Source organism: Brevundimonas sp. SL161, assembly GCF_049896985.1.
Lineage (GTDB): Bacteria > Pseudomonadota > Alphaproteobacteria > Caulobacterales > Caulobacteraceae > Brevundimonas.
The window spans coordinates 1-40,792 of record NZ_JAFCVJ010000023.1; the positions used below are offsets into that span (position 1 = coordinate 1).

The 40,792-nt window shown below is 67.5% G+C and carries 36 protein-coding genes, 1 tRNA gene and 1 pseudogene; 19 read left to right on the plus strand and 19 right to left on the minus strand.

Going from position 1 to position 40,792, the window contains the following annotated elements; genetic code table 11:
- Window positions 1-307: 307 nt before the first annotated feature.
- Together ACP7AU_RS13960 and ACP7AU_RS13965 are read left to right on the plus strand one after the other, a co-directional pair.
- Window positions 308-1,864, plus strand: a complete 1,557-nt coding sequence (locus ACP7AU_RS13960; RefSeq protein WP_426051795.1) for a KAP family P-loop NTPase fold protein — start codon at window positions 308-310, stop codon at window positions 1,862-1,864.
- Between the two features lie 150 nt (window positions 1,865-2,014).
- Window positions 2,015-2,227, plus strand: a complete 213-nt coding sequence (locus ACP7AU_RS13965; RefSeq protein WP_426051796.1) for a hypothetical protein — start codon at window positions 2,015-2,017, stop codon at window positions 2,225-2,227.
- A gap of 55 nt (window positions 2,228-2,282) precedes the next feature.
- Here ACP7AU_RS13965 and ACP7AU_RS13970 read toward each other — a convergent pair whose 3' ends face one another.
- Window positions 2,283-3,839 carry a hypothetical protein gene (locus ACP7AU_RS13970; RefSeq protein WP_426051797.1) on the minus strand — a complete coding sequence of 519 codons (1,557 nt, stop codon included), beginning with the start codon at window positions 3,837-3,839 and terminating at the stop codon, window positions 2,283-2,285.
- Between the two features lie 65 nt (window positions 3,840-3,904).
- Between ACP7AU_RS13970 and ACP7AU_RS13975 the strand changes: the two genes are divergently transcribed.
- Window positions 3,905-5,101 (plus strand): DUF6161 domain-containing protein, encoded by a 1,197-nt coding sequence (locus ACP7AU_RS13975; protein ID WP_426051798.1) that lies wholly within the window; start codon window positions 3,905-3,907, stop codon window positions 5,099-5,101.
- Between the two features lie 96 nt (window positions 5,102-5,197).
- Here the strand turns inward: ACP7AU_RS13975 and ACP7AU_RS13980 are convergent.
- Window positions 5,198-5,273 (minus strand) — tRNA-Lys (locus tag ACP7AU_RS13980).
- A 163-nt stretch (window positions 5,274-5,436) separates the two neighbouring features.
- On the opposite strand from ACP7AU_RS13980, the gene ACP7AU_RS13985 reads away from it, so the two are divergent.
- Window positions 5,437-6,888, plus strand: a complete 1,452-nt coding sequence (locus ACP7AU_RS13985; protein WP_426039471.1) for an amino acid permease — start codon at window positions 5,437-5,439, stop codon at window positions 6,886-6,888.
- Window positions 6,888-7,241, plus strand: coding sequence for an Hpt domain-containing protein (locus ACP7AU_RS13990; protein WP_426051799.1), 354 nt, complete (start codon window positions 6,888-6,890; stop codon window positions 7,239-7,241). Before ACP7AU_RS13985 ends, ACP7AU_RS13990 begins: the two co-directional genes overlap by 1 nt.
- On the opposite strand, the gene ACP7AU_RS13995 is transcribed toward ACP7AU_RS13990, so the two are convergent.
- Together ACP7AU_RS13995 and ACP7AU_RS14000 are read right to left on the minus strand one after the other, a co-directional pair.
- Window positions 7,238-7,597 (minus strand): chorismate mutase, encoded by a 360-nt coding sequence (locus tag ACP7AU_RS13995; RefSeq protein WP_303694842.1) that lies wholly within the window; start codon window positions 7,595-7,597, stop codon window positions 7,238-7,240. The two genes, ACP7AU_RS13990 and ACP7AU_RS13995, sit on opposite strands and share 4 nt — an antisense overlap.
- Window positions 7,569-8,384, minus strand: coding sequence for a ferredoxin--NADP reductase (locus ACP7AU_RS14000; protein WP_426051800.1), 816 nt, complete (start codon window positions 8,382-8,384; stop codon window positions 7,569-7,571). Before ACP7AU_RS14000 ends, ACP7AU_RS13995 begins: the two co-directional genes overlap by 29 nt.
- Window positions 8,385-8,648: 264 nt before the next feature.
- Between ACP7AU_RS14000 and ACP7AU_RS14005 the strand changes: the two genes are divergently transcribed.
- From ACP7AU_RS14005 to ACP7AU_RS14020, 4 genes are all read left to right on the plus strand, one after another.
- Window positions 8,649-10,895 (plus strand): DPP IV N-terminal domain-containing protein, encoded by a 2,247-nt coding sequence (locus ACP7AU_RS14005; RefSeq protein WP_426051816.1) that lies wholly within the window; start codon window positions 8,649-8,651, stop codon window positions 10,893-10,895.
- Window positions 10,832-12,415 carry an amidase gene (locus tag ACP7AU_RS14010; RefSeq protein ID WP_426051801.1) on the plus strand — a complete coding sequence of 528 codons (1,584 nt, stop codon included), beginning with the start codon at window positions 10,832-10,834 and terminating at the stop codon, window positions 12,413-12,415. The genes ACP7AU_RS14005 and ACP7AU_RS14010 overlap by 64 nt, the downstream gene beginning before the upstream one ends.
- Before the next feature lie 179 nt (window positions 12,416-12,594).
- Window positions 12,595-14,013 carry an amidase gene (locus ACP7AU_RS14015; RefSeq protein ID WP_426051817.1) on the plus strand — a complete coding sequence of 473 codons (1,419 nt, stop codon included), beginning with the start codon at window positions 12,595-12,597 and terminating at the stop codon, window positions 14,011-14,013.
- A gap of 68 nt (window positions 14,014-14,081) precedes the next feature.
- On the plus strand, window positions 14,082-14,570 hold the full coding sequence (locus ACP7AU_RS14020; protein WP_426051818.1) for a low affinity iron permease family protein: 489 nt from the start codon (window positions 14,082-14,084) through the stop codon (window positions 14,568-14,570).
- Here ACP7AU_RS14020 and ACP7AU_RS14025 read toward each other — a convergent pair.
- A complete protein-coding gene (locus ACP7AU_RS14025; protein WP_426051802.1) occupies window positions 14,567-15,934 on the minus strand; it encodes a pectate lyase family protein in 1,368 nt (455 codons plus the stop codon). The genes ACP7AU_RS14020 and ACP7AU_RS14025 overlap by 4 nt on opposite strands.
- Before the next feature lie 195 nt (window positions 15,935-16,129).
- Between ACP7AU_RS14025 and ACP7AU_RS14030 the strand changes: the two genes are divergently transcribed.
- On the plus strand, window positions 16,130-18,952 hold the full coding sequence (locus ACP7AU_RS14030; protein WP_426051803.1) for a TonB-dependent receptor: 2,823 nt from the start codon (window positions 16,130-16,132) through the stop codon (window positions 18,950-18,952).
- Between the two features lie 84 nt (window positions 18,953-19,036).
- Here the strand turns inward: ACP7AU_RS14030 and ACP7AU_RS14035 are convergent, their stop codons facing one another.
- Complete coding sequence (locus ACP7AU_RS14035; RefSeq protein WP_426051804.1) at window positions 19,037-19,846, minus strand: general secretion pathway protein GspK; 810 nt, start codon at window positions 19,844-19,846, stop codon at window positions 19,037-19,039.
- Window positions 19,847-19,872: 26 nt separating this feature from the next.
- The gene (locus ACP7AU_RS14040) at window positions 19,873-20,580 is read right to left on the minus strand and encodes a prepilin-type N-terminal cleavage/methylation domain-containing protein (protein ID WP_426039481.1); all 708 of its coding nucleotides are present in this window, start codon (window positions 20,578-20,580) and stop codon (window positions 19,873-19,875) included.
- Here ACP7AU_RS14040 and ACP7AU_RS14045 point away from each other — a divergent pair.
- Window positions 20,526-21,284, plus strand: coding sequence for a hypothetical protein (locus tag ACP7AU_RS14045; protein ID WP_426051805.1), 759 nt, complete (start codon window positions 20,526-20,528; stop codon window positions 21,282-21,284). The genes ACP7AU_RS14040 and ACP7AU_RS14045 overlap by 55 nt on opposite strands.
- Before the next feature lie 163 nt (window positions 21,285-21,447).
- On the opposite strand, the gene ACP7AU_RS14050 is transcribed toward ACP7AU_RS14045, so the two are convergent.
- Genes ACP7AU_RS14050 through gspL form a run of 4 tightly spaced genes read right to left on the minus strand, consistent with a single transcriptional unit; the run spans window position 21,448 to window position 25,764 of the window.
- Window positions 21,448-22,671, minus strand: coding sequence for a type II secretion system F family protein (locus ACP7AU_RS14050; protein WP_426039483.1), 1,224 nt, complete (start codon window positions 22,669-22,671; stop codon window positions 21,448-21,450).
- On the minus strand, window positions 22,671-24,170 hold the full coding sequence (gene gspE, locus ACP7AU_RS14055; RefSeq protein ID WP_426051806.1) for a type II secretion system ATPase GspE: 1,500 nt from the start codon (window positions 24,168-24,170) through the stop codon (window positions 22,671-22,673). Before gspE ends, ACP7AU_RS14050 begins: the two co-directional genes overlap by 1 nt.
- The gene (gspM, locus tag ACP7AU_RS14060; protein ID WP_426051807.1) at window positions 24,167-24,634 is read right to left on the minus strand and encodes a type II secretion system protein GspM; all 468 of its coding nucleotides are present in this window, start codon (window positions 24,632-24,634) and stop codon (window positions 24,167-24,169) included. The genes gspE and gspM overlap by 4 nt, the downstream gene beginning before the upstream one ends.
- Window positions 24,631-25,764, minus strand: coding sequence for a type II secretion system protein GspL (gene gspL / locus ACP7AU_RS14065; protein ID WP_426051808.1), 1,134 nt, complete (start codon window positions 25,762-25,764; stop codon window positions 24,631-24,633). Before gspL ends, gspM begins: the two co-directional genes overlap by 4 nt.
- Window positions 25,765-25,865: 101 nt before the next feature.
- Here gspL and gspG point away from each other — a divergent pair, with 101 nt between their 5' ends.
- The 5 genes from gspG to gspD are packed head-to-tail and all read left to right on the plus strand — an operon-like array spanning window position 25,866 to window position 30,125.
- Window positions 25,866-26,330, plus strand: coding sequence for a type II secretion system major pseudopilin GspG (gspG, locus tag ACP7AU_RS14070; RefSeq protein WP_426039487.1), 465 nt, complete (start codon window positions 25,866-25,868; stop codon window positions 26,328-26,330).
- On the plus strand, window positions 26,330-26,812 hold the full coding sequence (locus ACP7AU_RS14075) for a prepilin-type N-terminal cleavage/methylation domain-containing protein (RefSeq protein WP_426039488.1): 483 nt from the start codon (window positions 26,330-26,332) through the stop codon (window positions 26,810-26,812). Before gspG ends, ACP7AU_RS14075 begins: the two co-directional genes overlap by 1 nt.
- Complete coding sequence (gspI, locus tag ACP7AU_RS14080) at window positions 26,809-27,168, plus strand: type II secretion system minor pseudopilin GspI (protein WP_426039489.1); 360 nt, start codon at window positions 26,809-26,811, stop codon at window positions 27,166-27,168. The genes ACP7AU_RS14075 and gspI overlap by 4 nt, the downstream gene beginning before the upstream one ends.
- Window positions 27,165-28,067 carry a type II secretion system protein N gene (locus tag ACP7AU_RS14085; RefSeq protein WP_426051809.1) on the plus strand — a complete coding sequence of 301 codons (903 nt, stop codon included), beginning with the start codon at window positions 27,165-27,167 and terminating at the stop codon, window positions 28,065-28,067. The genes gspI and ACP7AU_RS14085 overlap by 4 nt, the downstream gene beginning before the upstream one ends.
- A 9-nt stretch (window positions 28,068-28,076) precedes the next feature.
- Window positions 28,077-30,125: a type II secretion system secretin GspD gene (gene gspD / locus ACP7AU_RS14090; protein ID WP_426051810.1), complete on the plus strand. Its 2,049-nt coding sequence runs from the start codon at window positions 28,077-28,079 to the stop codon at window positions 30,123-30,125.
- A gap of 45 nt (window positions 30,126-30,170) precedes the next feature.
- On the opposite strand, the gene ACP7AU_RS14095 is transcribed toward gspD, so the two are convergent.
- The gene (locus ACP7AU_RS14095) at window positions 30,171-30,875 is read right to left on the minus strand and encodes a hypothetical protein (RefSeq protein WP_426051811.1); all 705 of its coding nucleotides are present in this window, start codon (window positions 30,873-30,875) and stop codon (window positions 30,171-30,173) included.
- A 116-nt stretch (window positions 30,876-30,991) separates the two neighbouring features.
- Between ACP7AU_RS14095 and mntR the strand changes: the two are divergent.
- Both mntR and ACP7AU_RS14105 read left to right on the plus strand, forming a co-directional pair.
- Window positions 30,992-31,429: pseudogene (gene mntR, locus ACP7AU_RS14100) on the plus strand (manganese-binding transcriptional regulator MntR); the annotation flags it as partial.
- A gap of 79 nt (window positions 31,430-31,508) precedes the next feature.
- Complete coding sequence (locus ACP7AU_RS14105) at window positions 31,509-32,903, plus strand: Nramp family divalent metal transporter (RefSeq protein WP_426039493.1); 1,395 nt, start codon at window positions 31,509-31,511, stop codon at window positions 32,901-32,903.
- Here ACP7AU_RS14105 and ACP7AU_RS14110 read toward each other — a convergent pair.
- The 7 genes from ACP7AU_RS14110 to ACP7AU_RS14140 form a co-directional block, all read right to left on the minus strand.
- Window positions 32,896-33,159, minus strand: a complete 264-nt coding sequence (locus ACP7AU_RS14110) for a hypothetical protein (RefSeq protein ID WP_426039494.1) — start codon at window positions 33,157-33,159, stop codon at window positions 32,896-32,898. The two genes, ACP7AU_RS14105 and ACP7AU_RS14110, sit on opposite strands and share 8 nt — an antisense overlap.
- On the minus strand, window positions 33,156-33,632 hold the full coding sequence (locus ACP7AU_RS14115) for a hypothetical protein (RefSeq protein WP_426039495.1): 477 nt from the start codon (window positions 33,630-33,632) through the stop codon (window positions 33,156-33,158). The genes ACP7AU_RS14110 and ACP7AU_RS14115 overlap by 4 nt, the downstream gene beginning before the upstream one ends.
- A 52-nt stretch (window positions 33,633-33,684) precedes the next feature.
- A complete protein-coding gene (locus ACP7AU_RS14120) occupies window positions 33,685-35,025 on the minus strand; it encodes a sulfite reductase subunit alpha (RefSeq protein WP_426051812.1) in 1,341 nt (446 codons plus the stop codon).
- Window positions 35,022-36,008 carry an FAD:protein FMN transferase gene (locus ACP7AU_RS14125; protein ID WP_426051813.1) on the minus strand — a complete coding sequence of 329 codons (987 nt, stop codon included), beginning with the start codon at window positions 36,006-36,008 and terminating at the stop codon, window positions 35,022-35,024. The genes ACP7AU_RS14120 and ACP7AU_RS14125 overlap by 4 nt, the downstream gene beginning before the upstream one ends.
- An 86-nt stretch (window positions 36,009-36,094) precedes the next feature.
- Window positions 36,095-36,937, minus strand: coding sequence for a DUF4198 domain-containing protein (locus ACP7AU_RS14130; protein ID WP_426039498.1), 843 nt, complete (start codon window positions 36,935-36,937; stop codon window positions 36,095-36,097).
- A gap of 12 nt (window positions 36,938-36,949) precedes the next feature.
- Window positions 36,950-37,486 carry a DUF2271 domain-containing protein gene (locus tag ACP7AU_RS14135; RefSeq protein ID WP_426051814.1) on the minus strand — a complete coding sequence of 179 codons (537 nt, stop codon included), beginning with the start codon at window positions 37,484-37,486 and terminating at the stop codon, window positions 36,950-36,952.
- 13 nt (window positions 37,487-37,499) lie between these two features.
- Entirely contained in the window at window positions 37,500-38,165 is a 666-nt protein-coding gene (locus tag ACP7AU_RS14140; protein WP_426039500.1) for a PepSY-associated TM helix domain-containing protein, read from the minus strand.
- 128 nt (window positions 38,166-38,293) lie between these two features.
- Between ACP7AU_RS14140 and ACP7AU_RS14145 the strand changes: the two genes are divergently transcribed.
- The gene (locus ACP7AU_RS14145) at window positions 38,294-40,609 is read left to right on the plus strand and encodes a GH92 family glycosyl hydrolase (RefSeq protein ID WP_426051815.1); all 2,316 of its coding nucleotides are present in this window, start codon (window positions 38,294-38,296) and stop codon (window positions 40,607-40,609) included.
- Window positions 40,610-40,792 lie beyond the last annotated feature (183 nt).

Below are 40,792 nucleotides of genomic sequence, written 5' to 3' on the forward strand. Positions count from 1 at the left end.
TAAACGCCATCGCCCGGCAGCTCAATGAACGGCCCAGAAAGACCTTGCTCTATCGGACGCCAGCGGAGACCTTCGCCGCGTGTGTTGCAGCGATCAGTTGAGCCCGCCACCCTTAGCGGACGTTCCCATCTGTCATTGGCTAGCCGTTGACCTACGCTCGCCCTCTCAAGGAGACCACACTGCCTACAAGTACGATTGATTGAAAAGCGACGAACCGACCAGCCAAAGGGGTGGCGCGGTGGAGTTGGGAGATTGCATGGACGCCAGCGCGCACTACCTTGGGTGAGGGTTGGAGCAGGGCGCACACATGACGACATCGCTGGACGAAATCTGGAAGGGGGACCTACTCAAGCGTCGCGAAGATGCGCAGATGCTTCAAGACTTCCTCGTCAGGCGGCACGCCGAACGCAAAGAGGACGGCGACAGGGGTGCCTATGTGGTGAACCTCAACGCGGGTTGGGGGCACGGCAAAACCTACTTCATGGAGCGGTTTCGCAAACAGCTTGAAGCCACTGGTCACCCCACGGCATTCGTTAACGCTTGGCGCGACGACAGCAGCAAGGAACCCGTGGTGGCCGTGATGGCCGCTATCGAGACGGCGCTCAAGCCTTACTTCGCCAAGGAAGACGCAGCGCGGAAGATTTGGAACGCTGCCAAGGCCAATAGCGCCACGATCGTGGCCACACTGGCCAAGGGAGCCGCGCGGCAACTCATCAAGAAAGGCGTGGGCGAAGGCATCGAGGAGCTGGAAGCTCTCTTGGCCAACGAAGACCTCGTGAGCGAAGACGTGGAAAACTTGTTGGACGACGCTGCGAAATCAGCGGCCGACGCCACAACTGAGCAGGTCACCACGCTGTTGACGGCTTACGTGGACCAGAAGCTCAAGGACTATCAGGCACGCATCGCCAGCTCCGCGACATTCCAGCACCGGATGAACCAGCTGCTGGCTCAGATCGATGACAAAGCCGGGGTGAAGATGCCATTCTTCGTCCTAATAGACGAGCTGGACCGCTGCCGACCCACCTACGCAATCGAGATGCTGGAGCAGGTCAAACACCTCTTCGACATCGAGAACACCATCTTTGTGATTGCCACCGATGGCGACCAGCTCTCCCACAGCATCCGCGCGGTTTATGGCGAAGGTTTCGATGGGAAGAAGTATCTGCTCCGCTTCTTCCAGCGCCATTACAAGTTTGAGAAGCGAGACCTAACCGACTTCGTTTCCTACCTCTTCACGCGCTACAAGATCGACAGGTCCAAGCTCCACACGCCCCATAGGGAAGATCCAGTCAAGCTGTTCGTAGGAGCAATGCAGGCATACAGCGTCACATTGCGTGATGCCGAGCAGTGCTTCGACATATTGCGGTCGATGATAACAACATGGGACTACAAAGCCCAGATCGAGCTATCATTGATGCTGCCTCTGATCATCAAGTATCAGCGGCATAACGCTGAGGCGGTGACGGCCTACATAGAAGATCGTAAGCCTGCTGATGAAGACAAACATAATTGGACGATCACCGTTCAGACCGCCAGCGATGGTTTCCGGCCTGGTCCTCTTCAAGCCGTGTCTGTGCATCAATTGAACCGCGCCCTGATCGATCAAGCTCACCAGCCTCTCGACAGTGTGCTTGACTACGGAGGAGGTAGCCCAACGGCTGACTACGCCAAAGAGGTTCTCAATCGAGAGATTCAAACCGTCCATAATGGCCATATCCAGCGCGGCATGATCTCTAAAATCACGCAGTATCCCCGCATCGTCAGGCAGGTGAGCCGACTGGCTGCTCCGCGCAACGAAGCAGACGACAGCGTTGAAGCCAAAGGCGAGGTCTCTCCCCAAACAGACCCCGAAAATGTCGGCTAACCACCTATAGCGGACCTTCACAGAGTCCGCATTCGGCTCCTAAAGAAGTGAGATTATGTCGGATTGCGTCTGAGTGGGGTACTGCTCAGTCTGACAGGAGCAGAAAGCGACCTCGCACCACCACCGACGAGCGCAAACAAGGAGGACAGCGTGGCAGCAGGCTGGCTGAAGTTGAAGTTTGAAGAGAAGGGCGCGGGGCTGGTTCGTGGCGCGGCATGGGTAGTCGCTGACGGCCACGAGGTCACTTCTGATTGCGCAACTTTCTCGGAGCTGGAATGTCGGCTGCGCGAGATCGAGCAAGACGTCGCCGCTATCCGAAAGGCGGGTAAGGCTGCTTTTGATCGCTGTCAACGCGGCCACTAGTGTCCAATGGTATGAGCGGATATGCCGGTGGTCATGCACTGCTTGGGGCGGTGGATTACTCCTGGGTCAGCAGCGCAGCGGCTTCCGCATCAAGGCCCAACCGCCTGTACCAAGGAAGGACCTCGGCCATTCGATCGTTGAAAAGATATGTCTGAGAAACCTGCTCAATATCCTCATCGGCCCCTAGCTCTCTCATTCCCCAGCCAATGCGTTCTGCGGCTTTGCGGGTTACTTTGAGTACGCCATCCGCGTTGGTCTTGTGCAGCAGTCCCTCAAGGTCGGCCATGTGAGTAAAGCTAACCGGACATTCGTCCTCAGGTTCGATGCCGGGCTCATTTTCTGCGCACCATTCTCGTGCCATTCCAAGAATGATCTCGTCCTGTTTGTGGGTCATACGCATCCACGGGTCGAGTGTCAGGACCAGTCCGATGACATCTGGTGAAGAACGGTCGGGAACCAACTCCCGCCGCATATGAGAGCAATGCCGCCAGATTTGGCCTACGCCCTTTGCCAGCTCACGGTAGCCACGCTCAGTTTCGGCCTGCCAATCATCTGAGAACCGCACGGCGAAGTTCATTCGGGTGGCCTTGCACTCCACGATGAGCCGAAGCTGATCTTGTGGGCCAATGAGGATGTCTGGCGTCCTTCTGGGAGCGGCCCTTGGCCCATAGCCGTATTCACTCCGAACTTCGCCGATGAAGACCGCACTGAGTAGCTCCAGCGCATACTGTTCAAAGCGGCGACCGATGTAGTCACGTAGCCCCGACGGAGCCTTCACCAAGTCAAGGTAGAGACCAACGGTCGCCCGTTCCAGGACTAGCTCAGGCAGCGGTGCGATGTAGGTGCCGTCGCCCATCTCGATAAGCGGCGTGCGCCGCAGAATGCTTGGCCGCGCAGCTAGGTTCAGCGGGCCTCGACGCATGGTCGCCGCTTCAGCTCGCGCGCTGGCCAAGGGGGTGCTTGCCAACGCCAACGCGGCGTCGATCACTCGCTGGTCTAGGTTCAGCTGAGGAACTAAAAAGCCATTGCGATGTCCTCTTGGGGAGCTTGCGTAGACTGACTGGCAGGCCAATGCGAAAAGCACGAACTCAGAGGGCGTCAGACCATGCTCGTCCCGAAACCACTGTTCGCATTCGCCTTGGCCGTAGATGAACGCAGATCGATAAAGCACCGGGGCGCTCATCCATCCTTGCTGCCAGTCGAACTGTTTATGGGCGATGCGCGACATGCCTTGAAGCACGTCTTGGCCTCTAGCCAGCTCGAACCCGGCCTCTTCGTTCTCAACGCTCAGGACTGCATTATAGGCGGCGGCGAACCCCTCATAGGATGTGCAGTTGAGGTTTCGGGGAACCAAGAGTTTGGGTTTCGGAACGGTCAGCAACTCGTTGACCAAATCCTCCAGCATCCAAGGCTGAATGTAGAGGCTGTTATCTGCGAGCTTGTGCCTCAGGTCCGCCGGCAGGTGAGTGAAGCCGCGCGCGCCGACATCGTAGTCGCCAACTCGTAGACGGTCCACGCACCAAATCATCTGAAGAAAGGCGGGGTCCTCTGAAATGGTCAGCAGATAGGTGAGCCTGTTGCGCGCTCTGTCGCGCTTTAACCGCGTGGTCATTGGCCACTCCTGCCGACTCGACTCAAAAGTTGCCGCAGCTTAGCTGATGCTAGCGGGAGGGTTTTATGGCCGAGATAGATGGACAGCTAGCGGAGTTCTCCCTCTGGGACGGCTCCACTTGGAAGCTCCGAGGATGGAAGGCTGTCAATCGCTGGATGACTCAGATTGACGAGTTCTGGCGGCCATTCGAAAGCGCTCCCGTTCCATCGGACCCCGTCAACGCGAAGGGCAATCTATTCGGTCGGCTAAACGATATCCAAAATCGTGTTCGACAGGCGGAGGCCTCGGGGCTCACTCCGCGGGATTTCGCTCCCGATCTTGCATCGCTAATCAATCAGGCGTGGGGCCCCTGCCATCCCGACAGCCCCACGGGGCAAATAGTAGCGGACGCGCTGGACGAACTCAGCGCGGAGGCTGCGCTATTCGCTTTCGGGCTGCTGCGCGGTGGTACGCAGCCCGGGCATGCACAGAATCTGGAGCATACCCGAGGAATGTTGGCGGCTGCATATCCCGGATGGCTGGCTGCGGCTGGTAGTCAAAAACGATTTGCAGCTGAACGATCCAATTTCCGCGAGGGCCTTAAGCGGATGTCCGACGCAATGGACGAAGCTGAGGCCACTCGGGCAGCGCACTGGTCGCAGCTCCTAGCCGAGAGCACGACAGGCTTGGTGGGGTGGGTCAAGCGCCGCTCCAACGCTTGGCGCGATACGAAATCCCGATGGTTGGGCCATCATAACGAGTTGATCGCGCAGCTCGATGCGCTCGAGGCCACCTACCGCGAGAAGCTTAGCTTGATGGCACCCGTGAGGTACTGGGAAGACAAAGCAGAACGGCACAGGACGGCGGAAGCCGTGGCTGCGGGACGTGTCAGGTCCTTCTTCCTCGCAGCCATCCCCCTCATGGTCCTGATGTTCGGCTTTACGGGATGGTACCTCATCACTCAGGTGGATGGGACACCTCCAACGGGCCTGTACATCGTGGTCTCAGCTGGGCTGGCGACGACTGCCGGCCTCATGCTTTGGATCGGCCGGTTGCTGACGAAGCTGTACCTGAGCCAGCACCATCTTCGTCAAGATGCGGAAGAGCGGGCGGTGATGACGACCACATACCTCGCACTCACGGCTGAGCAGGCGGCGTCAGATGCAGACCGCACGATCATTCTGAATGCGCTGTTCCGGCCCACGTCAGACGGCATCGTAAAAGAAGACGGCGGACTTGACCCAAGCGTCGCCGGTTTGATTTCGAGGATAGGTGCTAGGTAAGAGCCTGCCGCTATAAATAGGCTATACGGCAGTGAGCAACTACCCACGCAACACCGCCGAGCGCCCAGTAAGCTATTGTTTTATAAAGCAAGACGGTGGTGGGTGATGTAGGGTTCGAACCTACGACCCGCTGATTAAGAGTCAGCTGCTCTACCAACTGAGCTAATCACCCGTACCATCGTCGCGCGGTCGTCAGGGACGTTCGGCGAAGGGAGCGGAAATAGAGACATCAGGGCGGGGATGCAAGGGATTTCCGCCTGGTGTTCCGGTTCGCCGCAGGCCGGTCTAGCATCCCCGCGGAATCGGTCCGGCAAGGGCCATCGGGGGAGTAGCGAATGGCCTTCTGGAACCGGCGCAAGTCGATCGACGCGATGCACCAGGCCTCGGACGGACCGAGGCTGAAGGCGACCCTGAGCTGGCCGCACCTGCTGGCGCTGGGCGTGGGGGCCATCGTGGGGACGGGCATCCTGACCCTGATCGGCGTCGGCGCGGGGCTTGCGGGGCCGGCGGTGATGATCAGCTTCGCCCTGGCGGGACTGGTTTGCGCCTGCGCGGCCCTTGCCTATGCCGAGTTGTCGACGATGATGCCCCAGGCGGGCAGCGCCTACGCCTACTCCTATGCGGTGCTGGGCGAACTGATCGCCTGGATCGTGGGCTGGAGCCTGATCCTCGAATACTCGCTCGTGGTCTCGGCTGTGGCGGTGGGCTGGTCGGGATACGCCGTCGGCTTCCTGACCGGACTGGGCATCGACCTGCCGACGGCCCTGACCGCGGGACCCCATGTCGCAGGCGGCCTGGTCAACCTGCCAGCTGTGGCGATCATCGGCCTTGTGACCGGACTGCTGCTGCTGGGTACGCGGGAGAGCGCGACGCTGAATGCCATCCTGGTGGTGATCAAGGTCGCGGCCCTTATCGCCTTCGTCGCCATCGCCTTGCCGGCGTTCGACGCGGCCAACTTCACCCCCTTCATGCCCAACGGGTTTGGAGCGCCCGCCTTGCCGTTCGGGGAACTGATCACCGGCCAACCGGCGGTTCAGACCGGGGTCATGGCGGCGGCGGCGATCATCTTTTTCGCCTTCTACGGCTTCGACGCCATCTCGACGGCGGCTGAAGAGACCAAGAAGCCCGAGCGCGACCTGGCGATCGGCATCGTCGGTTCAATGCTGATCTGCACCGTGCTGTACCTGGTCGTGGCGGCGGCCGCGATCGGTGCTCGGCCGGTGGCGAGCTTCGCGGACAGCCCAGAGCCTCTGGCCCTGATCCTGCGCGAGATGGGGCAGGGGACGGCGGCGCAATGGATCGCGGCCTCGGCCGTGATCGCGCTTCCGACGGTCCTCCTGGCCTTCCTGTTCGGCCAGAGCCGCATCTTCCTGGGCATGGCGCGCGATGGCCTGTTGCCGACCTCGCTGGCGAAGATTTCGTCGCGCGGCGTGCCGGCGGTGGTGACGGTGTTCACCGCCATCGTGGTCGCGGCCCTGGCCGGGGTCATGCGGCTGGACGAACTGGCGTCGCTGGCCAATGCGGGAACCCTTGCGGCCTTCGCGGCGGTGGGGGTCTGCCTGATCGTTCTGCGGCTGCGCGATCCGAACCGGGTGCGGAAATTCCGGGCGCCGCTGTGGTGGCTGGTCGGGTCGATCACCATCGTCGGCTGCGTCGTCTTCTTCTTCAGCCTGCGTCCATCGACCCAGATGTGGTTCCTGGTCTGGAACGCCGTCGGTCTCGCGATCTACTTCCTGTGGTCGGCGCGGAACGCCCGGCTGGCGAAGAACCCGGATCAGGCCGCCTGATGTCCCGCCGCGACCTTTCGGGCGCCGTCGACTTTTCGGTCCTGGACCGGACGACGGGCGGCGACGACGGGGTCGCGGAGGAGGTGCTGGGGCTGTTCGTGCAACAGGCCGAGATGTGGTCGGCGATGCTGGACACCCGGATCGAGGGCTGGCGCGACGCCGTGCACACGATCCGGGGCGCGGCGGCGGGGATCGGAGCGGGGGCCCTGGCCGAGGTCTGCGCCCAGGCCGAGACGGCTGAAAAGGAGGTCGCGCCGGCCAGGCTGGACCATGTCCGCGACGCCCTCAACGCGGCGCTGGCCGACGTTGCGGCCTGGCGGCACGAACTGATGCTGAGGTCGCTGAAGGGCTAGCGACGCGTGCGGTCGTAGGTCGAGAACTCGTGGGCGATGCAGCGGTCGATGAGCAGGCGCCAGACCGGTTCCGCGATGTCGCGCGACAGATGACGGGCGTCGGCGGCCGCAAGAACCTTCGAGACCACATCCTCGATACGGGCATCGTCGTGGACGGCGTCGCGGTCCGGCTTGATCCGGGCGGCGGCGTCCATGTAGCGCTGCCGCTCGGCCAGCAGGGCGACGAGGGCGCGGTCCAGGGCGTCGACGCCCTGGCGGACCTCGGTCATCGACTGGCAGGCGGCGGGATCGATGCGGGCGTCCACGGCCACGATCTGGGGGTGGTGTTCAGCCGACAAAGGCGCGCTCCAGAACATAGTCGCCGGGCTCTGCGTTTGAGCCCTCCTTCATGCCAAAGCCTTCCAGCAGTTCGGCGGTTTCCTTGATCATGGCCATGGAGCCGCACAGCATGACGCGGTCGCGCTCGGGCGAGAAATTGTGCGGCAGACCGAGGTCCTCGAACAGGACGCCGGACTTGATGCGATCGGTGATCCGGCCTGGGGCTTCGAAATTCTCGCGGGTGACCGTGGGATAGTAGGTCAACTGTGCCTTCGCCTCGTCGCCGATCAGGGGATCCTCGTGGATGCCGGCGGTCAGGAAGTCGCGGTACGACAGATCGGCGACGTTGCGGGCCGTGTGGCAGACGATGACGCGGCCGAAGCGGCTGTAGGTGTCGGGATCGCGGGCGACGCTGAGCCAGGGGGCAAGGCCCGTGCCGGTCCCGATCAGCCACAGGGTCTCGCCGCCGGTGAGGGCGTCCAGCACCAGGGTCCCGGTCGGCTTCTTGCCCATCAGGACGGTATAGCCCGGTTTGATGTTGACCAGGCGCGAGGTCAGGGGGCCGTCTGGCACGGCGATGGAGAGGAACTCCAGCTCCTCGTCCCAGGACGGGCTGGCGATCGAATAGGCGCGCAGGACGGGCTTGCCGCCGTCAGCGCCCGGCAGGCCGATCATCACGAACTCGCCGGAGCGGAAACGGAAATCCTCGGGGCGGGCGACGCGGAAGCTGAACAGCTGGTCGGTCCAGTGATGGACCCAGACGACCTCGAGCTCATGGAAGGCGGAGGGCTTCGGCGGCGGCGGGGACAGGGCGGCGTCGGTCATTGCGGGTCTTCTAGGCGGACGGGCCGCCGGGCGAAAGGTCGTCGGGGTCGCGGCCGAATCGACTCCGGAAATTGGAGCTCGGGTCGTCCATAGAGTCTGATGCCCCCGACTCCGGAAATTGGAGTCTAGATAGTCCACTGAGTCTTGCTCGCCGCATCGGACCTCATGCGAACGGAACTATCAGACGGACACGCCAAGATAGGTCGCACCCGTCCAGATGGAAGGGGATGACGCGGCGGATTTCTGCGACTAGCGTCCGTGACCATGCGCACAGTTCTTCTTGCTTCCGTCTTCGCCCTGACGGCCGGTTCGGCCTTCGCCCAGTCCGCCAACCCCGCCGTGCTGACGCCGGAGCGGGTGTTTGCCAACCCCAGCCTGAACGGCCCGGTGGCCCAGGGGGTCAGCCTGTCGCCGGACGGCGAACTGGTCGCCTTCCTCAGGGCGCGCGAGGACGATGTTTCGGTGCTGGACCTGTGGGCCGCGCCGACGGGGGCGGGCGAGCCGTTCAAGCTGATTGACGCGAGGGCCCTGGTCCCCGACGCCGGCGAACTGTCCGAGGCCGAGAAGGCGCGGCGCGAGCGGATGCGGATCTCGCAGCGCGGCGTGGTCGAATACTCGTGGGACGAACAGGGGCGCTACATCCTCGCGCCGCTGGAAGGCGACATCTTCCTGGCCAGCCGGGAAGGGGGCGGAATTCGCCGCCTGACCGAGACCGAGGCCGACGAGATCGACGCCAAGGTGTCGCCCGAGGGGAACTACGTCTCCTTCGTGCGCGACCAGGACCTAGTGGTCATGAACCTGGCCTCGGGCGCCGAGCAGGCAATCACCACAGAAGGCGACGGCCTGATCACCTGGGCGACGGCGGAGTTCATCGCCCAGGAGGAGATGGACCGCGACACCGGCTACTGGTGGAGCCCGGACGAGACCTACATCGCCCTGCAACGGACCGACGAGACGCCCGTCGATATCGTCCCCCGGCTGGACATCACCGGCGGCGGCGCGAGCGTGGTCGAGCAGCGCTACCCGCGCGCCGGGCGGCCGAACGCCATCGTCGAACTGTATGTGCAGGACGTCGCCGCCGGACGTCGGGTCAAGGTCGACCTGGGGGCTGACACCGACATCTATCTGGGCCGGGTGAACTGGTCGAAGGACGGGCGGACCCTTTACGTCCAGCGCCAGTCGCGGGACCAGCAGACGCTGGACCTGCTGCGCGTCGATCCGACGACGGGCGCGTCGCAGGTGATCGCGACCCAGACGTCTAAGGCCTGGGTCGATCTGACCGATGACTTCAAGGCCCTGAGCGACGGCCGGTTCATCTGGTCGGACGAGAGCACCGGCTGGCGGCACCTGTATCTGTACAACGCCGACGGCACAAAGATCCGGGCGATCACCTCGGGCGACTGGCCGGTCAAAGCGCTGAACGGCGTCAACGAGCGGACGGGCGAGGTCTTCTTCACCGCCTCGATGCACGACGGGCGCGAGTTGCCGATCGAGCAGCAGCTGTTTCGCGCCAACATGAACCGGGCGGCCACGCCCGTGGCGATCACCCCGGCGGGCGGATGGTGGAGCGCCTCGGTCAACCGGACGGCCACGGCCTATGTCGGCGACTATTCCGATCCGGTGACGCCGCCGCAGTCGGCCCTGTACCGGATCGACGGGACGCGGGTGCGCTGGATCGAGGAGAACCGGCTGGCCGAGGGGCATCCCTTCTTCCCGTTTGCAGGGCGGACCCGGGCGCCGGAGTTCGGCACGCTGCAGAGCCACGGCGAGACCCTGGTCTGGCGCATGCAGACGCCGCCCGACTTCGATCCAACCCGGACCTATCCGGTTGTGATGCAGGTCTACGGCGGCCCCAGCACCGGAGCCGGAGTGAAACGGAGCTGGCAGTCAACGACGAATCAACTGTTGACCGAGGCGGGATATATCGTTTTCCGCCTCGACAACCGGGGTGAGGGGGACCGTTCGGCGGCGTTCAAACAGTCGCTGTACCGGCAGATGGGAACGGTTGAAGTCGAGGATCAGGTTCTGGCAGCCAACTATCTGAGATCGCTGCCTTACGTGGACGACAATCGCATCGCCATGATGGGGTGGTCCTATGGCGGGTTCATGAGCCTGATGGCGCTGACCGAGCCGGACATGGGACTGGCGGCGGCCGCCGTCGGGGCGCCGCCGACGGAGTGGAGCCTCTATGACACCCACTACACCGAGCGGTTCATGTCGACGCCGGAGGCCAACCCCGAAGGCTATGCCGCATCAGACGCCATTCCGCGTCTGGACAACCTCACTGGCCGGCTTCTGCTGATGCACGGCATGGCAGACGACAACGTCATTCTCGAAAACTCGACGCGGGTCATCGACTCGCTTCAGTCCAAATCCATCCCGTTCGAACTGATGCTCTATCCCGGGCAGCGGCACGGCGTGCGGGGCAACGACAGGCAGCTGCAACAATGGCGCATGTATCTCGACTTCCTCGACCGCACGATCGGATTGCGGGCGCCCTCGGCGGACTGATCCTCGCCGGGTTCGCGGCGCCGGCGTTCGCGCAGGACACGGCGCCGATCCTGGCCGCGCAGGCGGCGGAGGCGGACGCGCATTGCGCCGGCCTGACGCCGCTCGATGGCGGCGAAGCCGGGGTCGCGGCGGGGCTGGTGATCTCTGCGTGTCAGCGGGACGCGATGACCTCGCATGCGGTGATCCGCTGGGCGGCCACGGCTGATGCCGTCGCGTACGGCGCCAGCGCGGCGGCGGGCCTGCCGATCCTGCTGAAGGACAATATCGAGACGGCGGATATGCCGACGACGGCGGGGTCGCTGGCGCTGGCGAACAATGCACCGGGACGGGACGCGCCGCTGGTGACGCGGCTGCGAGCGGCGGGCTTCCTGATCCTCGGCAAGACCAATTTGTCGGAGTGGGCCAACATCCGCTCGACCCGGTCCATCAGCGGCTGGAGCGCGGTCGGTGGTCTGACGCCCAACCCCTATGATGCGACGCGGACGGCCTGTGGCTCCTCGTCGGGCAGCGCGGTCGCGGTCGCCGTCGGACTGGCGCCCGTCGCCATCGGCACGGAGACCAACGGCTCCATCGTCTGCCCGGCCTCGGTCAACGGGGTGGTCGGGTTCAAGCCCACCGTGGGACTGGTCAGCCGCACCCATATCGTGCCGATCAGCCATTCCCAGGACACCGCCGGACCCATCGCTGCCACGGTGCATGATGCGGCCCTGGTCCTGACCGCCATCGCCGGATCGGACCCTATGGATGCCGCGACGGTCGAGGCGGACATGCGCAAGGTCGACTATGTCGCCGCCCTCGATGCGGACTCCCTGCGCGGCGCGCGGATCGGGGTGCTGCGGTTCTTGGCCAACAACTTCTCCGACGATACGAAGGCTGCGTTCGAACGGTCGCTGCAGGCCATGCGCGACGCCGGCGCCGAGCTGGTCGAGATCACCGAGGGACCGGACATGCGGGCCATCGGCGGGGCGCAGCTGACGGTCCTGTTGACCGAGCTGAAGGTCGATCTGAACGCCTATCTGTCCTCGACAGACCCGAAGCAGGTGCCGACGCGGACCCTGGCGGAGGTCATCGCCTTCAACGCGGCCGAGCCGCACGAGACGGTGCTGTTCGGGCAGGAACTGTTCGAGCGCGCCGAGGCGACCGGTGGGCTGGAAGACCCGGCCTATGTCACGGCGCGGGAGACCTCGCTGAGGCTCTCGGGCGTCGAGGGGATCGACCGGATGATGGCGGAGAACCGCGTCGCGGCCCTGGTGTCGCCGACGACCTCGCGCGCCTGGACCAACGACCGGGACGACGAGGACGAGGGACAGGGATCGGCCAGCACCCTGGCGGCCGTCGCCGGCTATCCGCACCTGACCGTGCCGATGGGGATGGATCGCGGCATGCCGGTCGGGATCAGCTTCATGGCCGGCGCCTGGCAGGACGCGACAGTGCTGTCGCTGGGCTATGCCTTCGAGCAGAAGACGATGGCGCGACGGGCGCCGGGCGAACGGGCCCCGGCCGGTCAGGACGCACAATGATGATCCGGCGCGGACTGGTTTTCGGCCTCACCCTGGCCGCCCTGACTCTGGCGGGATGTGCCACGCCCAATGGCGACGGCAGCTGGGACCTGGGCCAGGACGCTCCCCGATACCAGCCGCCGACCGTGGCCGCCCTGATCGCGGACCCGACGCTGGCCCCGGGGGCCCTGAGAGCCTCGATGGCGCTGATCGCCTCGACAGGGGTCGGGTCGGATCAGCCGATCAACGCGGTGATTGCGGTCAGTGGTCTCGATGGGATGGAGCCGGGCGTGTTCGCGCCGGGCCCCCTGTCCGGCGTGCCGATCCTGCTCAAGGACAATATCGAGACGGCCGACATGCCGACGACCGCTGGGTCGATGGCGCTGCTCGACAACGCGCCGGGGCGGGACGCGCCTCTGGTCGCGCGGCTGAGAGCGGCGGGCGCGGTCATCCTGGGCAAGACCAACCTGTCGGAATGGGCCAACATCCGCTCGTCGGCCTCGGTGTCCGGTTGGAGCGCGGTGGGCGGCCTGACCCGCAATCCGCATGCGCTGGACCGCAACACCTGCGGCTCGTCCTCGGGCTCCGGCGCGGCGGTGGCGGCAGGACTGGCCCCCGCGGCCATCGGGACGGAGACGGACGGGTCGATCGTCTGCCCGGCCGCAATCAACGGCATCGTCGGCTTCAAGCCTACAGTCGGGATGGTGTCACGCACGCACATCGTGCCGATCAGCCATTCGCAGGACACGGCCGGGCCGATGACACGCACCGTCGAGGACGCGGCCATCCTGTTGTCGGTCATCGCCGGCAGCGACCCCGCCGATCCGGCGACGGCCGAGGCGGATGCGAGGAAGACTGACTTCAGGGCGGCCCTCGACGCCGGTTCGCTGCGCGGGACGCGGATCGGGGTGGCGCGGTTCCTGACCGGCTATTCGCCCGGCACGGACGTGGTGTTCGAACAGACGCTGCAGGCCTTGCGCGATGCCGGAGCCGTGCTGATCGACATCGCCGACGGGCCGGACATGGACGCCATCGGCGAGGCCGAGACGACCGTGCTGCACTATGAACTCAAGGCCGACCTGAACGCCTATCTGGCTTCAACCGACCCGGACCAGGTGCGCACCCGGACCCTGGCCGACGTCATCGCCTTCAACATCGCGACGCCGCGCGAGATGGCCCTGTTCGGGCAGGAAACCTTCATCAAGGCCGAGGCGACGCGGGGGCTGGACGATCCGGGATACATCGCGGCGCGCGAGACCTCGCTGAGGCTGGCGGGAGTCGAGGGGATCGACCGGCTGCTGAGCCGGAACGCGGTTGTGGCCCTGGTCGCGCCGACGGTGGGACCCGCTTGGTCGATCGATGTGGTCAACGGCGATCACTATCTAGGGGCGGCGTCGACGCTGCCCGCAGTCGCCGGCTATCCGCATCTGACCGTGCCGATGGGGTTCGTGCAGGGCCTGCCGGTGGGCCTGAGCTTCATCGGGGCCAGGTGGGACGATGCGCGCATCCTGTCGCTCGGCTACGCCTTCGAGCAGGCGACCCATGCCTTCCGGCCCGCTGTCATGCGTCGATCCATCGACGACCTGGGGGACGTGGCCTCGGTGCTGGCGCAACCCTGATTGTCTCGACGCGCTGAGTCCGATACCGGACCTAGGAACCTGACCCCGGGCGGTGCAGTTTGTCCGCCATGGAAAAGCTGTTCGTCCGTTTCGCCACCCTGACCGCCAAGGTGGCGGGCAAGCCGTGGACCTTTATCGGATGCCTGATGATCGTCGTCATTTGGGCGGTGACGGGGCCGGTGTTCAAGTTCAGCGAGACCTGGCAGCTGGTGATCAACACCGGCACGACCATCATCACCTTCCTGATGGTCTTCCTGATCCAGAACACCCAGAACCGCGACGGCGCCGCGATGCAGGCGAAGCTAGACGAGCTGGTCTATGCGGTGAAGAAGGCCGACGCGCGATTCATCGGCATCGAACACCTGACCGAACGGGAGCTCGACAAGATCCTGGAGGAGGTCGAGAAGCGCGGGCGGGAAGTCCATGCGGGCAAGCCGGCGCGGGCGATCAAGGGCAAGCCCGCGGTTCGGGCCGAAGACGTGGAGGCGGTCCAGCCGAGGGCCGCGACGCCGGCCGCTGAGCGCAAGCCCGCCGCCAGATCACGCGCCAGGGTCTAGGTCGCCAGGCTGTTCAGCCAGTCCTCGAGATTGGTGAATCGATCCCCGTCGCGATCCGCCGCGCCGTCAGCCATCGCGGGATCGAGGCCGTGGACGGTCTCCCGGGCGTCGGGCATGCCGTCGGCGTCGGTGTCGATCCAGGGCGTTCCGGGGGCGAGATCGGGCCAGCCGCCGACCTGGGTCTGGCTGTTGATGATCCGGCCCGTGCCTTCCACTACGCCGGCGAGGATGCGCGCGTCCACGGCATCCCGGGCATGGGCGGCGCCGGCCCCGGCCAGCACCGACGCGAAGGCCTGATCCGCTGTTTCGGTCGCGCCCATGGCCCAGTCGGGCAGGGCGGTCAGACGATAGCCGGGCGTGTCGTCGCCCGTGACCGGCGCCCAGGGGTCGGCCGGCGCGACGCCGTCGACGCTGTTGCCCTCGAACCATGCGCGGGCGACAGAAGACTCTTCCTCGAAGATCACCGCGCCGGTGGGGTCCGGGCCGCGCCTGTAGGCGTTGCCGGCGAAGACGTAGGTCGAGACCGTCGCCGGATCCTTGTCGGAGTTGTAGCCGGCGTGACCCTGGCCCCAGTCGTAGAAGACGTTTTTGCTGAACTCGAACCTGGGCCCGACCGGATCGATGTCGGGCGTCAGATATCTGCCGGGGCGCGGCATTCTGGCGCGGTGGGCGGCCCACAGGTTGTGGTGGAAGGTGAAGCGGGCGCCGCGATTGCCGCGCACCAGTGAGCCATAACCGTGGTCGCCTTTTGAATGGGCCGACAGGTTCAGGCTCTCGGCGATGATCGACCACTGGACGGTGACGGCGTCGATGACCCGGTCGCGGCTGCCGATCGACAGGGTCCCGTACACAGACCAGGAGGCGGAGACATGGTCCAGGATGATGCGTTCGCCCCGATCGATGGTAATGGCCTCGGTCTCCACCCCGTCCTCGTCGCCGAGCCGCGAGCGGATGTAGCGGACGATCACATCGTCGGCCGAGATCAGCAGGGGCTGGCCGCGAAGGGTGATCCCGCCGCCGGGCGCGGTCTGGCCGGCAATCGTGATGAGTGGTTCGCGGATGCGGAGTGGGGTCGCCAGCCGGATCGTGCCTCCGATGTCGAAGACGACCGTGAGCGGGCCCTCTGTCTCGACCGCGGCGCGCAGGCTGCCGGGACCCGAATCGTTCAGGTTGGTGACGCGGAGCACCGCTCCGCCGCGTCCGCCGACGGCCTCACGACCCGCACCGAGCGCGCCGGGAAAGGCCACGACCACGGTCGCATCGGCCTGCGCAGACGCCGCGGCCGTGGCGCAGCCAGCGGCTGTGGCGAGAATGCCAGCCGCCACGCTTGCCTGAGCGAGACGGGTTGCAAGATGGGTCTTCATCGGGTTAGGCTTGCTATTGATACCGGTGTCAGACTGTTTTTCGTCTGCAAATGATACCGGTGTCAATCGGTCACGGGGAAGGCTCTGGTCCGACTATAACAGATCGGCAGGAAGCCGACGTCATGACATTCCTTAGGAGGAGGCACTATGTATCAGTATCGTCAGGGGCGCCCGTGCGCGCTCCGTCAAGGGCTTGTGGCCGGTGTGTCCGGCCTGGCCATCGTGCTGACCTTGGGGGTCGCGTCGGCATCCGCCCAGACCGCACCCGCGCAAGATGACGAAGAGACCCAGGTCGACGAAATCGTCGTCACCGGTTTCCGGGCAAGTCTGGCCAACGCGCTGAGCGTCAAACGCAACTCGGCCGGGGTCGTCGACGCCATCAGCGCCGAAGACATCGCCGACTTCCCCGACACCAATCTGGCTGAATCGATCCAGCGAATCCCGGGCGTGTCGATCGACCGTGACGCTGGCGAAGGTCGCAGCATCACGGTTCGCGGCCTGAGTTCGGAGTTCACACGGACACGGATCAACGGCATCGAGGCCCAGGCGACCACCAGCGCCACCGATTCCTCGGGAGGCGTGAACCGCGGGCGGGGCTTCGACTTCAACGTCTTCGCCTCGGAGCTGTTCAACAACATCACGGTGCGCAAGACCGCCTCGGCCGAGGTCGAAGAAGGCTCACTGGGTGCCACGGTGGATCTGAACACTAGCCGCCCCTTCGACAACGATGGCTTCAACGCGGCGCTATCGGCCCAGTACGGTTACAACGACCTGTCGCAGACCGGCAGCCCGCGCTTCGCCGGTCTGGTCTCGAACACCTGGATGGACGGCCAACTGGGCGCGCTGTTCTCGCTGGCCTACAGCGAGAAGGACAGCCTCGAAGAGGGCTTCAGTTCCGTGCGCTGGGGCCCTGCGAGCGGGGACAACGGCTTTGCAAACCCCTCGGCCCTGCCTGGTGGCGCGGCGGCTGCCGGTGGTCTGTTCCATCCTCGCATTCCGCGTTACGGCCGACTGGAACACAGCCAGGAGCGTCTGGGCGCAACGCTGTCCTTGCAGGCCCGGCCGGGGAACGGCGCGACCCTGTTCGGGCTGGATGTCCTGTACTCGAAGCTGGATTCGACCCGGAACGAGAACTTCCTCCAGGCCTGGTCGCTGAGCCGTAACGCCAGCCAAGGCGGGAAGCCTCAGGTGATCATCCGTGCTGCGGAGGCGGATCCGGCCACCGGCGAGCTGGTCTATCTGATGCTCGACGATATCGACATCCGCTCCGAAAACCGCTTCGACATCCTCGAGACCGAGTTCCTTCAGTACACCTTCAGCGTGAAGCACGAGTTCAGCGACCGTCTGCGCGTCAATGCGCTGGCCGGACAGGCTCGCTCGGACTTCGGCAACCCGACACAGGTCAGTGCGATCATCGACCGCCAGAACACCGACGGCTACAGCATCGACTTCCGCCAGAGCCGCGACACGCCGCTGATCAACTACGGCTTCGACGTCACCAATCCGGCGAACTGGACCATCACAGGGCCGGCAGGCGTCCAGCCGCTGTCGGAACTGCGCTCGTCGGCGAATTTCCAGGAGAACGCCTACACCACCGCCGAGGGGAACCTCGAGTTCGACATCACCGACGTGTTCACCCTGAAGGCCGGGTTGGCCTACAAGGAGTTCACCTCCAGCAGCTCCGCCTTCCAGCGCCGCAGCAACACGGCTCCTGCCTTGCCGACGGGCGCGACCGTCGCACAGATCAGCAACCTGCTGACCGGCTTCGGACGCAATCTGGACCTGCCGGCCGGCTCGGCCACGTCCTGGGTTCGTCCCGATCTCGCGGCCCTGGATGCGGCCTTCAACTACAGCTGCAACTGCGACACGGGCGTAGCGGGCGGAGACTTCCGTCTTCTGGGGCTGGAGAACACCTCGACTTTGGGCTCCTGGCGCGAAGTGACGGAGACCGACACCGGCGCCTTCGTCCAGGTCGATTGGGACACCACGGTGTGGAACATGCCGGTCCGCGGCAATGTCGGCGTTCGCCAGGTCAAGACCGAGATCGAAGCCCTGGGCTATTCGGCGATCGCGGGCGTCGCGACGCAGATCACCGGCGACAACGAATACGAGGACACACTACCCTCGCTGAACATTTCGCTTGAGCCCATGGAGGATGTGATCGTGCGCTTCGGGGCGGCCAAGGTCATGGCCCGTCCTCCCGTGGGAAGCCTGGTTCCGGTCTTCTCTCTCAGCGCGCTGAACGCGGCCAACAATACCGCCTCGCTCGGCAATGTGGAGTTGGAGCCTTACCGCGCCAAGACATACGACCTGTCGCTGGAGTGGTATTTCGCGCCCGAGTCCCTCCTGTCCTTCGCCTATTTCTACAAAGACATCTCGACCTATGTGCAGACGACGCAGCAGAGGCTGACCTATGCGGACCTGACGTCGATGAACGCGGTGGCGTTCCCCGCCGGCGGTGGCCGCGACCCGGCCCTGGAGTATGTGTTTAGCACTCCGACCAACACACCGGGCGGGCCGCTGAAAGGGTTTGAGATCAGCTACCAGCAGCCGTTCCGCTTCCTGCCGGGACCGCTGTCGAACCTGGGGACGCAGATCAACTACACCCGCGTCGAATCTGAGATCGACTACTGCACCAACTCCACCTGCAACGTCTTCGTCACGGCCGATCTGGTGAACCTGTCGCCGAACGCGTGGAACGCGACGCTCTACTATGATGACGGGCGGTTTAACGCGCGCATCTCCGCAGCCTATCGCGACACTTACTTCCAGTCGGTTCCGGGATCCAACGGCGGCACGCGCGGCATTCCGTTCCAGGGCAAGACGGAGACGACGACCATCGACGCCTCGGCCTCCTACAGCCTCACCGACAACCTCTCGGTCTCGATCGAAGGCATCAACCTCACCGACGAGGAGAACCGTCAAAACCACGGTGACTTGGGTGGGCCGCGCGACAGCACCTACGTCTTCCATCACACCGGTCGCCAGGTGTTCGCGGGCGTCCGCTACCGCTTCTAGACATCGTTCACTCCTGAACGCACCTTGGGTCGGGGAAGGGAAACCTTCTCCGGCCTTTTCTTGTCTAACGAGGCCAAGGCCCGCTCAGCCGGCCGTCCGGCGGCGACCGGTAACGACCACATCGACCGTGCGGTCGCGGCGGATGCGGGCGATGCGGCTGTCCAGCGCCTGGGTCACGTCCCCGACGGTGACGGTAGTGATGACGCGGTAGTGGTTCGAGGTGAAGCCTGTCCCGGCCAAGGTCGGGGCGCCCTCGGTCGCGAGGTCGGCGGGGGTCAGCATGCCGTTGCGTGCGCGAACCTCGATCAGCTTGCGCGCGACCTCGGGGTCCCGGGTCATCAGCGACAGCAGCGGCAGGCCGACGGTGTTCAGGTTGATCGTCGCGTCCTCGGGCAGGATGGCGACCCAGGGTCGGAGCTTGTCGAGATCGGCGCGGGGCACACCGCCGGCGGCGATGAGGCCATCGTCGGTCAGGGGACCGGCGACGCGGACGACCGAGGCTATACGGATCATCGATACGGGGTCGATGTTCAGCGCGGCGCCGATCGACTGGAACAGGGTGATCGGCGCGCTCTCGCCCGAATGCATGGCGTTGAGGTTGAAGCGGGACTGCTCGTCCTCGATGGCCAGTGCGAAACGGCCGCCGGGGACGGCGATGTCCTGTTGACCCAGTTGGGCCCAGAGTTCGGCGAGGTTGTCGGTGCCGGCGGCGACGAGGGCGTCACGGCGCAGGGTGGTGATGGCCGACAGTTCGCCCGCGCGGGCGTAGGCGCTGGCCTGCGCGGCGTCGCGCAGGCGGGTGGAGCGCTGGACCTCGATGTCCTGGGTCGAGACCATGATCAGGACCGCGACGCTGGCGACGGCCAGGACCAGCAGGACGTTGAGAAGGATCATACCCTCGCGTCGGGTCAACTTCAGCCTCATGGCGCAACGGCCGGGGGCGCCGGCTCCATCAGCGGGATGGAGGCGACCCGACGCAGGGTGGCGGTCGGCTGGCCATCGACACCGGTCAGGGTGATGTCGAGCGCCACCGCGGTGACGCCTTCGTCAGGCGCAGGGCCGCTCGAGAGGGGGCTGCCGTCGGGACCGGTCAGGGGCAGGGTGGGCTGCTGCGGTTGGGGCCAGGCGTCGAGCCAGTCGCCGCGACGGCGGTGGAAGGTCCAGCGCAGGGAAGAGACCTGGGTCAGCAGGGTCTGAACCCGCTCGCCGTCCGCGCCGGTGATCGTGCGGGTCAGGGCGTCGCCGTTGAGGTCGTAGCGGACATTGACGATGCCGCCGGTGATGTCCGCCTTCTGCAACGACAGGGACGATACGCCGCCGCCTAGCGAGCCGGTGATCTGGTCGAGGTCGGAGGAGACGACCAGCATGGCGCGCTGGATCTCCGCCATCCGGCTGAGGCGGGTGTCCGTCGCGTCCTGGGTGCGCAGGACGCTGTTCAGCAGGGTGAAGCCGGCCACGCCGATGAGGGCGAACAGGGCCATGGCGATCAGCACCTCGATCAGGGTGAAACCTTTGCGACGGCGCTTCGCTTCCCACTGGCGCGTGGTATCGACGGGCGAACGGAGAGACGCCCATGCTGAAGGTCTGGAGAACGCGAGAGGGCGAAGGCGGCCGGGCTGCAGGCGCATTTCAGTTCGAGCGGCTGACGGTGAAGGTGACGCGCTGGCGCGTGGTGCTGGGCGGCGTCGCGGTCGGGGCGTATGCGCTCGGCCTGATCGCCATGGCGCCGTCCGAGATCATCGTCGCCCGGTCCTCCAACGGAGAGCGGCAGGCGGTCGGGACGGTCTGGGCCGGAGAGCGGGCGCTGCCGGGCGGGTTCGGGGCGCGATGGGCAGTGATGCCCTTCTCCTCGATCCTGCATCTGTCGGGGGCGCTGCGGCTGGGTCTGCGCGGGCCGGACACGGCGGCGACGGCGCAGGTTCTGGCGCGGCCGGGGCGAGTTCTGGTGCGCGACCTGGGGGGGACGGCGTCGATGCGGTTGATCAATGCGGCAGCGCCGGGCCTGCCGTTCGCCTGTTCGTCGGTGATGCGGTTTGACGTGTCGCGGCTGTCGCTCAAGGGGAGGCCGGAAGGGGCGGGGACGATACCGGTCTCGCCCGGCGATTGCGCGCCCTCCGGCGGCGGGGCGGCGAGCCCTCTGCCGGCGCTGAACGGGACGGTCTCGGCGGACGGTGCGGCGACCACGGTCGTGTTCGCGCGGGCGGATACGGCCGCCGAGGTCATGAAGGCGCGGGTGCAGGTGGACGGCGGGCTGACGGCCTCCATCGAGCCGGGCGGCGTCGGCCTGATCCCCGGCGTCGGGGCACCGGTGTCGATCGAGACGTCGCTGTAGGGTCTCGAAACCCTCCGTATCTCTTTCCGTGCACCCCGGCGAAGGCCGGGGTCCAGATTACAGACCGGAACGGCCGGGATCGCGCACCTGATTTGCTGATCCACGGAGGGTGTCCGCCATCTGCACCCCGGCCTTCGCCGGGGTGCAGGGTGGAGGAGGATAGTCACAGGCCGGCGAGGTTGTTGAGGTTCACGATCGGCATGAGGATGGCCAGCACCATCAACAGAACGATCCCGCCCATCACCAGGAGCACGCCCGGCTCCACCAGGGAGACGAGGGCCTGGACGAGGCTGTCGAGCTCCTGCTCCAGATCCTGGGCCGCGCGTTCGAGGCCGTGGCCGAGCTTGCCCGACTGTTCGCCGGCCGCGACGATGGCCAGCAGCAGGGGCGGGAAGATCTCGGCCTCGGCCATGGCGCGGCGCAGGGACGAGCCTTCGCGCACCCGGGCGGCGACGAGAATGGCGCGTTCGCGGGCAAAGCGGTTGGGGGTGACGGCGGCGGACGCCTGAAGCGCCTCGACCAAGGGTACGTCGGAGCGGACGAGCGTGGCCAGAGATCCCGCGAACCGGGCCGCGTTCAGGTGCTGGACAAAGCCGGCGAAGGGCGGGGTCTTCAACAGGAACTCGGCGAAGCGGCGGGCATTGGCGGGTATGGCCAGCCAGCGGTTCCAGGCGATCCCGGCGATGACGAGCGCGATCAGGACATAGACGCCGAAGGTCTGGACGAAGGCCGAGAGCGCGATCAGGGCCCGTGTCAGGAAGGGCAGTTCGGCGCCGCGCGAGACGAACACCTTCACGATGTCGGGCACGACATAGATCATCATCAGGGTGATCATCAGCAGGGACACTCCCGCCAACAGCGCCGGATAGAGCAGGGCCAGCTGGACCTTGCGGCGCGCCTTCTCCTGATTGCCGACGAATTCGGTCAGGTGGGCCAGGACGGTCGACAGCTTGCCCGACTGCTCGCCGGCGGCGATCGAGGCGCGGTAGAATTCGGGGAAGACCTTGGGGTGGCGGGCCAGGGCCGAGGCGAAACTGCGACCCTCAAGGATGGCGGAGCGGACGTCGGTCAGGACCACGCCTATGGGCTGGCCCTCGGTCTGCTGGGCGGCGATGCGCAGCGCCTCCTCAATGCGGATATCCGATCCGATCAGGGTCGAGAGCTGGCGGGTAACGGCCGACAGGGTCTTGGAACTGATGCCCTGCTGGAAGATGACGATGCCCTTGGACAGGTCGGTCTTGCGGCGCTCGCCGGCCAGGGCGACGGCGGTGGGGAGCAGGCCCCGATCGCGGACCAGCTGGCGCGCGCCGACGTCGGAGGCGGCCTCGATGGTCCCCTTGTGCGGCCTGCCCTCGGCATCGACAGCCTGAAAGGCGAAGACGGGCATCAGACGTCTTCCCGGACCACGCGGGCGACTTCCTGCACGGAGGTCTCGCCGGCCAGGGCCTTGGCGGCGCCGTCCTCCAGAAGGCCCGGGCCGCGCTGGCGGGCGAGGCGGATCAGGTCGGCCTCGGCGACGCCGTCATGGATGGCCTGCTGCATCTCGCCGTCGATCTCAATGACCTCATAGACACCGAGCCGGCCCTTGTAGCCCTCGCCCCGGCACTCGGGGCAGCCGACGGGGCGGAAGATGCGGGCTCCGAGAGGGACCGCGCCGCCGGTCATCTCTGAGTCGGCCGTCGTCGCCTCGGCGGGTGACTTGCAGTGGGGGCAGAGGCGGCGGACCAGTCGCTGGGCGATCAGGCCCGACAGCATGGGGGCCAGCAGATAGCGTTCGACTCCCATGTCGATCAGCCGGGTGACGCTGCCGACTGCCGTATTGGTGTGCAGGGTCGACAGCATCAGGTGGCCGGTCATGGAGGCGCGGACGGCGACCTCGGCCGTCTCGTGATCGCGGATCTCGCCGACCATGATCACGTCGGGGTCCTGACGCAGGATGGCGCGCAGGCCGCGGGCGAAGGTCAGGTCTATGCGGGCGTTGACCTGCATCTGGCCGATGCCGTCCAGCGCGTATTCGATCGGGTCCTCGACCGTCATGATGTTGCGGCGACGGTCGTTGAGGCGCGTCAGGGCGGAATAGAGGGTGGTGGTCTTGCCCGAGCCGGTCGGGCCGGTGACCAGGATGACACCGTGCGGACGGGTGATCATCCGCTCGAAGGTCTCGAGGTCGCGGTCGCTCATGCCCAGTTGGGCCAGGTCCAGCGACGTCGAGCCGCGGTCGAGCAGGCGCAGGACTACGCGCTCGCCGTGCTGGGACGGAATGGTCGAGACGCGGACGTCAACGTCGAGACCGCCGATGTGCAGTGTCACGCGACCGTCGTGGGGGACGCGTTTCTCGGCGATGTCCAGCCGGGCCATGACCTTGATGCGACTGACCAGCAGCGGGGCGAGGGCGCGGGCGGGCTGCAACACTTCGCGCAGGACGCCGTCGATGCGAAAGCGGACGACGAGTCGCTTTTCCTCGGCCTCGATATGGATATCGGAGGCGCCGTCGCGGATGGCCTGGAGCAGCAGGGCGTTGATCAGGCGCACCACCGGCGCGTCGTCGCGGCTGTCGAGCAGGTCGTCGACGGCGGCGGCGTCCTCGGCCAGGGCGGCGAGGTCGTCCTCGGACGCGGCGTAGTCGGCGGCGGGCGCGGCCTCGCCTCCGGTCTGTTCGCGCAGGATCGCGTCGAAGCGGTCGTCGTCCACGGCCTCGAAGGCAATGTCGGCGCCGTTGACGCGTCTGACCTCCAGCAGGGTCTCGAGCGTGGCGCTGCGGCGGTGCAGGCAGACGGGGGGGGCGTCCCCCTCTCCTGACGGCCGCAGGATCATGGCCCCCCGCCGGCGGGCGAAGCCATAGGCGAGGCTGGCGGTCGGGGCCGCAGTGTCTTCGGCGAGGCTCATGGTTGAAGTACGCGCAGGGTGACGTCCACGACGCCTTCGGAGACGCCGCGCCGGATGTTGACGCTGGACAGTGTCGCGCCCGAGGCTTCCAGGGTCGCCAGCCAGGGAATGACGGCGTCGTAGCGGGCGCCGGTCACGCTGACCTCCGCCGAGCTGTCGTCGCCGGTGATTGTGGGGACGATGCCGAACGTCGCAGCCTGGGTCGGGATGGCGGTCTGCAGCGGGCCGGACAGGGAGGCGGTCGGGGCGACGATGCCGCCGGCGGTGCGGACATCGACCATGACCTGCTCATAGGCGGCGATCCGGCCGATGGCCGTGGCGCGGGCGTCGAGCAGGGGGCGCAGGATGGCCAACCAGACGATGGCGATGACGATCAGGCCGCCGAGGAAGGCGATCATCGCCTGTTCGCGACGCGAACGCGACGCCATCCAGGCGGCGGCGTTGTCGAGGGCGGGGGACCTCATCCGGCGCCTCCCGGCGTGATCTGTATGGTGGCGTTGAGGCCGTTGGTCGCCTGGGTGGCGTCGACGGCCGCGGGGGCTCCGGTCGTGGTCAGGCCCGAGGCGTTCAGGGCGGCGATCGCCCGATCCAGTGTCTCGGCGTCCGAGACGGCGACGCCGAGGTCGAGCGAACCGGGCGCATAGACGGCGGAGTTGAAGGCCACGGCGCCCGCGCCCGGCATGGCGCCCGAGGTCTGGGCCAGCAGCCGGGTGAAGGGGCGGGCGCCGCCGCCTGCGGAGGGCAGGACGCGGCCGGCGGCGGCGATCAGATCTTCGTCGGCCGCGATCTGCGGAGCGACGGACTGGAGCAGGGAGCGGGTCTCTGCCTCCTTCTTCTCCGCCATGCTGTGCAGCAGCAGGGTGTCTATGCCGAGGATGCCGATGTGGGCCAGGACGCCGATTCCGGCGACCAGGGCGAGGGTCCGGGCAGCGCTCGGCCCGCCGGAGCGGATCGCGGCCCAGGGGCCCTGACGCAGGTCGAGCGGCGGCAGGACGGCGACCGTCTCTCCCATCGACCCGAGCAGGGCGGCCTCGTGCTCGACGCCGTCGGCCAGGGCCTCGGGCAGGGGATCGCCGATGGTCTGGAGGCGGGGCTTGCCGGCGGCGGTCCAGGCCGCGTCGATGGCCGAAAGCGGCAGGGCGAATCCGGCACCGTTGTCGGTGCGGACCAGGGCGCGATCCGCCTCTGCCTTGACCACCCAGGCGCCCGGCGACGGCATCGGCAGGGTCAGGGCGTCGGGCAGCATGATCGCCGCCTCGAGCTCGGCCTCGGCCAGCATCGCGATCCACGACTGCATGCGTGTGTGGCGCACGACCCCGGCGATGTGGCGGCGCGGGGCGACCTCCATGCCGAGGGCGAAATGCAGGGTGGCCAGGGGCTCGCCGACGGCATCCTCCAGCGCATAGGCGAGGTTGGTGACGCGCTGGGCGCGAGTCGGGAAGGGCAGGTCGACCGTCAGGGTCAGGACGTCTTCCGAAGGGACCAGAACCGTCGTCGGACCGGCATAGGACCGGTCGACTGCTATGATTCTGTCATCGACGATGCGCCATAAGCCTCGGCTCGGAAGGTTCGAACGGGCGGGTCGACCGAGCATTGGCGGAACTCAATAGAATGGCGTGGTCGGAGGCGTTGACCCGGTCTATAGCAGCGAAAACAAGCCTGTCGCCACTGGCTAAGCCGTCGAGAAAAAGTGTCATGGTTACTTTGTCCAAGCGTCACAAGCTTGACCGTCGTCTTGATGGGCGGCGTGCGGGTCTGACTCTGGTCGAAATGATCGTGGTGCTGGCCATCATCGCCGTGGTCGCCGTGCTGATCGTGCCCAATGTCATCGGCCGCCCTGACGAGGCGCGGGTGACGGTGGCCAAGACCGACCTGAAGACCGTCGCGACCGCTCTGCGCATGTATCGCCTCGACAACGGCGACTATCCGACGACGCAGCAGGGGCTGGAGGCGCTGGCGTCCCGTCCTACCACGCCGCCGGAGCCGCGCGCCTATCCGGCCGAACCCTATCTGACCGAGGTCCCGACCGATCCCTGGGGCAAGCCCTATGTCTATCGCAGCCCGGGCACGGGCGGCGCCTACGACCTGCTGTCCTATGGCAAGGACGGCGAGGAGGGCGGCGAGAAGCTCGACGCCGACCTGAACGAACGCACGCGCTGATGAGCCGTGTCGGGGGACACAGTCTGAAGCGACGCTCCGGGATGACCCTGGTCGAGATCCTCGTGGTGGTGGCCATCGTCGGGGTCATGGCGGGCGTCGTCACCCTGGGCGTCGGCGCGGCCGATCGCGGGATGGGTGTCGAGACCGAGGCCAACCGTCTGGCGGACCGGTTGAGGCTGGCGGCCGACGATGTGCTGGTGACGCGCCGACCCCTGTCGCTGGCCTTTGACGGCGAGGGTTATGGCTTCGTGCGCGGCGACGCGGGCACGACCGGCGTGGTCGATGCCCTGGCCGGGCGGCATGCGCTGCCGGCGGGCGTCCGGATGGTCGGGCTGGGCGTAGCTTCGCCCGTGTCGATCGACCCCGACGGCGCCCAGCCGGTCGCGGCCTTCGGCCTGGCCAAGGGAGACCGCCGCTGGCGTGTGACCTTCGACGGACTGAACGCCGTGGCCGAACCGGTGAGCGACGAGGCGCCGGCATGAAGCACGGCTATTCCCTGATGGAGGCGCTGGTCGCCCTGTTCATCCTCGCCATCGCCACGGTGGGGTTGACGCGCGCGACCCAGGCCCATGTCGACGGGGTGCGCGGGCTGGAGCAGAGGGTGGTGGCCCAGTGGGTCGCCGAGAACCGGCTGGTCGAACTGAATCTCGAAGGCCCGATGCAGACGGCGGACGTGTCGGTGGTCCGCATGATGGATCGCGACTGGGACGTGCGGGTCGCACGGCGGAATACGGACGATCCCGATCTGGTCGCCGTGGATGTCGCGGTGTCTCCGGCGGGGTCAGGGAACGAGGCTGTGCGGCTGTCGGGCTTCGTTGACCGGGGAGCGACGGCATGACCCCGGAACGCAGGGACGAATTCGCGCTGAGGGTCGTCAGCGTCTTGATCGTGGGATCGCTGGCTCTGGCTCTGGCGGGGCTCACCTGGCGGCTGACCGGCTGGGACGACGGACGCGACGAGGTCGCGGTGGCTGAAAGCCTCGCTCCTTTGGGCGGTGCCGCAGCGCCGGGCGCCGATGCGGATGTGGCTCGGATCGTGTCGCTGGCGCCGTTCGGCGGGGCTACGGCGCCCGGCGGATTGCCGGCCTCCACCCTGGGTCTGGTGCTGAAAGGCATCCTGATGGCCTATCCGTCCAGCGCTTCGACGGCCCTGATCGCGATCGGCGAAGGCCCGGCAGCCATCTATGGCATCGGCCAGACGCCGGTCGGCGACTCGGTGATCGAAACCATCGAGGTGGACCATGTCATTCTGTCCTCCGGCGGCGCGCGCCAGCGGCTAGACTTCCCCGAGCCGGTCGCGATCGATCCGGCCACTGTGTCCAGCGCGACGCCGGGCGCGGGGATCACCGTGATGCCGGTCCAGCCGCCGCAATCGCCAGCAGCGGCGGCGGCCCTGGCGATGTCCTCGCCCGTGGCCAGTGCGGCGGCGGCGGCGGCGGCCTCGCAGCTGGCGCCGCGCGTCGCGGACGCGGGACCCTCGCCGAGTGTCGCCGCTGCCGCCGGCGCGGCAGGCGTGACAGCGACGGCGTCCGGCTATCGTATCGGCCCAAATCCCTCACCCGAGCTGCGTCGCTTCGGCCTGCAGCCCGGCGATGTGATCGAGACGTTGAACGGCCAGGCGGTCGGCGATGCGGGCTCGGATCAGCAGCTTTTCGAACGCGCCCGGTCCGCCGGACAGGCGCGCGTGGTGGTCGTCCGTAACGGACGCCGTCTCACCCTCAACTTTCCCCTTCGCTAGGAGCCCGGCGTGACGAAGTTTCTCCGCCTGACCACCACCAGCGTGCTGGCCCTCAGCCTCGCCGCCGGCCCGGTCGGGACCGCCTCCATGGCCCAGACCGTGGCCCCCGCGCCCGTCGCCATGCAGGACGTTGTCATCAACATGCGCGGCGCCGACATCAAGGATGTCGCCGAACAGGTCAGCCGCATCACCGGCCGCACCCTGGTGCTGGACCCGCAGGTGCAGGGCCAGGTCAACGTCGTCTCGGCCGAGCCGCTGAGCCGCAATGGCGTGTGGGAGCTGTTCCTTTCGGTGCTGCGGACCTCGGGTTTCGCGGCCGTGCGCAGCGGCAATCTCTGGCGCGTCGTGCCCCAGGCGACCGTGGTCCAGAGCGGGGCGTCGGAGACCGGGGCCGCCAGCTCCAACCAGCAGATCGTGACCCGTCTGGTCCGCCTGCGGAATCTGCCGTCGGATCAGGCCGTGCGCGCCCTGCGGCCGCTGGTGTCGTCCTTCGGCGCCATCGAGGCCCTGACCGAACCAAACGCTGTCGTCGTCACCGACTACGCCGAGAACATCCGCCGGGTGCAGCAGCTGGCCGCGACCCTTGATCAGGGCGGCGGGACCTCGTTCGACAGCATCGCCCTGCGCCACGCCTCCGCGACCGAGGTGGCGGCCTCGGTCAGCGCCTTGCTGGGCTCTGACGCCGGCGGGCCGCGCGTGACGGCCGACGAGCGCTCCAACGTCCTGTTGATCCGGGGCGACGCGGCCGACCTGGCCCAGGCCCGATCGATCGTCGCGGCGCTCGACACCCCGGGCGGGGCGACGCCGGTCACGCGGGTCGTGCGTCTGAGGAACTCCGACGCCGAGTCGATCACCGAGATCGTGCGCGGCCTTCTGGGCGGCGAGCCGTCCGCGAACAATCCGGTGGCGCGGTCGCTGCGGGGCAATACCGGACTGGCCAGCCTCAGCGCCTCCAACCGGGACACGGCGGCCATGGCGGCCAGCGCCTTGACATCGGGCGATGGCGCGGCGGCTTCGTTGCCCGCATCCGGGTCGCCGGCCCGTGCCGACGGCTTCACCCTGGAAGGCGTGACGGTGCAGGCCTCGCCCGAATTGAACGCCGTGGTCATGCGCGGTCCGCCCGCGACGGTGGACATGCTTGAGGATGTCATCAGCCAGCTCGACCTGCGACGCGCCCAGGTGAAGATCGAGGTCGCCATCGTCGAGATCACCGGCGAACTGGGCGAGCAGATCGGGGTACAGCTGGGCCTCGGCGGCGCGGTTCCGGACGATGGCGTCATCGGCGGCACGGGCTTCTCCAACGCGGGAACCGACCTGGGCACGGTGCTGACGGCGCTGGGCTATCCGGCCGGACGTCTGCTGGGCGCGGGCCTGTCGCTAGCGGCGGGGTCGGAGGGCGACTTCGGCCTGCTGCTGCAGGCCGTGGGCACCAACAATGCGGCGAACCTGCTCTCCTCCCCGAGCATCACGGTGCTGGACAACGAGGCGGCCGAGATCGTGGTTGGCCAGAATGTGCCATTCCGTACTGGCAGCTTCGCCACCGACGGCAACTCGACCAATCCCTTCACCACCATCAGCCGTGAGGACGTCGGCCTGACCCTGCGGGTCGTGCCGCGCGTGCATGAGGGCGGGGTGGTCCGGCTGGAAGTCAGCCAGGAGATTTCCTCGCTGGTGCCGACGGCGATCATCGGGGCGGCGGATCTGGTCACCAACCGGCGCAGCCTTCAGACCTCGGCCCTGGCCGATGACGGGGAGACGATCGTGCTGGGCGGCCTGGTCACCGACGACCGTCAGACCGCAAATAGCCGGGTTCCGGGCCTGGGGAGTTTGCCGCTGATCGGCGCGGCCTTCCGCTCGCGGCGTGACAGCCAGACGCGGCGGACCCTGTTCATCTTCCTCAAGCCGACGATCCTGCGCGACAGCGCCTCGGTCGCGCAGGATGCGCAGGACGCCTACGACCGGCTGCGGCGCTCGGAGCCGGTGCGGCTCGATCCGACGCGGCCGGAACCGATTGCGCGCGACCCCCGGCTTCAGCCAGAGGTGGACGAGGTTTTCTAGACCGCCCCACTCCGTCCATCCCCGCGAAGGCGGGGATGGACGGGATTAGTGGCCGTTTCGGCGCGGCGCGAACCGCGGAATGATCAGATCAGGATCGGCCTCGGCGCCCTCGGGCGGGCGAGAGACAGGCTGGCGTTGGTCGGTCAGACGCAGCAGGGGCGCCGCGATACGTCCCCGCGCCTCCGCCCGGCGATAGACAGTCTGGCCGCCGAACAGGGCGGCGCCGCCCGCCAGGGCTCCGCCGAAGAAGATCAAGAGGGCGGTGAAGGCCCCGTCCCACCAGCGGTCCTTGCCATAGACTGCGGTCGGCGCGGTGGCTGAAGGCGCCGGGACCGGCGGGCGCGCTGTCGTCGGCTCGGCCAGGGTCATCAGCACGCCGCCTCGCGCTAGCATCATCGGCACATTGGCGCGCGGGATGACGGCGTAGGCGCCGGCGCCCGTGCGCATCAGGGCGATGTCCTGATCCAGCAGGGCGGTCCCGAAATCCTTCAGAAGGGCCTCCCCGGTGTACCAGCCGTCGGCGCGGAAGGTGACGAGGCCGTCGACCGCCGGATCGATGGTCAGGTCCCAGGCGAGGGCTCCGCCCACCACGTCCTCGGCGGCCTCGGCGACGGGCGTGTCGGTGAAGCTGAAGACATAGAACTGCACCGGCTCCGCGGCAGCCGGGATCGGCGGTGCGGCGGGCGCCTGGGCGAGCGTCGGGGCGGCGACCAGCATCAGGGCCAGAAGGGCGGGGCGGAACAGACGCATCGGAGGCCTCGATACCATGCCGACCTCATGCGGACCTAGGACGACAGGACGATGAAATCGCTCGCCGCCTGGTCTAGGGTGGTCGCGCACAGACCGCCCGTGCGTTTCAGGAGACCGATGTGGTCCAGGTTCCCGGCGCCGCCCGACGCGCCGCCGCCTTTCGCCGAATGCGTGACGCCCGCTCCAGCGAGGTGGCGGAGGACTATGTCGAACTGGTCGGCGACCTGATTTCGGAAACCGGCTCGGCGCGGCTGACCGACCTGGCCGATTGCCTCGGCGTCGCGCCGGCGACGGCGGCCAAGGCCCTGCAGCGGCTGCAGCGGGACGGGCTGGTGGAAACCAAACCCTATCGCTCCATCGCCCTGACCCCGGCGGGCGAGACGATGGCGGCGGCGTCGCGTGAACGGCACCGGATCGTGCACGAATTCCTGATCGCGCTCGGCGTCACGGGAGAGACCGCCGAGGCCGATGCGGAGGGCATAGAGCACCACGTCAGCCCCGAGACCTTGACCCTGTTCGAAAGCCTGACCAGGCGCCTGCGCGACGGGGGCTGATTTCCCTCGCATCCGGTGACGATTTGTCGCGTATATAGATTCAGCCGAGGCTGAATTCTTGCCGGACAGGGAGATATCGATGGTCGTTCCAGGCGCCGCTGACCACAATCGCTCCCTGCCGGAGGCCCATCGCAGCATCCCGGTGTGGACCGAAGGCAGTGTGGCGCGGCCCTGGTGGCGGCGGATGCTGGCCTTCTCCGGCCCCGGCTTCCTGGTTGCGGTCGGCTATATGGATCCCGGCAACTGGGGCACCGATCTCGCGGGCGGCAGCCAGTTCGGATACGCCCTGCTGTGGGTCATCCTGGCCTCCAACCTGATGGCCATCTTCCTGCAGGTCCTGTGCGCTCGGCTGGGGCTGGTCAGGGGCCAGGACCTCGCCCAGGCCTGCCGGGATACCTACTCAAAGCCGACGTCGATCGCACTGTGGCTGTTGTGCGAGATCGCCATCATCGCCTGCGACCTGGCCGAGCTGGTCGGGGCGGCGGTGGCGCTTAACCTGCTGTTCGGCATCCCGCTGATGTGGGGCGTGCTGATTACCGGCTTCGACGTGCTGATCCTGCTGATGCTGATCAATTTCGGCTTCCGCTGGCTGGAGGCCATCGTCATCGCCCTGGTCACGACCATCGGCGCCTGTTTCGCCTGGTCGATCTTCCTCGCTCAACCCGACTGGGCCGCAGCGGCGCACGGAGCCCTCCTTCCCAGCCTGCCGGGCGGAGGCGCGCTGTTGATCTCGCTGGGCATCCTCGGCGCGACGGTCATGCCGCATAACCTCTATCTGCATTCGTCGATCGTACAGACGCGGGCGCACGGCCGGGGGATCGCCGACCTGAAGGCGGCCATCGGGCACAATACGGTCGACACGATCGTGGCCCTGGGCGCCGCCTTCTTCGTCAACGCAGCGATTCTGGTGCTGGCGGCGGCGGTGTTCTGGAAGGCTGGGGTCGAAGTCGACGACCTGCGCCAGGCGCACGAACTGCTGAAACCCGCCCTGGGCGGAGCGGCGGCCACGGCCTTCGCGGTCGCCCTGCTGTGCTCGGGCCAGTCCTCGACGATTACAGGGACCCTGGCCGGTCAGATCGTGATGGAGGGCTTCCTCAGGATCCGCATCAAACCGTGGATCCGGCGGCTGGTCACCCGGAGTATCGCGATCGTTCCGGCCCTGGTGATCGTCTCGGCCACTGGTGGGCGGGACACGGTCCAGCTGCTGGTCATCAGCCAGGTCGTGCTGTCGATGCAGCTGCCGTTCGCGATCTTCCCCCTGATGATGCTGACGTCGGACAAGGCGAGGATGGGCCAGTTCGCGAACGGGCGCTTGGTGCAGGTTGTTGGCTATTCGATCTGCGCAGTCATCGCCGCGCTGAACGTCTATCTGCTGTGGAGCGTGATCGGGCCGGTGTGGCTGGGTCTGTTGGCGGCTTTGATGATCAGCTTCGCGGTCTGGGTGCGGCTCGGCTACCGCGCGCCCGCTATTTAAGGAAGGTGTCGGGCCGCACCGCGCCGGTGCCGAGGTCGATGCGCATGCGGAGCCCCTGGAAGCTGTCAGCGATCAGCACGCCGTCTTCCAGCCGCATGGCGACGAAGGCGTCCTGGGCGTCGCCTTTGGGCGGATGGGCGATCCAGCGACGGCGGCCGGTCGCATGCAGACAGACGATGGAACCGCGCTCGCCTTCGGGCGCGGACAGGCCGTGGAGGATCAGGCGGTCGCCATCGGGCAGATCGATGCTGGTCACGGCCGCGCGGGGGGCAGGGGGATGGGATCGGAGAAGCTCTCGGCCGGGATCAGCTCTAGCAGTTGAACCTGCGATCCGCCGCCGGGCTGGTCGAAGGCGGGGGCGGCGATTCCGACCTTCATCAGGGTGCCCGCGGGGACAGTGACGACGGAGTAGAACTCCGCAGTGTTGGCGGGCGGCAGGGCCATGGCCTCGCGCACGCCTTGCGAAGACGTCGGCTGAACGGGCGACAGCCAGGCCCCGAGGCGGTTCGCGCCACCCCCGTACGCCCGGTAGAAAGTCAGGACGCGATCGGTGCGGACCTCCTCGACCGGTCCGACCCAGGCCTCGACGAGGACGGCCGGAGCGGGGGCGGCATAGGTCGTGGGTGCTGCGACGGTGGAACAGCCCGCGAGGCCCAGTGTCAGGGCGGCCATAAGCATCATGACGGGCGTCAGCAGCCAGTCGCGCGTCGCCGCCCTGAAGTTCGTCATCGTCGTCTCCCCGATTCCCGCGGCGAGGCTACACCCGGGCCTGCCTGAGCGCCTAGTAGACGTCGCGACGGTATCGGCCGGTCTCGACGAGGTCGCGCAGGGCGTCGGCGCCGAGGACGGATTCGAGCGCCGTGGTCACGCCTCCGGCCATGCCTTCGAGGCTGCCGCAGACGTAGATGGCGGCGCCGCGTGCGACCCAGTCGCGGACGGAACCGGCTTCAGCCTCGATCACCGCCTGGACATAGCGGCCGTCGCCGGGATCGCGCGAGAAGGTGCGATCGAGACGGGTCAGGGTTCCTTCAGCCAGCCAGCGCCGCAGTTCCGCGTCGTGGAAACTGTCATGGGCCGCCGTGCGCTCGCCGAACATCAGCCAGGCGCCGGCGTTCACCTTCTGGGCAGCGCGAGCTTTCAAGTGCGAGCGGAGGCCGGCGATGCCCGTGCCGTTGCCGATCAGGATCATCGGAGTCGCCGCCTCCGGGCCGTGGAAGGCGCGGTTGGCGCGGATGCGCATCGGCGCGATCTCGCCGACTTCCAGCGTCTCGGTCAGCCACCCCGACGCGAGGCCGGGCGTTCCGTCGGGCCGGCGCATCAAACGGATCAGGAACTCGGCGCGGCCGTCGGCGGGCAGGGAGGCGACGGAGTATTCGCGGTGGGCCAGGCCGCCCTCCGGCGAGGGGGCGCCGACCTCGGCGATGTCGCCGGCGACCCATTGCAGGGCGCCGGCGACGGGCTCGAACGCCAGATGCCAGGCGCCCTCGCCGGGGCTGCCGGGGTTCAGCAGACGGCGCTCAGCCAGGCGCCAGTCGGCATAGGCGGGCGGGGCCCAGTCGGGGGCGGCGACCGAGCCGGTCAGGCGGCTGAGTTCGCCCTGCCAGTGGCGGACGGCGGCGGCGTCGCCGTTGTCGACCTCGACCGCATCGAACAGGGATCGCGCGCCGGCCGACTTCAGCCAGCCGTCCAGCGCCCGACCGAAACCGCAGAACTCGACATAGGTCCGGTCGCCGAGAGCGAGGAGACCGTACTCCAGCCCTGCCAGGCGCGTTTGATCGGTCATGATCCGGCGGACGAAGCGGGAGGCGCTGTCGGGAGCGTCGCCCTCGCCGGTGGTCGAGGCGATGAACAGGACGCGGGCGGGGGCGATCAGGTCGGTCGGCTCGATGTCCGCGAACGACTTCACCCGGGCGGGGCGACCGGCGTCGGCGAAGGCCTTGCGGGTCATCTCGGCCAGTTCGTCGCCGAAGCCGGTCTGACTGGCGACGGCGATCAGGGTCGAGCCCGGCTGCGCGGCCGCCGTGGGCCTGGCGCGGACCCGCCGGATCTTCCAGCCGGTGAAGGCGAGCCAGGCGACGACGGTCAGGGCCGCCCAGATCCAGCGGATCGGGTCGTCGCTCACCCGGCTTCGTCCTCGTCCATCATGGCGACGAAGGCGGGGGGCAGGTGTTCGACGACGCCGTCGGCGGTGCGAACCACCATCTGGGCGGCGAGGCCGTAGGCCTCGGCCGTCGCAGGGCCTGCGTCGGGGCCGAGAACGGTCAGGGCGGTGGCCCAGGCGTCGGCGGTCATGGCGCTGGCGTGGAAGACGGTAACGGAGGTCACGCCGTTGTCGATCGGCCGGCCGGTGCGGCCGTCGATGGTGTGCGGATAGAGGCGGCCGTCGTGCTCGAAGGCGCGGCGCCAGTCGCCGGAGGTGGCGACCGCGATATCCACCAGCGCGGCGACGGTGCGGGCGGAGGGGGCGCCCGGCGGTTCCTCCAGACCGATCCACCACGGCTGGCCGTCCGGCTTCACGCCCTGGCCGCGCATCTCGCCGCCGATCTCGACGAGGTGGGAAGTCGCGCCGAGACGCGTCAGGGCTTCGGAGACCCGGTCCACCGCATGGCCCTTGACGATGCCGGCGAAGTCCAGCCTCATGCCGCCGGGCTGCATGGCGCCGCGCGCATCGCGGTTCAGGCGCAGCTTCTGCCAGCCGCTGACGGCCAGGGCTGCGGCAACCTCGTCGTCCGACGGAAGGACGGTCCCGACGCGCGCTCCGGACGGGCCGAAACCCCATAGATCGACGAGCGCGCCAAGGGTCGGATCGACTGCGCCATCGGTGTCGTCGGCCAGGTTCATCGAGGCGTCGAGCACCGTCCAGAAGGTCTGGGACAGGGCCCAGATTCCGGCGGGCGCGGCATTGAAGCGGGAGATCTCGCTGGTCCGGTCCCACGGGCTGAAGGCGGCAATGATCGCATCCAGCTCGGTCCGGACGGCGACCATCAGCGCCGCGTCGTCGATCCCGGCCGGGGCGACGGCGCGGACCGACCAGGTCGTGCCCATGGTCTCGCCGCCCAGCCGCCGGACGTCGTCGCCTGGCGGTCTGGACGGCGGAGCGCCCATGGGCGGGATCAGGACGCGGGTCGCCGACCGGTCGTCCGCCTCGCGGAGATCGAGCGGCGGCGGGGTTCCGCGCGATCCGCGAAGGGTCAGGGGAGGACCTGCAGGACAGCAGTGTACTGGGCCGAGGCGACCGGCGGGCCGTTGCGGCCGCCGCCGGCCGGGGCCGCCGGGTCGCGCCACGAGGTGTTGACCCAGTACAGGCCGGCCTCGGGCCAGGCGATCGAGACCCGGCCCTCGGCGTCGGTCCTGGCCGTGATCTCGTCCGGGTTGTCGCGGTACTGCAGGCCGCCGCGCGCCACGACGACGTCGGCGTCGGCGTAGGGCCGGCCGTCCTTCAGGAATTGGAACACGCCCGCCTCGCCGGCGACCAGATCGTTCGGGTGGGTCACCGGGACCATCTCGATGCCGACGCCGCTCGGGGTGAAGACGGTGGTGGTCGGCTCGCCCAGGGTGACGAAGGTCTCCAGCCGGCTGGCGCTGAAGGCCGAGGCGACTTCGGTGGCGCCGGCCGGAACGTTGGCCGCCATCTCGGCTGCCGGACCCCGCCAGCGGCCCTGTTCGCCGTTCAGCGTCCAGGTCGCGGTCATGCCGGCCGAGGCGTTGGCGATCTTCCAGGTGCCGGGCTTGTTGACCTCGACGTCGAAGGTGGTGCGGTAGGCGCCCTGCATCAGGTTGGCGGCCGCGCCGGCCGAGCCGTCGGGCGCGGTGATCGACAGGCTCTGGGGCGACAGGCGCAGCGGGGCGTGGTCGGCGATGAAGACGCCGTTCGAGGCGCCGGCGTCGAACGAGACCCAGAAGGAGTCCCCCGACAGAACGGTGTGCGAGGGCATGAGCCAGCCCCGGTGGGCGGTGGCCGACATCGGTGCGGCGACGGCGGCCAGGACGGCCAGGGCGGCCAGGGCTTTCGTGGGAAGGATGAAGGTCTTCATGGCGACTGATCCCTAGCGGGTGACGGCGACGCGCACGGCGCCCAGTTCGGAGGTTCCTGCGGCGCAAGCGCTATTGGCCGCGCCGCCCCAGGTGAAGGGCAGGTGGACGATCTCGCGGCCGCCCTGTTCGCGGGCCGCCTCAACGACGATGTTGTACGAACCGGCCGGCAGGCTGGCGAGGCGGGCGCCGGAGACGGTGACCGTCTGGCGGCCCGGCGCGCGGGTCGGTCCGGTGACGCCGTCGATCGGCAGGGCCATGGCGCGGCCGCCCTTGCGCCACCAGGTGCGGATGTCCTTCAGATATTGTTCGCCGTCGCCTTCGCCGCGCGCCGTGGCGCCGGCCTCGTACCACAGGGCGATGGTGCGCACGGCCGTCTGGGCCGTGTCCTGCCGCTCGATCCAGACCGCGACATAGGGGCGGTGATAGGCGGCGGTCGAGAGGGTCGGCACCTCCAGCGTCACGGTCAGGTCGGCGGCCAGGGCCGGGGCGGCGATCGAGGCGGCGCCGACGGCGATGATCAGGCGCAGGGGGCGGATACGCGACGACATGGAGAGGAACTCGTCAGTGGATGAAGATGAGGGCGATGATGACCGGGATGGCGATGCCCAGCCCGACCAGGGGCCAGGTCGAGGCGCGCGTCCGGGCGTGCAGCCAGAGCAGGGTCAGGCCGGTGACGGTGAAGACGATGCACGCGACCGCGAAGACATCGATGAACCAGTACCAGACGGGGCCGGTGTCGCGGCCCTTGTGCAGGTCGTTGATGTAGGCGACCCAGCCGCGCGTCGTGGTCTCGCGCACGGCCTCGCCCGTACCCCGGTCGATGGTGACCCAGCCGTCGGAGCCGGGGCCCTTCAGCGCGACATAGATCTCGTCCGGCGCGGTTTCGGTCGCCTTGCCGGCGATGGAGATGTCCAGCTCCGAGGAGACCCAGCGGGCGATCGCGTCGGGGACCGGATCGGTCGTCTCGTCAGGGAAGTCGGACAGCCGGTCCAGCAGGGGGGCGGGCAGGGTCGCCGTCAGCTCCATCGTCACCGGTTCGGCCGGAATCTGGGCGGCGTGGTTCAGGGTGATGCCGGTGATGGCGAACAGCAACATTCCGGCCAATGACAGCCCCGCCGAGATCCAGTGCCAGCGGTGCAGTTCCTTCAGCCAGAAGGCGCGTGCGCCGTTCATCGACCGCGTACGGGCGGCGGCCTTGGCGACAGGTTTTGCAGCGGCGTCGGTCACACACGGCCTGTGCCATACGTTGAGAATGATTTGCAAGTGCCTCTATCCGCGTTCGGTGTCACGGCGCCTTGGGCGACAGGGGGAATCCCGGCTGATAGGGTCGGGAAACGGTGGCGGGGAGTATCCTGATGCGGCGTATCGGTCTGGCGGCGGCGATGGCGGTGTGTCTGGCGGGGCCTGGATGGGCGCAGGCGTCCGATCCGGTCGAGGCCGTCGACGTCTTCATCGGCACGTCGGGCAAGGGCCACACCTTTCCCGGCCCGGTCGCGCCCTTCGGCATGGTGCAGCTCAGCCCCGACACCGACTATCGCGCCTTCCGCCAGTCCTATGACTGGGCCTCGGGCTATCGCAACGACGACCCGACCATCATGGGCTTTTCCCATACCCATTTCTCCGGCACCGGCCACTCCGACCTGGGCGACGTCCTGATCACGCCGCAGACGGGCGACGCGGTGAAATGGGATGTGGGCGACGTCGCCACGCCCGGCTCGGGCTACCGCTCGCGCTACGACAAGGCCTCGGAGACCGCCGAGCCTGGCTACTATTCGGTCCAGCTCACAGACACCCAGGTCCGCGCCGAGCTGACCGTCGGCGTCCGCACCGGCCTGCACCGCTACACCTTCGAGGACGGCGCGCTGGCAAGGCTGCTGCTGGATCTGAGGAACTCGATCTACGACTATCCGGGCAAGGTCCTGTGGTCGCGAATCCGGGTCCATCAGGACGGGACGGTGACGGGCTTCCGCGAGCTGCGCGGCTGGGCGCCGGGACGTCAGCTCTATTTCGCCATGCGGTTTTCCGCGCCCATGGTCGGTCACCAGATCCAGAACCGCGAGACCGACGTCCCCTACAACGGCTTCCGCCAGCCGGGCCGGGCGCTGGATGACCGGCAACAGGTCCAGGGCCGGGCGCTGGAGGCTGCGTTCGACTTCGGCCAGATCGACGGGCCGTTGCTGGTCAAGGTCGCCATCTCCTCGGTCGATGAGGCCGGGGCCATCGCTAATCTGGAATCCGAAGGCGAGGGTTTCGCCTTCGACGCCCAGCGCGCGGCGACGCGGGCGGCGTGGAACGAGGCGCTCGGCGCCGTCGACATTGAGGCGGAGCCGGAACTGCGCACGACCCTCTACACCGCCCTCTATCACGCCCTGATCGCGCCCTCGGTCCACTCCGACGTCGACGGTCGCTGGCGCGGCCCGGACAATGCGGTGCACAGGTCCGATTTCACCGTCCACTCGACCTTCAGCCTGTGGGACACCTTCCGGGCCGAGCATCCGCTGCTGACCCTGCTGGCCCCGGCCCAGCGCAACGCCGACATCGTCAACTCGCTGATCGCCGCGCAGCAGGTCAGCCCCTATGGCATCCTGCCGGTCTGGTCGTTCCACGGTCAGGAGACCTGGACCATGATCGGCTATCACGCCGTCCCGGTGATCGCGGACGCCTACCTGAAAGGCATTCCCGGCATCGATGGGAATGCCGCGCTGGACGCCATGGTCGCCTCGGCGACATACCGCCCCTACGGCGGCCTCGGCGACTATATGGACCTGGGCTACGTCCCCATCGACCGGGAGCCTGAGGCGGCGTCCAAGACGGTCGAATACGCCTATGACGACTGGACCATCGCCCGCATGGCCGAGCGTCTGGGCCGCGCGGACGTCGCCACCGAGTTCGATCGCCGCGCCGGCTTCTGGCGGAACACCTGGGATCAGGAGACCCGGTTCGTGCGCGCCCGTCTGGCTGACGGTTCGTTCCGGGAGCCGTTCGATCCCGTCGCGATCAACTACGGCTCCGACTACACCGAGGGCAACGCCTGGCAGTATTCGTGGTTCGTGCCCCAGGACATGGCGGCCCTGGTCGCCGTCATGGGCGGGGACGCGGCGACGGTCGCCAGGCTCGACGCCATGTTCGACTACGACAACGCCGGCCTCGACTACTCCCACGCCGAGGACATCGCCGGCCTGATCGGCCAGTACATCCACGGCAACGAGCCCAGCCACCACTCGGCCTATGCCTATGTCTATGCGGGCCAGCCCTGGCGGACTCAGGAACGGCTGAAGCAGATCGTCGAGAGCCAGTACCATTCGCGTCCCGACGGCCTGGCCGGCAACGACGACGTGGGCCAGATGTCGGCCTGGCTGATGTTCACGGCCATGGGCTTCTATCCGGTCACGCCGGGCTCGGGCCAGTACGTCATCGGCCGCCCGTTCACGGATCGCACGACGCTGAACCTGCCCAATGGTCGGAGGTTCGTGATCTCGACAGCCGGTCTGCGCGACGCCAACCGCTATATCCAGTTGGTCACGCTGAACGGCCGCCCGCTGGACCGCACCTGGATCGGGCACGACGAGATCACCGCCGGCGGCGAACTGCATTTCGTCATGGGTTCAGAGCCGAACCGGACATGGGACGCGGGAGAGGCGGCGCGGCCGTATTCGATGAGCAGGCGCTGACGATCACCCCTCCGCGCGCGAAGGCACGTGGGGAAGTGACGCGTCCGGCGCCATCTCAACCCTACGACCTAGGTGATGTGGACAAAGTGGATTCCCAAATCAGCTGATCGCTGATTCAAGGCTGTTCTTTGCGGAGAGCAGCCATGGTTCGTGGTTTGATGTCGGATGCGGAGTGGGCGTTCT

Coding starts and splice junctions, on each gene's coding strand:
- ACP7AU_RS13960 (WP_426051795.1), top strand. CDS start 308: ATGACGACATCGCTGGACGAAATCTGGAAGGGGGACCTACTCAAGCGT.
- ACP7AU_RS13970 (WP_426051797.1), bottom strand. CDS start 3,839: ATGACCACGCGGTTAAAGCGCGACAGAGCGCGCAACAGGCTCACCTAT.
- ACP7AU_RS13975 (WP_426051798.1), top strand. CDS start 3,905: ATGGCCGAGATAGATGGACAGCTAGCGGAGTTCTCCCTCTGGGACGGC.
- ACP7AU_RS13985 (WP_426039471.1), top strand. CDS start 5,437: ATGGCCTTCTGGAACCGGCGCAAGTCGATCGACGCGATGCACCAGGCC.
- ACP7AU_RS13990 (WP_426051799.1), top strand. CDS start 6,888: ATGTCCCGCCGCGACCTTTCGGGCGCCGTCGACTTTTCGGTCCTGGAC.
- ACP7AU_RS13995 (WP_303694842.1), bottom strand. CDS start 7,597: ATGTTCTGGAGCGCGCCTTTGTCGGCTGAACACCACCCCCAGATCGTG.
- ACP7AU_RS14000 (WP_426051800.1), bottom strand. CDS start 8,384: ATGACCGACGCCGCCCTGTCCCCGCCGCCGCCGAAGCCCTCCGCCTTC.
- ACP7AU_RS14005 (WP_426051816.1), top strand. CDS start 8,649: ATGCGCACAGTTCTTCTTGCTTCCGTCTTCGCCCTGACGGCCGGTTCG.
- ACP7AU_RS14010 (WP_426051801.1), top strand. CDS start 10,832: ATGGCGCATGTATCTCGACTTCCTCGACCGCACGATCGGATTGCGGGC.
- ACP7AU_RS14015 (WP_426051817.1), top strand. CDS start 12,595: ATGGCGCTGATCGCCTCGACAGGGGTCGGGTCGGATCAGCCGATCAAC.
- ACP7AU_RS14020 (WP_426051818.1), top strand. CDS start 14,082: ATGGAAAAGCTGTTCGTCCGTTTCGCCACCCTGACCGCCAAGGTGGCG.
- ACP7AU_RS14025 (WP_426051802.1), bottom strand. CDS start 15,934: ATGAAGACCCATCTTGCAACCCGTCTCGCTCAGGCAAGCGTGGCGGCT.
- ACP7AU_RS14035 (WP_426051804.1), bottom strand. CDS start 19,846: ATGATCCTTCTCAACGTCCTGCTGGTCCTGGCCGTCGCCAGCGTCGCG.
- ACP7AU_RS14045 (WP_426051805.1), top strand. CDS start 20,526: ATGCTGAAGGTCTGGAGAACGCGAGAGGGCGAAGGCGGCCGGGCTGCA.
- ACP7AU_RS14040 (WP_426039481.1), bottom strand. CDS start 20,580: ATGCGCCTGCAGCCCGGCCGCCTTCGCCCTCTCGCGTTCTCCAGACCT.
- ACP7AU_RS14050 (WP_426039483.1), bottom strand. CDS start 22,671: ATGCCCGTCTTCGCCTTTCAGGCTGTCGATGCCGAGGGCAGGCCGCAC.
- gspE (WP_426051806.1), bottom strand. CDS start 24,170: ATGAGCCTCGCCGAAGACACTGCGGCCCCGACCGCCAGCCTCGCCTAT.
- gspM (WP_426051807.1), bottom strand. CDS start 24,634: ATGAGGTCCCCCGCCCTCGACAACGCCGCCGCCTGGATGGCGTCGCGT.
- gspL (WP_426051808.1), bottom strand. CDS start 25,764: ATGCTCGGTCGACCCGCCCGTTCGAACCTTCCGAGCCGAGGCTTATGG.
- gspG (WP_426039487.1), top strand. CDS start 25,866: ATGGTTACTTTGTCCAAGCGTCACAAGCTTGACCGTCGTCTTGATGGG.
- ACP7AU_RS14075 (WP_426039488.1), top strand. CDS start 26,330: ATGAGCCGTGTCGGGGGACACAGTCTGAAGCGACGCTCCGGGATGACC.
- gspI (WP_426039489.1), top strand. CDS start 26,809: ATGAAGCACGGCTATTCCCTGATGGAGGCGCTGGTCGCCCTGTTCATC.
- ACP7AU_RS14085 (WP_426051809.1), top strand. CDS start 27,165: ATGACCCCGGAACGCAGGGACGAATTCGCGCTGAGGGTCGTCAGCGTC.
- ACP7AU_RS14095 (WP_426051811.1), bottom strand. CDS start 30,875: ATGCGTCTGTTCCGCCCCGCCCTTCTGGCCCTGATGCTGGTCGCCGCC.
- ACP7AU_RS14105 (WP_426039493.1), top strand. CDS start 31,509: ATGGTCGTTCCAGGCGCCGCTGACCACAATCGCTCCCTGCCGGAGGCC.
- ACP7AU_RS14115 (WP_426039495.1), bottom strand. CDS start 33,632: ATGACGAACTTCAGGGCGGCGACGCGCGACTGGCTGCTGACGCCCGTC.
- ACP7AU_RS14125 (WP_426051813.1), bottom strand. CDS start 36,008: ATGGGCGCTCCGCCGTCCAGACCGCCAGGCGACGACGTCCGGCGGCTG.
- ACP7AU_RS14130 (WP_426039498.1), bottom strand. CDS start 36,937: ATGAAGACCTTCATCCTTCCCACGAAAGCCCTGGCCGCCCTGGCCGTC.
- ACP7AU_RS14135 (WP_426051814.1), bottom strand. CDS start 37,486: ATGTCGTCGCGTATCCGCCCCCTGCGCCTGATCATCGCCGTCGGCGCC.
- ACP7AU_RS14145 (WP_426051815.1), top strand. CDS start 38,294: ATGCGGCGTATCGGTCTGGCGGCGGCGATGGCGGTGTGTCTGGCGGGG.